General features: G+C 44.2%; 54 protein-coding genes and 1 tRNA gene (1 of these 55 running past the window's edge). 3 read left to right on the plus strand and 52 right to left on the minus strand.

Going from position 1 to position 57,671, the window contains the following annotated elements; genetic code table 11:
* Positions 1 to 453: 453 nt before the first annotated feature.
* From radA to LIQ05_RS10050, 21 genes are all read right to left on the minus strand, one after another.
* Entirely contained in the window at positions 454 to 1,830 is a 1,377-nt protein-coding gene (gene radA, locus LIQ05_RS09950; protein WP_226820388.1) for a DNA repair protein RadA, read from the minus strand.
* On the minus strand, positions 1,824 to 2,237 hold the full coding sequence (locus tag LIQ05_RS09955; protein ID WP_226820389.1) for an endosialidase: 414 nt from the start codon (positions 2,235 to 2,237) through the stop codon (positions 1,824 to 1,826). The genes radA and LIQ05_RS09955 overlap by 7 nt, the downstream gene beginning before the upstream one ends.
* A 234-nt stretch (positions 2,238 to 2,471) precedes the next feature.
* Entirely contained in the window at positions 2,472 to 4,937 is a 2,466-nt protein-coding gene (locus tag LIQ05_RS09960) for an ATP-dependent Clp protease ATP-binding subunit (protein ID WP_226820390.1), read from the minus strand.
* Positions 4,938 to 4,982: 45 nt separating this feature from the next.
* Positions 4,983 to 5,354: a GntR family transcriptional regulator gene (locus LIQ05_RS09965; RefSeq protein WP_226820391.1), complete on the minus strand. Its 372-nt coding sequence runs from the start codon at positions 5,352 to 5,354 to the stop codon at positions 4,983 to 4,985.
* Between the two features lie 187 nt (positions 5,355 to 5,541).
* Entirely contained in the window at positions 5,542 to 6,435 is an 894-nt protein-coding gene (locus LIQ05_RS09970; RefSeq protein ID WP_226820392.1) for an SseB family protein, read from the minus strand.
* 145 nt (positions 6,436 to 6,580) lie between these two features.
* A complete protein-coding gene (locus LIQ05_RS09975) occupies positions 6,581 to 7,141 on the minus strand; it encodes a transglutaminase-like domain-containing protein (RefSeq protein WP_226820393.1) in 561 nt (186 codons plus the stop codon).
* Between the two features lie 140 nt (positions 7,142 to 7,281).
* Positions 7,282 to 8,481, minus strand: coding sequence for an FprA family A-type flavoprotein (locus LIQ05_RS09980; RefSeq protein WP_226820394.1), 1,200 nt, complete (start codon positions 8,479 to 8,481; stop codon positions 7,282 to 7,284).
* 130 nt (positions 8,482 to 8,611) lie between these two features.
* A complete protein-coding gene (gene purD, locus LIQ05_RS09985) occupies positions 8,612 to 9,886 on the minus strand; it encodes a phosphoribosylamine--glycine ligase (protein ID WP_226820395.1) in 1,275 nt (424 codons plus the stop codon).
* Positions 9,887 to 9,896: 10 nt separating this feature from the next.
* The gene (gene purN / locus LIQ05_RS09990) at positions 9,897 to 10,523 is read right to left on the minus strand and encodes a phosphoribosylglycinamide formyltransferase (RefSeq protein ID WP_226820396.1); all 627 of its coding nucleotides are present in this window, start codon (positions 10,521 to 10,523) and stop codon (positions 9,897 to 9,899) included.
* Positions 10,517 to 11,542, minus strand: coding sequence for a phosphoribosylformylglycinamidine cyclo-ligase (gene purM, locus LIQ05_RS09995; RefSeq protein ID WP_226820397.1), 1,026 nt, complete (start codon positions 11,540 to 11,542; stop codon positions 10,517 to 10,519). The genes purN and purM overlap by 7 nt, the downstream gene beginning before the upstream one ends.
* A gap of 87 nt (positions 11,543 to 11,629) precedes the next feature.
* The gene (gene purE / locus LIQ05_RS10000) at positions 11,630 to 12,136 is read right to left on the minus strand and encodes a 5-(carboxyamino)imidazole ribonucleotide mutase (protein ID WP_226820398.1); all 507 of its coding nucleotides are present in this window, start codon (positions 12,134 to 12,136) and stop codon (positions 11,630 to 11,632) included.
* Between the two features lie 106 nt (positions 12,137 to 12,242).
* The gene (locus tag LIQ05_RS10005; RefSeq protein ID WP_226820480.1) at positions 12,243 to 14,312 is read right to left on the minus strand and encodes an aminopeptidase; all 2,070 of its coding nucleotides are present in this window, start codon (positions 14,310 to 14,312) and stop codon (positions 12,243 to 12,245) included.
* Positions 14,313 to 14,395: 83 nt separating this feature from the next.
* Positions 14,396 to 15,004, minus strand: a complete 609-nt coding sequence (locus LIQ05_RS10010) for an HD domain-containing protein (protein ID WP_226820399.1) — start codon at positions 15,002 to 15,004, stop codon at positions 14,396 to 14,398.
* Positions 15,005 to 15,085: 81 nt separating this feature from the next.
* Positions 15,086 to 15,400 (minus strand): DUF6142 family protein, encoded by a 315-nt coding sequence (locus LIQ05_RS10015; RefSeq protein WP_226820400.1) that lies wholly within the window; start codon positions 15,398 to 15,400, stop codon positions 15,086 to 15,088.
* Positions 15,401 to 15,456: 56 nt separating this feature from the next.
* On the minus strand, positions 15,457 to 15,933 hold the full coding sequence (locus LIQ05_RS10020) for a VanZ family protein (protein ID WP_226820401.1): 477 nt from the start codon (positions 15,931 to 15,933) through the stop codon (positions 15,457 to 15,459).
* 12 nt (positions 15,934 to 15,945) lie between these two features.
* Positions 15,946 to 16,098, minus strand: coding sequence for a hypothetical protein (locus LIQ05_RS10025; RefSeq protein WP_187566586.1), 153 nt, complete (start codon positions 16,096 to 16,098; stop codon positions 15,946 to 15,948).
* Positions 16,099 to 16,179: 81 nt separating this feature from the next.
* Positions 16,180 to 16,854 (minus strand): orotate phosphoribosyltransferase, encoded by a 675-nt coding sequence (gene pyrE / locus LIQ05_RS10030; RefSeq protein ID WP_226820402.1) that lies wholly within the window; start codon positions 16,852 to 16,854, stop codon positions 16,180 to 16,182.
* 185 nt (positions 16,855 to 17,039) lie between these two features.
* Positions 17,040 to 17,945, minus strand: a complete 906-nt coding sequence (locus tag LIQ05_RS10035; protein ID WP_226820403.1) for a dihydroorotate dehydrogenase — start codon at positions 17,943 to 17,945, stop codon at positions 17,040 to 17,042.
* Complete coding sequence (locus tag LIQ05_RS10040; RefSeq protein WP_226820404.1) at positions 17,942 to 18,724, minus strand: dihydroorotate dehydrogenase electron transfer subunit; 783 nt, start codon at positions 18,722 to 18,724, stop codon at positions 17,942 to 17,944. Before LIQ05_RS10040 ends, LIQ05_RS10035 begins: the two co-directional genes overlap by 4 nt.
* A gap of 10 nt (positions 18,725 to 18,734) precedes the next feature.
* Positions 18,735 to 19,661, minus strand: coding sequence for an orotidine-5'-phosphate decarboxylase (gene pyrF, locus LIQ05_RS10045; protein WP_226820405.1), 927 nt, complete (start codon positions 19,659 to 19,661; stop codon positions 18,735 to 18,737).
* 26 nt (positions 19,662 to 19,687) lie between these two features.
* Positions 19,688 to 20,986, minus strand: coding sequence for a dihydroorotase (locus LIQ05_RS10050; RefSeq protein ID WP_226820406.1), 1,299 nt, complete (start codon positions 20,984 to 20,986; stop codon positions 19,688 to 19,690).
* 332 nt (positions 20,987 to 21,318) lie between these two features.
* Between LIQ05_RS10050 and LIQ05_RS10055 the strand changes: the two genes are divergently transcribed.
* Positions 21,319 to 21,519 carry a cold-shock protein gene (locus tag LIQ05_RS10055; RefSeq protein ID WP_008705499.1) on the plus strand — a complete coding sequence of 67 codons (201 nt, stop codon included), beginning with the start codon at positions 21,319 to 21,321 and terminating at the stop codon, positions 21,517 to 21,519.
* Between the two features lie 188 nt (positions 21,520 to 21,707).
* Here LIQ05_RS10055 and LIQ05_RS10060 read toward each other — a convergent pair whose 3' ends face one another.
* Both LIQ05_RS10060 and LIQ05_RS10065 read right to left on the minus strand, forming a co-directional pair.
* On the minus strand, positions 21,708 to 21,965 hold the full coding sequence (locus tag LIQ05_RS10060) for a hypothetical protein (protein WP_226820407.1): 258 nt from the start codon (positions 21,963 to 21,965) through the stop codon (positions 21,708 to 21,710).
* Between the two features lie 141 nt (positions 21,966 to 22,106).
* Positions 22,107 to 22,946 (minus strand): DegV family protein, encoded by an 840-nt coding sequence (locus LIQ05_RS10065; RefSeq protein ID WP_226820408.1) that lies wholly within the window; start codon positions 22,944 to 22,946, stop codon positions 22,107 to 22,109.
* Between the two features lie 160 nt (positions 22,947 to 23,106).
* Here LIQ05_RS10065 and LIQ05_RS10070 point away from each other — a divergent pair, with 160 nt between their 5' ends.
* Positions 23,107 to 23,610 carry a DUF5721 family protein gene (locus tag LIQ05_RS10070; RefSeq protein ID WP_226820409.1) on the plus strand — a complete coding sequence of 168 codons (504 nt, stop codon included), beginning with the start codon at positions 23,107 to 23,109 and terminating at the stop codon, positions 23,608 to 23,610.
* Positions 23,611 to 23,616: 6 nt separating this feature from the next.
* Here the strand turns inward: LIQ05_RS10070 and LIQ05_RS10075 are convergent, their stop codons facing one another.
* The 6 genes from LIQ05_RS10075 to LIQ05_RS10100 form a co-directional block, all read right to left on the minus strand.
* A complete protein-coding gene (locus LIQ05_RS10075) occupies positions 23,617 to 24,006 on the minus strand; it encodes a sporulation initiation factor Spo0A C-terminal domain-containing protein (protein ID WP_226820410.1) in 390 nt (129 codons plus the stop codon).
* A gap of 408 nt (positions 24,007 to 24,414) precedes the next feature.
* Positions 24,415 to 26,481, minus strand: a complete 2,067-nt coding sequence (htpG, locus tag LIQ05_RS10080; protein ID WP_226820411.1) for a molecular chaperone HtpG — start codon at positions 26,479 to 26,481, stop codon at positions 24,415 to 24,417.
* A 225-nt stretch (positions 26,482 to 26,706) separates the two neighbouring features.
* Positions 26,707 to 29,394, minus strand: coding sequence for a hypothetical protein (locus LIQ05_RS10085; protein WP_226820412.1), 2,688 nt, complete (start codon positions 29,392 to 29,394; stop codon positions 26,707 to 26,709).
* 180 nt (positions 29,395 to 29,574) lie between these two features.
* On the minus strand, positions 29,575 to 29,832 hold the full coding sequence (locus LIQ05_RS10090) for a glyoxalase (protein ID WP_226820413.1): 258 nt from the start codon (positions 29,830 to 29,832) through the stop codon (positions 29,575 to 29,577).
* Between the two features lie 28 nt (positions 29,833 to 29,860).
* Complete coding sequence (locus LIQ05_RS10095; RefSeq protein WP_226820414.1) at positions 29,861 to 30,535, minus strand: HAD family hydrolase; 675 nt, start codon at positions 30,533 to 30,535, stop codon at positions 29,861 to 29,863.
* An 11-nt stretch (positions 30,536 to 30,546) separates the two neighbouring features.
* On the minus strand, positions 30,547 to 31,134 hold the full coding sequence (locus LIQ05_RS10100) for a Maf family protein (protein ID WP_226820415.1): 588 nt from the start codon (positions 31,132 to 31,134) through the stop codon (positions 30,547 to 30,549).
* A 147-nt stretch (positions 31,135 to 31,281) separates the two neighbouring features.
* Here LIQ05_RS10100 and LIQ05_RS10105 point away from each other — a divergent pair, with 147 nt between their 5' ends.
* Positions 31,282 to 31,707 carry a hypothetical protein gene (locus LIQ05_RS10105; RefSeq protein ID WP_226820416.1) on the plus strand — a complete coding sequence of 142 codons (426 nt, stop codon included), beginning with the start codon at positions 31,282 to 31,284 and terminating at the stop codon, positions 31,705 to 31,707.
* A gap of 116 nt (positions 31,708 to 31,823) precedes the next feature.
* Here the strand turns inward: LIQ05_RS10105 and LIQ05_RS10110 are convergent, their stop codons facing one another.
* The 23 genes from LIQ05_RS10110 to LIQ05_RS10220 all read right to left on the minus strand — a co-directional run.
* Positions 31,824 to 33,491 carry a glutamine--tRNA ligase/YqeY domain fusion protein gene (locus tag LIQ05_RS10110; protein WP_226820417.1) on the minus strand — a complete coding sequence of 556 codons (1,668 nt, stop codon included), beginning with the start codon at positions 33,489 to 33,491 and terminating at the stop codon, positions 31,824 to 31,826.
* Positions 33,492 to 33,683: 192 nt separating this feature from the next.
* Positions 33,684 to 33,756: transfer RNA gene (locus LIQ05_RS10115), tRNA-Thr, on the minus strand.
* A gap of 233 nt (positions 33,757 to 33,989) precedes the next feature.
* Entirely contained in the window at positions 33,990 to 38,066 is a 4,077-nt protein-coding gene (locus tag LIQ05_RS10120; RefSeq protein WP_226820418.1) for an isopeptide-forming domain-containing fimbrial protein, read from the minus strand.
* A complete protein-coding gene (locus tag LIQ05_RS10125) occupies positions 38,063 to 38,698 on the minus strand; it encodes a hypothetical protein (protein WP_226820419.1) in 636 nt (211 codons plus the stop codon). The genes LIQ05_RS10120 and LIQ05_RS10125 overlap by 4 nt, the downstream gene beginning before the upstream one ends.
* Positions 38,695 to 39,198, minus strand: coding sequence for a signal peptidase I (locus tag LIQ05_RS10130; RefSeq protein ID WP_226820420.1), 504 nt, complete (start codon positions 39,196 to 39,198; stop codon positions 38,695 to 38,697). The genes LIQ05_RS10125 and LIQ05_RS10130 overlap by 4 nt, the downstream gene beginning before the upstream one ends.
* Positions 39,195 to 40,478 (minus strand): hypothetical protein, encoded by a 1,284-nt coding sequence (locus LIQ05_RS10135; protein ID WP_226820421.1) that lies wholly within the window; start codon positions 40,476 to 40,478, stop codon positions 39,195 to 39,197. The genes LIQ05_RS10130 and LIQ05_RS10135 overlap by 4 nt, the downstream gene beginning before the upstream one ends.
* Positions 40,479 to 40,497: 19 nt before the next feature.
* Positions 40,498 to 41,274 carry a SipW-dependent-type signal peptide-containing protein gene (locus LIQ05_RS10140; RefSeq protein ID WP_226820422.1) on the minus strand — a complete coding sequence of 259 codons (777 nt, stop codon included), beginning with the start codon at positions 41,272 to 41,274 and terminating at the stop codon, positions 40,498 to 40,500.
* Between the two features lie 15 nt (positions 41,275 to 41,289).
* Entirely contained in the window at positions 41,290 to 41,979 is a 690-nt protein-coding gene (locus LIQ05_RS10145; protein WP_226820423.1) for a hypothetical protein, read from the minus strand.
* Between the two features lie 10 nt (positions 41,980 to 41,989).
* The gene (locus tag LIQ05_RS10150; RefSeq protein WP_226820424.1) at positions 41,990 to 42,478 is read right to left on the minus strand and encodes a hypothetical protein; all 489 of its coding nucleotides are present in this window, start codon (positions 42,476 to 42,478) and stop codon (positions 41,990 to 41,992) included.
* 667 nt (positions 42,479 to 43,145) lie between these two features.
* A complete protein-coding gene (gene sigH / locus LIQ05_RS10155) occupies positions 43,146 to 43,733 on the minus strand; it encodes an RNA polymerase sporulation sigma factor SigH (RefSeq protein WP_226820425.1) in 588 nt (195 codons plus the stop codon).
* Positions 43,734 to 43,747: 14 nt separating this feature from the next.
* Entirely contained in the window at positions 43,748 to 44,479 is a 732-nt protein-coding gene (rlmB, locus tag LIQ05_RS10160; RefSeq protein WP_226820426.1) for a 23S rRNA (guanosine(2251)-2'-O)-methyltransferase RlmB, read from the minus strand.
* A 76-nt stretch (positions 44,480 to 44,555) separates the two neighbouring features.
* The gene (locus LIQ05_RS10165; protein ID WP_226820427.1) at positions 44,556 to 44,981 is read right to left on the minus strand and encodes a Mini-ribonuclease 3; all 426 of its coding nucleotides are present in this window, start codon (positions 44,979 to 44,981) and stop codon (positions 44,556 to 44,558) included.
* Complete coding sequence (gene cysS, locus LIQ05_RS10170) at positions 44,966 to 46,375, minus strand: cysteine--tRNA ligase (RefSeq protein WP_226820428.1); 1,410 nt, start codon at positions 46,373 to 46,375, stop codon at positions 44,966 to 44,968. Before cysS ends, LIQ05_RS10165 begins: the two co-directional genes overlap by 16 nt.
* Before the next feature lie 85 nt (positions 46,376 to 46,460).
* Positions 46,461 to 46,934: a 2-C-methyl-D-erythritol 2,4-cyclodiphosphate synthase gene (gene ispF / locus LIQ05_RS10175; protein ID WP_226820481.1), complete on the minus strand. Its 474-nt coding sequence runs from the start codon at positions 46,932 to 46,934 to the stop codon at positions 46,461 to 46,463.
* 296 nt (positions 46,935 to 47,230) lie between these two features.
* A complete protein-coding gene (locus LIQ05_RS10180) occupies positions 47,231 to 47,602 on the minus strand; it encodes a RidA family protein (protein WP_226820429.1) in 372 nt (123 codons plus the stop codon).
* 85 nt (positions 47,603 to 47,687) lie between these two features.
* Entirely contained in the window at positions 47,688 to 49,190 is a 1,503-nt protein-coding gene (locus tag LIQ05_RS10185) for a serine hydrolase (RefSeq protein WP_226820430.1), read from the minus strand.
* A 61-nt stretch (positions 49,191 to 49,251) separates the two neighbouring features.
* A complete protein-coding gene (locus LIQ05_RS10190) occupies positions 49,252 to 51,606 on the minus strand; it encodes an ATP-dependent DNA helicase (RefSeq protein ID WP_226820431.1) in 2,355 nt (784 codons plus the stop codon).
* A 134-nt stretch (positions 51,607 to 51,740) separates the two neighbouring features.
* The gene (locus LIQ05_RS10195; RefSeq protein WP_226820432.1) at positions 51,741 to 52,520 is read right to left on the minus strand and encodes a TIGR03915 family putative DNA repair protein; all 780 of its coding nucleotides are present in this window, start codon (positions 52,518 to 52,520) and stop codon (positions 51,741 to 51,743) included.
* Positions 52,517 to 53,860, minus strand: a complete 1,344-nt coding sequence (locus LIQ05_RS10200) for a putative DNA modification/repair radical SAM protein (RefSeq protein ID WP_226820433.1) — start codon at positions 53,858 to 53,860, stop codon at positions 52,517 to 52,519. Before LIQ05_RS10200 ends, LIQ05_RS10195 begins: the two co-directional genes overlap by 4 nt.
* 321 nt (positions 53,861 to 54,181) lie before the next feature.
* The gene (locus LIQ05_RS10205) at positions 54,182 to 55,501 is read right to left on the minus strand and encodes an aspartate kinase (protein WP_226820434.1); all 1,320 of its coding nucleotides are present in this window, start codon (positions 55,499 to 55,501) and stop codon (positions 54,182 to 54,184) included.
* A gap of 73 nt (positions 55,502 to 55,574) precedes the next feature.
* Positions 55,575 to 56,252, minus strand: coding sequence for a tRNA (N6-threonylcarbamoyladenosine(37)-N6)-methyltransferase TrmO (tsaA, locus tag LIQ05_RS10210; protein WP_226820482.1), 678 nt, complete (start codon positions 56,250 to 56,252; stop codon positions 55,575 to 55,577).
* A 62-nt stretch (positions 56,253 to 56,314) separates the two neighbouring features.
* On the minus strand, positions 56,315 to 57,427 hold the full coding sequence (locus tag LIQ05_RS10215) for an MGDG synthase family glycosyltransferase (RefSeq protein ID WP_226820435.1): 1,113 nt from the start codon (positions 57,425 to 57,427) through the stop codon (positions 56,315 to 56,317).
* A protein-coding gene (locus tag LIQ05_RS10220) for a glycerol-3-phosphate acyltransferase (protein WP_226820436.1) crosses the window boundary here: on the minus strand, positions 57,424 to 57,671 show its end. It continues 370 nt past the right edge of the window; only the last 248 of its 618 coding nucleotides appear in the window; the start codon falls outside the window, past its right edge; its stop codon occupies positions 57,424 to 57,426. Before LIQ05_RS10220 ends, LIQ05_RS10215 begins: the two co-directional genes overlap by 4 nt.

A 57,671-nucleotide genomic window follows, 5' to 3' on the forward strand; every position in this document is an offset into this window, starting at 1 on the left:
TGTTTGATTCACTCAAGACAACCAACTAGCTTAGTTATCTCTCGTCATTACTGTTTTAAAAGTTTCATTCGAAAATGAATTGTATAAAGAAATTTTCGAGAATCGTATGTGTTTCACTGTTTAGTTATCAAGGTTGTTTCGCTGTCAGCTCTTTGCGACAGCTTATTTACTTTATCATATCTTCCAGATCTTGTCAAGCACTTTTTTCAAAAGTTTTTGAGATCTTTCAGACCGTATCTAAAGTTGTTTGTTTCTGCCGTTCTGTTCAAGCGACTTGGTTACTTTATCATAAGTTCAGTCATTTGTCAACAGTTAATTTGAATTTTCTGAAAACTATTTTATTTTTCAGTATTTCAGAAGCAATTCCTTGCGACAGCTTGTTTATATTACCACTGCCGCAAGTAGAAGTCAAGCACTTTTTACAAAAAAGCCTATATTATTTTGTGCAGTTTCCTATTTACTCACAATATACCGGATGGCATCCTGGATCTGCCTTACATAGACCAGCTTCACTCCATCTGCTTTTTCCACAGAATTTCGGCACACTTCAGGCAGGATCACCGTATCAAAGCCTAATTTCTTCGCTTCCTGCACTCTCTGCCCCGCCATGCTTACAGCACGCACTTCGCCGCTCAGTCCGATTTCCCCAAATGCCATCAATTTATCCGGAATCACAATATCTTTCATGCTGGATGCAATTGCAAGACAAATTCCAAGGTCAATAGCTGGCTCGGTCATTTTCATTCCTCCGGCGATATTTACATAAGCATCTGAAGAAGCAAGATGCAGTCCTACTTTCTTCTCCAGAACGGCCATCAGCAGATTGACACGATTAAAATCAGTTCCTACAGCCGTCCTCCTTGGAATACCGAAGTTACTCTCACAGACTAACGCCTGTATTTCCACAAGAATCGGGCGGGTCCCCTCCATAGAACAGGCAACCACACAGCCTGAAGCATTTTCCGGACGCCCCTCCAGAAGATATTCGGATGGATTCGATACTTCTTCCAGTCCGGTTCCCTGCATTTCAAAAACACCGATTTCATTGGTAGAGCCAAATCGGTTCTTCACAGCACGCAGAATTCGATAGGAGGCATGCCTGTCCCCTTCAAAATAAAGCACTGTATCCACCATATGCTCTAATACTCTCGGGCCGGCCACATTTCCCTCTTTCGTCACGTGACCAACAATAAAAATTGTGATTCCAAGCCCCTTTGCAATCTGCATCAATACATTGGTAGATTCCCGCACCTGGGAAACGCTTCCCGGGGCAGAACCGATTTCCTCATCAAACATGGTCTGAATGGAATCCACGATTGCCACATCTGGTTTCTTTCTCTCCATGATTTCCCGGACGGTATCCAGATTGGTCTCACACAAAAGCTGGAGATTCTCATTGAATGTACCGATACGGTTTGCACGAAGCTTGATCTGACGCAAGGATTCCTCACCGGAAATATACAGGACAGAGCTTCCATTCTCTGCCAGATTCCGGCATACCTGCAAAAGAAGGGTAGATTTTCCAATACCAGGATCTCCACCCACAAGAACCAAAGACCCGGGGACAATGCCGCCCCCGAGTACTCTGTCAAGCTCACCTATTTTCGTTGTCTGACGCTCATCTTCCTTCAGGCTGATATCCTTCAGGATTACTGGTTCAGACTTCTCTCTGGAAACAGCCTTGCCGCCTCCTGCTGCCTTTTTCCCTGTGGAAACTGGTTCTTCCACAAAAGAATTCCAGGCCTTACAGCCAGGGCACTGTCCCATCCATTTCGCGGATTCGTAACCACACTCCTGGCAAAAATATACCATTTTTTTGTTTTTTAACATTTTACAATTTTTACATCAACAGCTGAGCCATTTCCAAGCTCTACGCTGAAAGAAAGCTTTCCACCAAGGTTTGTTTCCATTTTACCTGTGCTTGCTCCATCAAGATATACCTCATACTGAGCTTCTGCTTCAAGTTCAACGGTGATCTGCGCGTCCTCTGGTCCTTCCACGCGGAAGCTCATCTGGCTTCCATCCTGTGCAAGATCAAACACAGCGGTACCTGGTACGGACTCATATACGAACATACCATTGCGCTCCAGCTTGGTGATTTCCTTAAATGTTTTTACTTTATACATATCTCCCTGATGAGGATAATCTGAAACCTTTGATTTCTGGGTTTTCTCATAATCTCCAAAGCTGATGGTACCATTTTCCTCTGTACGGATCAGTTCCTTTACTACTGCCATGATGCTTGTCCTCCCTAAGACTCTTTCGTTATGTTCTCTGGCGGATATTTCTTCGCCAAATCTTTTCACCGGCTCCCCGATGCTGTACATATTATATAATAAAACCCTTTTCTTTGCCAGTACCTGACACAAAATTTATAGCAATTTTAGATTTAGGGTTGCTGTTTGCTCTGTGACCAGTAACTGCTTCGCAATGCACAGAAATCATGCTTTGCATGATTTCGCGCCGCAGCTCTACCCTTCTTTCACAATGAACCGAATTTCCTTATTCCGATACTGTACCTGTACTGTATCACCTCGCTTGATTTTCCCTTCCAGCAGCTCATTTGCCAGCCGGTCCTCTATCTTGGACTGAATTGCACGTCTCAGCGGTCTTGCTCCGTATTTGGCGTCAAATCCGGCTTCTGCGATGTAATCAACTGCGGAGTTTGTCACATTCAGCTGAATATTCATCTGTTCCTGGCATCTCTTCTCCAGGGATTTCAAAAGCAGGGTTACGATCTTACGAATTTCCTCTTTCTTCAAAGTATGGAATACCATGATCTCATCAATTCGGTTCAGAAATTCCGGTTTGAAAAGGCGGCGGACTTCCTCCATAACGCTGGCTTTCATTTTCTCATAGTCCTTTTTCTCATCCTTCTGGGAAATAAAGCCAAGCTGCTTGGGTTCTACAATCGCCTGCGCACCTGCGTTGGAAGTCATAATGATGATGGTCTGCTTGAAATCCACTTTTCTTCCATGGGCATCTGTAATGTGTCCATCATCCAGCACCTGAAGAAGAATATTAAACACATCTGGATGCGCTTTCTCAATCTCATCGAAAAGGATCACACTGTATGGATTCCGGCGCACTTTTTCGCTTAACTGTCCCCCTTCATCGTATCCCACATATCCTGGCGGGGAACCGATCAGCTTGGAAACACTGTGCTTCTCCATATATTCGGACATATCTACGCGGATCATAGCCTGCTCACTGCCAAAAACAGCCTGGGCAAGGGCCTTGGAAAGCTCTGTTTTACCTACGCCGGTAGGACCAAGGAACAAAAAGGAGCCAATGGGACGATTAGGATCTTTTAGACCTACACGGCCGCGCTTTACCGCCTGGGAAACTGCATGTACTGCTTCCTCTTGTCCAATCACACGCTTATGGAGTTCTTTTTCCAGCTGGGCAAGACGTCTGGTCTCCCCCTCTGTCAGCCTCTGTACCGGAATCTTTGTCCAGTCAGACACAATGGACGCAACAGCTTTTTCATTCACTTTCCCGGCTTTCTTATGCGTCTTCTTTTCTTCCTTTGCACGAAGCAGTTCCAGTCTTGCTTCTGCCCTCTTTTGTTTCTCCTGGCACTCTTTGGCCAAAGTAAGATTGCCAGCCTTGATGGCATGTTCTTTTTCCTGAAGAATTTCCTGGATCTCACGGCTTAAATCTTCCCCTTCAGAGGATACCTGATAACCGGACAACCGTACCTTGGACGCAGCCTCATCGATCAGATCAATGGCCTTATCTGGCAAAAAGCGGTCGTTAATATAGCGCACAGACATTTTAACAGCTGCTTCTAAGGCTTCATCTAATATTTCAACCCTATGATGCTTTTCATAATAAGGACGAAGCCCCTTCAGGATCTCGTATGCCTCCTCTTCGGATGGCTCTTCCACTGTAACTGGCTGGAAACGACGCTCTAAAGCAGCATCCTTCTCAATATATTTGCGGTACTCCTCCAGGGTGGTTGCACCAATGATCTGCAATTCTCCACGGGAAAGAGAGGGCTTCAGAATATTTGAGGCATCCAGAGCTCCCTCTGCGCCACCTGCCCCGATAATGGTGTGAAGTTCGTCAATGAACAGAAGGATTCCCTGATTCTCACGCACTTCGTCCACGACCTTGCGGATGCGTTCCTCAAATTCACCTCTATATTTGCTTCCTGCCACCATTCCGGAAAGGTCCAGTACTACCAGCCGTTTATCCTGAATGGTCTCTGGCACTGTGCCTGCGATAATGCGCTGTGCAAGGCCCTCTGCAATGGCAGTCTTACCTACCCCGGGTTCTCCTACCAGGCAGGGATTGTTCTTCGTCCTGCGGCTTAAGATCTGGATCAGTCTGCTGATTTCTTTCTCTCTTCCTACCACTGGATCCAGTCTGCCTTCTGCTGCCATCTGGGTAAGATCACGGCTATACTGGTCAAGAGCCGGGGTGGGACTCCCGTTCTGGTTCTGCATGGCCTTAGCAGCCTGAAATTCTTCCTGAATGGATTCATTGTCATATCCCATAGCTCCAAGCACTGCAGCATAAAGCTTCTGGATATTCACACCCAGGGTATACAAAAGTCTGGTTCCCACACATTCTGTCTCCCTAAGCATAGCAAGGAGCAGATGCTCTGTTCCAGCCTTTTCACCTCCACCATTCTGTGCTTCCAGTACTGCACTCTCCAAAACCTTCTCTGTTCTTGGACTGTAGACAGGGTCTTCTTCTATTTCTGTAATAGCTCCTGCTTCTGCAGGGGTAACCAGCTTGTCAATCAATTCCACAAGCTTTTTGCCATCCACCTGAAATTCTTCCAGAACTCTTCCCGCAGTGCCTTCTGTCTCACTGAGAAGTCCCAGAAGAAGATGCTCTGTTCCAATATACCCAAGCTCAAAATCAATGGCTGCCGCCTTTGCCAGAGCCAAGGCTGTCTGAGCCTGCTTCGTAAATTTATTCTTCATGAATCAATTGTTCCTCCTTACGTTACTGGTTCAGTTGTTTCTGTATTATTGTCCATATTCGTCCAGAATTTCATCGATCAGACTATGAACTTCCTCTCTTGTCACATTTCTGCAGCAGCCTCTTGCAAGTGCCACGCGCAAATTTTGTTTCAATTCTTCCATAGCTCTTATTTTATCTACATCCAGACAAATAACTGTGCCTTTTCTTCTGTCAATGGATACAAAGCCTTCCTGACGCAGTAAGGAATAGGCTTTATTTACTGTATGCATATTGATTCCAACAGTATCCGCAAGCTGTCTCACAGATGGAAGTGGATCTCCCTCCTGCAGCCGGGATGTGGCAATTCCCATGATGATCTGATTCATCAGCTGGGTATATAATGCTTCATCACTCTGGAAATCTATTTTGATAACCATTTTATCCCTCCCTGTATAAAATAACTTCTGACACCAGACGCTGTTTTCAAAAAAGCAGTGCCTTATTCTGAAAAACAAAGGGACCGGAGTCATATATCCCCCGGCCTCTCTATCTTTCGTAATAAAAAGTTCTTGCCTGATCTTACAGGTAAGCCATCTTTAAAATGGGCAGCACGCCCTGTCCCTCTTACTGAACTGGTGTCTCAGCTGCCGGTGTTTCTTCTGTCTTCACTTCTCCCTCTGCAGTCTGTGCCTCCTGCGGTGCAGCCTTAACTGGAGCACTCTCAGCCGGTACAACAGCTGGCGGAATCTCAACACCAAGGAGCTTTCCAAGCTGTACTCTGTCAAGGATCAGATTGAAGCCCATTGGATTGACCACAAAGCCCTTAGCCTGATTGATAATAAGACCTGGCAGCTTTGCAAATGGAACCTTAGCTGCACGAAGCTTCTTGCCTCTTGCAAATTTATCAAACTCCATAACGTCTGTAAATGCAGGCTGAAGAATGTCACCCTGTTTGTTCTTCAGGTATGGAATATTAACCTTGGCCGCATCATCCGGATCCGTAGCCATCGCTACCAGGAATTCGGATTTCTTCAGATTCACGATCAGCTCTTCCTCCATCTCACGAAGATTTACCGTACGCTCTTCTTTCTTAAGCGGACGGCGCAGCTCCTGCATGAAATAAATACCGGAAAGCTGAAGTGTGGAATTAAAAAGTGGCTGTTTCTTCGGCTCAAGCTTGCTGAAATCTGCCTGCCTCGCAATCTTGGTAAGCTCAACCTCGATCTGATTCTCTCCATCTACCCATACCACACTGTTTACACCGATTGCAAACAATGTGCCATAGAATCTTGGAAAATCCTTCTTCTCATATTTCATTCCCATAAGAAGGATCTTATCCTCTAATTTCTTCTTGCCAAATGCTTTGATCTCTTCTTCGGTAGCAAATACCCATACCTGGTCGTTAAAGCTCTCTTCGTCACAAATTACATATGGAAGCTTCGTAGCCTGTGAATATGCTACAAAGAGTTCATCTCTTGTCTGTAATTCCTTAATCGCATCCTGCTCTGTGATTCCCATGTCATTATCCTCTCAGTCCTGGTTTTCTAATGTCGTATGGGAAACTCCACATATCGACGCAAAACCTAATATGCAACCATTTTATAACAAAATGATAAAAAAGTAAAGTATAAGCAGGTGGATTTCATGCAAATTTCCACAATTTCTATCCCATGTAGTCGTAAGTCTTTATTTTACGGTAATTTTTAGGATACTTTTTCAGGCCATAAACACCGGTAATTTTTCCAGTATACTGTTTCTGCGGATCATAATGTTTATCATTTATGGTCATCCAGCAGTGTGTCTTACTCATTTTCAGCTTTATATTTTTGTAACCGATTTTCTCTGCAAGAGCGGCAAACGCACAGGCAAAATGAATACAGTTTCCTCTTTTGGTCCGGAGCATGCTTAATGCAGCCTTTCTCTGCCAGCCTTCTTCTTTCATATTAGGATCAACTCCCCCATACCGGAATTTTCTCCCATCTACCATATACTTCCAGCATGCTTTCAGCTTCTGGGCACGGGTCATTTTTGAATTGGTGATTTTGGAAAGGATCTTTGTCGTCTGAACTTTAAGCAAAGCATCTGTATGATCCTTTTTTCTTGGCGTTATGCTTTCCACAGTGGAATCGATCATCTGATTCCCGCCGGCAGCAAGCGCAGGGGCAGGTGCCGTTGTCAAAAGCAGCGCTGCCATCACTCCCAGGAACATTTTTTTAACCTTCATACACAATTTTTCTCCATATCTGCATAAAGAACACTGCCATTCTTCTCTGGCAGTGTTCTCCTTATCCTTTTAACTTGCCCGAGTCATTTTAGCATAAATGCAACTGCTCAATACCTTCACAGCTACACACAGAATAACACCTACTGAATAGTCACCATAAATTCTACGATTCCATCCAGCTGTGCCATCTGGTCTTCTTTCAGAGCGGACTTCACAGTCACTGTTTCCTCGTAAATTTCCATATCTTTCATTCCAGAAAGAATTTCCTTCATCTGTCTGCCAGCTGTAGAAGCCCAGGTTCCATTCTCCAGGACTGCCACCTTTCTCTTCTGGAGATTGTGGGCTGCCAGCTCATGGAGCAGTGTCTCCATTTTCGGAAACAGGCCTGCATTGTAAGTCGGGCATGCAAATACGATCCTGTCGCAGCGGAATGCCTCTGCCACCAGATAAGACGGATCTGTCACAGAAACGTCATAAACCTTCACATTCTTCTCTCCTGCATCTGCCAGCTTACCAGCCAGAACATCTGCTGCGTTCTCTGTGTTTCCGTAAATAGATGCATACATGATCACAACATTATGGTCTTCTGGTGTATAAGTGCTCCATTTCTGATATTTGTCGATAAACCAGCCAAGGTCCTCTCTCCAGATCGGGCCGTGAAGCGGGCAGATCATAGCTATCTCTAAGGTAAGCGCCTTTTTCAGGGCGCTCTGAACTGGTCCGCCGTATTTTCCAACAATGTTTACCAGATATCTTCTGGCATCATCCAGCCACTCTTCTTTAAAATTCACTTCGTCTGCGAAAACATTTCCATTCAGTGCACCGAAAGTTCCGAACGCATCTGCACTGAAAAGCACCTTGTCATAGGCATCATATGTAACCATTGCCTCTGGCCAGTGAACCATTGGGATCATGGCAAAAGCCAAGGTGTGCTTCCCTGTGCTTAATGTGTCACCTTCTTTGATCACAACAGCATGGGAATCTACATCAAAAGTAAAGAACTGTTTCATCATGGAAAAGGTCTTGGCATTTCCCACAATCTTCACTTCCGGGAATCTTCTCACCACTTCCTCCACGATTGCACAGTGATCCGGCTCCATATGGTTTACGATCATATAATCCAGTTTTCTGCCATCCAGAACATGTTCCAGATTTTCAAAAAACGGGCCGCTTACAGATTTGTCAACAGTGTCCAGAAGGACGGTCTGCTCATCCAGGATCACATAAGAGTTATAAGATACGCCTCTTGGAATTGGGTAAATATTCTCAAACAGGGCAAGTCTTCTGTCACTTGCACCAATCCAGTATAAATCTTCATTTACTTTCTTTACGTTGTACATAGTAGTACCTCCTTTAGCTTTCGCTGAATACTTCTATAATATTACAGAATTCCCTTATTTTTGTATTCCAGGTTTTTAGAAAAAAAGACAGGAAACAAAACCTGTCTCCTGCCTATTTTATACCACTTGGTCACGCCTCGTCAATCGCTTTTCCAATATCGTGACGCATATATTTGTTCGCAAAGGTGATCCACTCTGTTGCTGCATAAGCATTCTTACGTGCTTCCTTCAGATTGCTTCCTGTTGCAGTAATTCCCACTACACGGCCACCGTTTGTGACGATCTGTCCGTCTTTGAATTTGGTTCCTGCATGGAAACAGTAATACCCTTCTTTGTCCTTGAAGTTTTCAAATCCATACATTGGAATCTCTTTTTCGTATTTCACCGGATATCCGTCGCTTGCAAGAACGACGCACACAGCTGCGTTGTCTTCGAATTGCAGATCTATCCGATCCAGGGTTCCATCAACGCAGGCTTCCATCACTTCTACAATGTCGTTCTTCATACGCGGAAGGACTACCTGGGCTTCCGGATCTCCGAAACGGGCATTATATTCCAGCACCTTCGGGCCATCTGCTGTCAGCATCAGGCCAAAGAAAATAATCCCTTTAAACTCTCTTCCCTCAGCAGCCATCGCATCTACCGTTGGCTGATATACATATTTCTGGCAGAACTCATCCACCTCTTTTGTGTAGAAGGGGCTTGGGGAAAAGGTTCCCATTCCGCCGGTATTCAGCCCCTGGTCGCCGTCCTTGGCACGTTTGTGATCCTGCGCGGAGGTCATCGTCTTGATGGTTTTTCCATCTACAAAAGAAAGAACGGAAACCTCACGTCCGGTCATGAATTCTTCGATAACCATAGTGTTTCCTGCATTTCCGAATTTCTTATCCTCCATGATCTCTTTTACGCCGTCTTCTGCTTCCTGAAGGTTCTGACAGATCAGAACACCTTTTCCAAGGGCAAGACCGTCTGCTTTGAGAACGATAGGGAATTTCGCTTCCGTGCGAAGATAAACCAATGCCTTCTCCGGGTCGTCAAAATTCTCATATGCAGCTGTTGGAATGTTGTATTTCTTCATCAGGTCCTTGGAAAAAGCCTTGGAGCCTTCCAGGATGGCCGCATTTTTACGAGGTCCGAATACCCGCAAGCCGCGGGACTCGAATTCGTCTACAATGCCTCCTACCAACGGATCATCCATACCGATGATAGTAAGGTCCACCTGATTTTCCTGGGCAAAATCAGCCAGCTTCTTAAATTCCATGGCACCGATGTTCACACACTCTGCATATTCTGCGATTCCCGCATTTCCCGGTGCACAATAAATTTTATCTACTTTCGGACTTCTGGATACACTCCATGCAATTGCATGTTCTCTTCCGCCGCTTCCTACGATCAATACTTTCATAATATCCTCCTTAGTCGCTGATGGTCACAATATGATCTTCCACTGAAACCTTTCCATTGGCAATCAGGTTGATCGCCTTTGGAAGGATCTTCCACTCTGCCTTTTCCATCACACTTCTCTGAAGAGACTGTGGGGTATCGTCTGGCTCAATTTTTACTGCTTTTTGCAAAATAATCGGGCCGGTATCTGTACCAGTGTCCACAAAATGAACGGTGGCACCTGTTACTTTTACCCCTCTCTTTAAAGCTGCTTCGTGAACGTGAAGTCCATAATACCCAGCTCCGCAAAAAGATGGAATCAGGGATGGATGGATGTTGATGATCTTATTTGGAAATGCCTCCACGATCATCGGAGGAATCGCAACCAGGTAGCCAGCAAGAACAATCAGTTCTGCCCCGCTTTCCTGAAGCTTCTTTAAAAGAGCCTCATGGAATTTTTCACGGCTCTCAAATTCCTTCGGAGAAATACAGACAGCCTCTATTCCATGGTTCTCTGCTCTTTTTAAGGCGTAGGCATTTGGGTTATTGCTGATCACAAGTGAAACCTCTGCATTTGTGATCTTCCCGGAATCAACAGCATCCAGGATGGCCTGAAGATTGGTACCACCGCCGGATACCAGAACAGCAGCCTTTAGCATAATGTCACTCCCTTTTCTCCTGCTTCGATACGTCCTACTACGTATGGAGTCTCACCTGCTGCCTTAATTGCCTCCATGGTCTTATCCACGTCCGCAGGATCAACTGCCAGAACCATACCCAGTCCCATGTTGTAGGTGTTATACATCATTTTCTCTTCGATATCACCGGTCTTTGCAAGAAGCTTGAAGATCGGAAGTACCGGATAGCTGTCTTTTTCGATCACGGCTCTTGTTCCCTCTTTCAGCATACGTGGTACATTCTCATAGAAGCCGCCACCTGTAATATGGCTGCATGCATGGATCTTAACGCCAGCGTCTTTAATGCTCTTAAGAGCTTTCACGTAAATCTTGGTTGGAGCGATCAACGCTTCCCCAAGGGTAGTTCCAAGTTCCTCATAATAAGTATCAAGGGATTCCTTTGTCATCTCAAAAACCTTGCGGACAAGGGAAAAACCATTGCTGTGTACACCGGAGGATGCCATACCGACCAGTACATCTCCTGGTTTTAAGTTCTCGCCTGTGATCAGATCCTTCTTATCTACAACACCAACAGCAAATCCAGCCAGGTCGTACTCATCTACCGGATAAAATCCAGGCATCTCAGCGGTCTCGCCACCGATCAGTGCTGCACTTGACTGGCTGCAGCCTTCTGCAACACCCTTTACGATCTCTGCAATCTTCTCTGGATAGTTCTTTCCACAGGCAATGTAGTCCAGGAAGAAAAGAGGCTCTCCGCCTGCACATGCAATATCATTTACGCACATAGCAACACAATCGATTCCAACCGTGTCATGTTTGTCCATAATAAATGCCAGTTTCAGCTTGGTTCCAACTCCGTCTGTACCGGAAACCAGGGTAGGCTCTTCCATATTCTTGAAACTGTTCATGGAAAAAGCACCTGAGAATCCTCCGATTCCTCCAAGTACTTCTGGTCTCATTGTCTTTGCAATATGCTGTTTCATTAACTCTACTGATTTGTATCCTGCCTCAATATCAACGCCCGCGTTCTTGTAATCCATGCCTTTTTCCTCCCAGAATTTTATGGTTTTTCAGATTTCTTTTCCAATAGTTCCAGGGGCAAAAAAGTTTGCCCCTGGTGTATCGCCTTATTTGTTATAAGCCTTATGTCCTACTTCCTGTAATTTCGCATCCTTGGCTTCTACCTGCTCTTTCAGCTCCTGGCTGTATGCTTTCAGACGGGTAAGGAGCTCCGGATCAGATGTTGCAAGGATCTTCGCTGCAAGAAGACCTGCATTCGCGCCGCCGTTAATGGCAACCGTTGCAACTGGAATACCAGATGGCATCTGTACAATGGAGTACAGGGAATCTCTTCCCCCAAGAGATGTGGTGTGCATAGGAATTCCGATAACCGGCATCGGGAAAATCGCTGCACACATTCCTGGTAAATGTGCAGCCATACCTGCACCTGCAATAATCACCTTAAATCCTTTTTCCTCAGCTGTCTTCGCATACTCAAAGAACACGTCCGGCTCTCTGTGTGCGGAGATAATACGCATTTCATATTCAATTCCAAGCTTTTCCAGAATGTCAGCGGCCTTGCTCATAACCGGCATATCTGAATCGCTGCCCATTACAATTCCTACTTTTGGCATAATATTCTCCTCTTTTATCTGTGATTTAGAACTACCATTCGCGTAAATTCTACTAAGAATAACATTTTCTGTCAATACGATTGACGCAAAGAAAAATTTTGAAGGGCTAATTAATTTTGCTGTCAAAGGGTTTATTCAGTTCCTCTGTTCCGGCAAGCACAAATCTGCCGTTCTCGATAATGGAAGTTTCCTCACCATTTTTCCCAACAACGCGAATGCTTCCAAGTTCATCATAAGGGATGGTAATATCTGTATGGCAGCCAAAGTAGGCCTTACTGATATCCGTTTTCCTTAAAATAGAGATTTCATTATCCCTGGCAATCAGCTCTTTGCCGTCCGGATTGTACACTGCCGTATCCTCTGACCAGCTGTAGCAGGTATCGCCCACTGCAAAATGGGGTCCCATTTTCTCTGCGATCAGGATTGGCAGCTTGTCTGCAATGTGATACTTCCCGGCAGCCACATAAGCGGTTGTATTCGTTCCAATTGCAAATTCCCCCATAGGGAGGGTGGGATGATGGAACAGGATATTGTCCTCAATGTATTTTTGATTCTCTTCTTCCGTTTCAAAATTCCTGCAGGAATAGGATGCGATTCTGCCATCCTTGAACCAGATCTTCAGATCAAGGAATTGAAGTCCCTCCAAATATACCTTGCTCACATGGAGAAGTCCATTAGTACCGGAAAGTACCGGAGAGGTGAACACTTCTCCAACCGGAATATTTACATCTGCCACGCAGTTTTCAAAATTGGACTGCTTTGCTGGGTCCGTAAGCGTGTGGAGATGAATCTTAAGATCCGTTTCATTTTTCCCTTTTCCCTTCACAGATACCCATTCTGTGGTATCCAGAGTGTCGATCAGGGTCTGCTGGATTTTCTGATAAAGCTGGTAATCCAGTGTATTGATCTTCACGATCTGGCGGAAAATATCCTCATAATCGCCCCCAATTTCCGGAACCGGATAAGCAATAATGGTAAAGCTCCTCTCATCCCCTTTGATGTAGCGGTTTGTGATCTGTCCAGCTTCATTCTGCATTTCGATTTCCAGATTCTGCTGGGCTTCACTGAACTGCCATGCCTCTTTTACACTTACCGGTGAAAAAGGAGTCTCACCGAATACTTCGATGCAGGCCGGTCCAGCGTGCACATAAGCAAGCTCTTTATATTTCTCATAAGAGGTCTGCAGGGCACGAAGGCGCTTCTGCACAAAATCCTGATCCAGATAAAGAGCCGCATCCTGGCGATGGTCATAGTCAAACTGTGGGTTTGCAACTGCACCAGTGTAACCGATCCGGTAAGCCCCCCGTTTGCTTACAACGTGAGTAGGATAACGGTAAATGACCGGCTTCAGTCCCATTTCTTCGAACTGAAGGATTGCAGCCTTCACCATACGTTCAAAACCAATATTGTAACGGATGTTGACCGTCTTCTTTTTACTAAGATCCTTGCGTCCATTTACAAAGCCCATCCGGTAGCCTTCTGTATAAGTTCTTGCACAGGAGTCAATCTCTTCCTGGGAAAGTCCGTTTAAAAAAGCTGCCGTTCCAAGCTCATTTTCAGTAATATATTCCCCAAACAGATACAGATAACGAAGATCCGTAAGATCAGATCCCATAATAATCCGGGCTGCAAAATCCAGTTCCGGATCCACGCACTCTCTGGTACGGTACTCTACCATATCCTGACAGTAATCATTTGCATAGGAATTCAGGATTCCATGGAACTCTTCCTCTGCAGGCAGTTCCTCCTGGGCAAAAGCAACGTAAACTTCCAGAAACAGTTCCAGAAGCACAGTCATATCCCACAGTCTTTTCTCGTAAGCGTAGGTAACAGCCCCCCGCAGCTCAGCATAGAGGAAGGAAAATTCCTTTCCATACTCGCCAAGCTTTTCGCATGCATACACAGGATTTCCATAGCTGGTTCCGTAATTTTCCGGAAGAATGTCCTCATACAGATCCTGATTCAGCTTCTTCCACTCATCCATGGATAAATCCGCTGCACCTGTAAGCTTTCTTGGCTCTTCCTTTTCGCCAAGAAGGACAACGCCATCCATAACTTCTATATTTTTTGTAAGGAAAGCAGCTGTTTTCTGGAAGAAATCCAGATATGGTTCCTGTACTGCCTTCTCCTCTTTAATCTCGCTTACCCTTTCTTTTGCAAGAGCATAGCGTTCCATTAACAATTCGTCCACGCATTTCCCTCACTTTTCCAATTTGTGCCTAAGCTGCTGCCAAAATCCCAAGCAGCTATTTGGCTTTTTTATTCGCTTTTCTCTGACATATCATCGATTACATGGCCCTTTTCCACATGCTGGCCGATCAGCTCCTGCATATATTCCCAGATCTTCGGTGCTCCCTCACCTGTACGGCGGTTGCGCTTATAGATCTGGCTTTTCTTTACCCCATGCTCCACCCAGCTGATCCCGTCAGTGGCGTTATTGAGAAATAGGGGCTGGCTGTTATCCAGCATATGGGCATATTTTGCCTCCGGGGTCTCGTATGCCTCAAATTCCTCCCAAAGATCGTAGAGCCATTTTCCCTGATCCTCTGGAAGAAGTCCGTAAATGCGCTGTGCTGCCACTTCTTCCCTGTCATGCTGGGTGGCGCCGCTTGCTGCATCATAGGCATACGTATCCCCAGCGTCGATTTCTACCAGATCATGGATCAGAACCATGGGAATTACCCTGGAAAGATTCACCTCTTCTGGTGCATACTCTTTCAGAAGCACCGCCATAAGTGCCAGATGCCAGGAATGCTCCGCATCATTTTCCTTACGTTTTCCATCTGCCAGGTAGGTCTGGCGCATAATATTCTTTACTTTATCAACCTCCAGAATAAAGTCTAACTGTTTCCTTAAACGTTCGTCCATAACCCATTTTCCTTTCCCCGCTTAATTCGTACCCGCTTTTAGCAAACGGTCATACATGGTCCAGTTCCCTGACTTTTTAATCTATAATCCTGTCAGGTACACTCCGATCCACACGATCAGGATCAATCCGTTGCTGATGGAACCGATAATACTGGTCTTATGGCTTCTGCCTTCCTCTGAGAAGCTGGACAGTCCCATAATAAATCCATACACGGAAAGAAGGGTGGCAAACAAGCCCACTCCTCCCACCAGAAATCCAAGGCTATCATTTAGGAAATACGCTAAAGTAACAGCCGTTATAAACAACAAAAAGGACGCTGCCGCCAGACCGGCAGACAGCTTCCCTTTTTTCGCTTCTTTTTTCTTTGTAAATGAATATCTATATCTTCTTGCCATAATGGAATTTTCTCCTAACCGGACAGCAGCCATAAATTCGTCCATGTAAACAGGACTCATCTCTGGCTGCCGCCCGGGACTTTCATCCTAATATGATTACAAATGCGAAAAAGAACATACCCCAAGGCTGCCCCCAGGGTGTTCAAAATCATATCATCCACATCAAAACAGCCGACCTTCGTGATAAGCTGAATCACTTCCACGGTCAGACTTAATAAAAATCCTGATATGCAGATGAGAAAACCACTGTTCATTCTTCTGATAATAACCGGAAGGATAAATCCGAAAGGTAGGAAGCCGATCACATTTCCAAAAATATTGGAAAATACTGCAAATGTGCCAAGCTGTTTCCGATAGATCCAGAACCTTCTGATTTCCACCAAAGGCACCAGATTATACCGGTACACCTGCTGTGCCTCTGCCACTCTGCCATATCCTTCTGAAAAAAAGAGAAAATAGATCAAAAGCAGCACATACAGGACAAACAGCAGGATTCCCATACGGCGAATCAAAGTTTTCGTTTCCTTTTTCAAAAAAATATCCCCTTAAATCATCATATCGGATTTGCCTTTCAGAAGTCTGGCCCCGTTCACGATCATGAGAATACCCGTTGTCACGCCTGTCACCAGCGTAATGATGCCAAGTGCAATACTTCCAGCGCCCACGCCTGAAACAATCTTATAAAGCTTTTCACTCATCAGCATTTCCTCCTTTTACTTATGCTGCCCACCAATTACTGCAGCACATTTTCAAACTTTTTAATGCTGCAAACAACAATCTTATTCTGCACCATACTGCGCATAGTATGCGTCAATGGCAGCCTTTAAGGTGTCGTCAATAATGACTTTTCCTTTATATTCTTTGTTATAAAGATGCTCTACCACCTCTGCCATAGTTACGATAGCAGTTGTCTTAAGGCCATAATTCTCTTCAATTTCCTTCAAGGCACTCTTGGTACCCTGTCCGCGCTCCATGCGGTCTACCGATACTACAAGACCGATCGGGGAAACATCTCCCTGTGCCTTGATGATCGGCAGAGTCTCCTGGATGGAAGTTCCAGCTGTGGTAACATCCTCGATGATCACAACCTTATCCCCATCTTCGATAGGGCTTCCCAGAAGAATTCCCTTATCTCCATGATCCTTTACCTCTTTACGGTTGGAGCAGTAACGGATGTCCTTGCCATATTCTTCGCTGATCGCCATAGTTGTAGCAACTGTCAGCGGGATTCCCTTGTAGGCAGGTCCGAAAAGCACATCAAAATCCAGACCAAATTTACTCTCGATTGCTTTCGCATAGTACTGGCCTAATTTTCTCAACTGTGCTCCTGTACGATAGAATCCTGTATTTACAAAAAATGGGGTGTTTCTTCCGGATTTGGTTACAAAGCTTCCAAATTTGAGTACATTGCAGTCGATCATGAATTCAATAAATTCCTGTTTATACTGTTCCATTTTATCCTCCTTACATGTGGCTTGTATGGGTCATCATATTCATCAGTTTCTTTGCATGCTGTCCTCTTCCAGATTTCAGGATAAACAGCATATTTCTTTTATAGTAGCACAAAATCATGCTACGGTCAAAACTCTTTTAACCATTCGTCATTTCTTCAGAGAATCTCCACCGCAGCTTATATTTTTTATTTCACGCAGCCGATCAGCTGGTTAATATCTTCCACCTTCTGTTTCTGAAGAAATGCCTGGATACCATCCACAACTTCCTGGGTGGTGTATGGATTGATAAAGTTCGCAGTTCCCACAGATACAGCCGTAGCACCGGCCATAATAAATTCCAGGGCATCCTCTGCGCTTGCGATTCCGCCCATTCCAATAATCGGGATCTTTACTGCATTCGCCACCTGATAAACCATGCGCACAGCCACAGGCTTCACCGCCGGACCGGACATACCGCCTGTTTTATTTGCCAGTGCAAAGGTTTTGCGGTTGATATCGATCTTCATTCCGGTAATGGTGTTGATCAGGGAAACCACATCTGCACCGCCAGCCTCAGCAGCTCTTGCCATCTCTGTAATGTCTGTTACATTTGGGCTTAGTTTCATGATCACTGGCTGTTTGGCATATTTTTTCACTTCTTTTGTAATGGCTTCCAAAGCCTTTGGATTCTGTCCAAAAGCAATGCCGCCTTCTTTTACATTTGGACAGGAAACATTGATCTCCAGCATGTCTACCGGCTCATTTCCCAGACGTTCTACTACTTCACAGTAATCTTCTGTGGTTTTTCCACACACATTTACAATGATCTTTGTGTCGTATTTTTTCAGAAAAGGAATGTCTCTTTCACAGAAAACATCAATTCCAGGATTCTGAAGTCCGATGGCGTTCAGCATACCGCCTGTGGTCTCTGCCACACGGGGAGTGGGGTTTCCCGGCCATGGCACGTTTGCCACGCCTTTTGTTACCACTGCCCCAAGGTTGTTCAGATCTACAAATTCACTGTACTCTGCTCCGGATCCAAAGGTTCCGGAGGCAGTCATTACCGGGTTCTTAAGAGTTACACCGGCAAGATTTACGCTCATTTTACTCATAGCTCTACCTCCGTACTTCTGAACACCGGACCGTCTTTACATACCCGCTTATTGTGTACATGAGAATGTTCGTCCACCTCTGTAGACTGGCATACACAGCCAAGACAGGCACCAATTCCGCAGGCCATACGCTCTTCCATGGAAATCCAGCAGGGGATTCCCTTCTCCAGTGCATACGCTTTGATCGCACGAAGCATAGGCTTTGGTCCGCAGGCAAAGATCACGTCTGCTTCCAGTTCCTTCTCCCGGATGGCATCCATAACATTTCCCCTGGTTCCGGCAGAACCATCTTCTGTTGCAATATATACCTGGCCGTTTTTCCCGAATTCATCATTTAAGAATAATTCATCACGATAGCCAAGAACTGCAATCTTCTCTGCGTCCAGCTGCTTCATGGTCTCTAACATAGGAGGCACACCGATTCCGCCGCCCATGAGGAAAACCTTTTTGCCAGCTGCCTCTTCCAGTGGAAATCCATTTCCAAGAGGTCCCAGAAGATCAAGCTGTGCTCCTTTTGTAAGCTTAGAAAAGCTCTCGGTACCGGTTTTCGGTCCTGTCACACGATATACAAGACGAAGGGCACCTTTTTCTTTATCGATCTCGCAAAGGCTGATGGGACGTGGAAGCAGTTTGCTTCCATCCTGTGTGTAAACAGAAACAAACTGTCCCGGCTTTGCATTTTCTGCAATGGTCTTTGTCTGCAGCCACATGCTGTAAATATCTTTTCCAATACATTCCTGACTAAGGACTGTACAGTTTTCTTTTACCTTTGTACCCATTTTCTTCCTCCTAGCGGCTCTCAAGAGCAGTGCTGATGTCCAGGATCATATCTTTAACTGCCTGGCGGGAAGCATCTGCGTAGTTTGCTTCACCAAATTGTGCATATTTCTCCTGCTTGTAGGCTGCAATGATTCCTCGGGAAGAGTTTACGATCGCACCAAGACCGTCTTCGTTAAAGAAGTGTACAAGGTCAGCACCTTTGCCTCCCTGTGCACCATAGCCTGGTACCAGAATGAAGGTCTTCGGCATAAGTTTTCGGAGCACTTTGCCCATTTCCGGATAGGTAGCGCCTACAACAGCTCCTACATAGCTGTAGCCATCACCCATAAGCTCTTCGCCCCAGCTTGCAACCTTCTCACCCACCCACTCATAAAGAGGACGTTTCTCAATGATTCTGTCCTGGAACTCGCCGCTGGATGGATTAGAAGTCTTAACCAGCACAAAGATTCCCTTTTTCTCCTCTTTGCACACATCCATAAATGGCTTCACGCCATCGGTTCCAAGATATGGGTTTACAGTGGCAAAATCCTCGTTAAACGGCACGTAGGTCTTGCTTCCTACCTGGATCTTTCCAAGATGTCCGGTGGCATAGGCTGCTGATGTGGAGCCGATATCACCGCGCTTAATATCTCCGATCACAACAAGGCCTTTCTCTTTACAGTAATCAACCGTACGCTTGTATGCCACAAGGCCTGGGATTCCAAACTGCTCATACATGGCAATCTGCGGTTTCACTGCCGGGATCAGATCGTATGTAGCGTCTACGATTCCCTTATTGTACTGCCAGATAGCTTCTGCAGCACCCTCTAAGGTCTCACCAAATTCCTTGAAGGCAGCTTCCTGAATGTGTTTCGGAATGTAGTTCAGCATTGGATCAAGTCCTACTACAATAGGTGCTCCTGTTTTCTTAATATTAGCAATAAGTTTATTGATCATGGATGTTTCCTCCTGAATATGTTTTTCTATTTCTCTACTATGGAATCCTTGTATACAATTTTACCATCACAAATGGTGTACAGGATCTTACCTTTTACCTCTTTGCCCTCAAATGGGGTATTCCTGCCCTTGGATACAAAGTCAGCCTTATGAATGGTATATGGATTCTTAATATCTGCGATCACCACGTCAGCCGGATGTCCTTCCTTGAGGGTACCGCATGACAGATTCAAAATCTGTGCCGGATTGTAGCTCATCTTCTCCACAAGCTGGGAAAGGGTGAGGATCCCTGTCTCTACCAGTGCCGTATAGCTAAGGGCAAAGCTGGTCTCAATTCCTACGATTCCAAAGGCTGCCGTTCTCATGGAGCCTGTTTTATCCTTCTGGGTGTGTGGGGCATGATCCGTGCTGATCACCTGGATGTAGCCTTCCTTCAGACCTTCGATCAGGGCGTCCACATCTTTTCTGGTACGAAGAGGGGGATTCATTTTGTAATTGGGATCGTCTCTTTCAATATCATCAGATGTGAGTATAAAATGATGCGGGCAAACCTCTGCCGTTACATTCCGGATTCCCTCTGCCTTTAACATTTTCATCATGACTGCCACACCTCTGGTGGAACAGTGGCAAAGATGAAGCTTCGCACCTGTCTCAATGGCGAGAAGAGAATCTCTTGCAGCAATGGTATCCTCTGTAGAATTGCAGATCCCAGGAAGCCCAAGCCGCTTAGCATTCTCATCATCGTTCATGCAGCCATTCCCCCTAAGCGTCATATCTTCACAGTGGTCGAAAATAGGAAGGCCAGCTTTTACTGCCTCCTCCATAGCCTGCTTGCAAAGGCTTGCTTTCATAACGGATTTACCGTCTTCGGAAAGAACCGGGACTCCTGCTGCTGCCATACCTGCAATATCAGAAAGCTCTTCTCCAAGCTCGCCCTTCGTCATGGCACCTGCCTGGAGCACATGGATCGGGGATACCTGTGCAACTTTATTTTTTACATAATTAGCGCGGTCCGGACTGTCAATGACCGGTGTGGTATTCGGCATTGCAACTACAGTAGTTACACCGCCTCTTGCTGCTGCGTGGGAACCGCTTTCAATGTCTTCCTTCTCCGTCTGGCCCGGGTCACGAAAATGTACGTGCAGATCCACAAGGCCAGGCATTACTACCAGTCCCTTAGCGTCTATGATACTGTCATCTTTATCCTTTACCTTCAGTTTTTCTCCCACTTCCTGGATCACGCCGTCATCCAGATAAACGTCCGCAATTTTATCCATCTGCGCAGCCGCATCTACAACACGTCCGCCTCGAATCAGAATACCCATTTGGTTCTCTCCCTTCTGGTATAATGTAATCTTTGTCGTTACCTATCATACACGAATTTTACCATTTAATAAAGACTTTTTTTACCATCCAATATTTTTCCCATTATTTTTTCAGCGGAATAGAAATTACCAGGATTTTTTGTCGCACAATTTTAATAATCCTTGACTTTTTGATGTGCAGGTTATATAATCATCCATGTCGAAGATTATTTAATGTAAAATCACTAGTTTTTAGAGATTATATATTTACATGATATAGTCTGTAAAATCTGGTGATTTTTTTTCGCCAGAACAGCTTTTTAATTTTTTATTTTTTATGGAGGTAACTCAAAATGAACAAGGGCACTGTAAAATGGTTCAACGCTGAAAAAGGTTATGGTTTCATCACAGGAGAAGACGGAGCTGACGTATTCGTACATTTTTCTGCAATCAATGGTGAAGGCTTCAAATCTCTTGAAGAAGGCCAGGCTGTAACATATGACTTAACAGAAGGCGCTCGCGGAATGCAGGCTGCTAACGTTACAAAGTTATAATTGAAGCAACTGAAGCAGAAATTTCCCCTCGGAGGATTCCGGGGGGATTTTTTATAGGTCCATTCACGGATTGGACAAAACAGTTTTCGTTTGGTTCATTTACCATACATACTACAATGGGGACAGATTTCCAAATCTGTCCCCGTAACTTTTCGCTGCCCTGGCAACTATCCGTTCCTATTCTATTTTTATTCTGCTTCTGAATCAGCGCTCAGTCCATTCAGATAAGAATCCAGTGCTGAAGTATCCATAACAGTCTCTGTGGTCTCTGTCACCTGACCCTCTGTCACCTTCCCATATACAGAATAGCCGATCCAGCACACGGCAACAATACATGCAACCAGTGCTGCCAGCTTCTCAAGGTTAAGGATCAGCTTCTCCTTTTTCATGATTTTCTCACGGTTTGCTTTTTCTGCTTTATAAGCATCTACTTTCTTCTGACTCATAGTAGCACGTCTCCTTTGGGATGAAATATCGTCTTAGATGAGTATAGCACACTTTCGAAAAAAATGGAAGGGCGTTCACTTAGTCTTCACACCTTCATGGCCTCATCAGGTTACTGTTCACTCCGTGACCAGTAGCTCTCATCAAACAGCTACAATAATTCCTCCGTCATTTGCATACATGCTGCTGACACCTGCGGTGTCAAGAACCACAATATCTGCTAATTTCATCTTCTCCTGAATGGCTTCCTTAAGCATATAAGCTTTCTTCGGACTATTACAATGGGAGATGGCAAGGACCTTGTTCTCGCTGTTCTCTGTCGCTTCCATGATCTTATCCACCATTTTTACCAGAGCTTTATTCATTCCTCTGGCCTGATCTAACTGGCAGATGCTTCCCTCCGGAGTCGATCCCATAATAGGTTTGATCTTAAGGGCAGTTGCCACAAGAGCCTTCACACGGCTGAGACGGCCATTTTTACGCAGGGTTTCCAGATTCTCCAGCACGAAAAAGGTATGCTGCTCTTCAATATATTTATTCACAACACTGACCACATCCTCAAATGGAAGACCCGCGTCCTCACACTGCACAATTTTCATAGCGATCAAAGTCTGTCCTATAGAAGCGGAACAGGAATTAAACACATGAACCTGCACCCCCTTCTTCTCCTCATGCAGAAGGCTTGCACCAAGAACTGCACTGTTATAAGAGCCACTAAGCTCGGCTGAAAGAGTGACGCAATAAACATGGTCCGCATCGCAGTCAAATGCCTTTCTATAGCTCTCCGGGGACGGGCAGGCTGATTTCGGACATTCCGGACAATCCGCAACCTTCTGCAGAAAATCTGCCTGGTCAAATGTCTCGTCATCTATTATATTCTCACTTCCCACAGTCAGGGTAAGCGGTACGGATGCAAATCTCTCATCCTGCTTCCACTGCTCCAGAAGTTCTCCACAGCTATCTATCACAATTTTATAGCTCAATTATATCGTCCTCTTTTCCATAATATGTAGTTTTAAATACCACATCTATATTAACATATTACTATGTTTTTGAAAAGAGTTTTTTCTTCCATTTTCTTTCAAATTGCTTTATAATAAAAAGCACTAACGAATTTCGCTCTTTTTATGAAAGGAGGCTTTTATGCTCGCCCTAAAGATTACTGATCAGAAGGATTTTACCAACAAGCTTTTCCTTGGAGAAACCTTCGACGCTTTCTGGCTGAACCAGGCCGAAATTATTACCAGCAACATTTTTTCCATTGATGGCAGACTCCAGACTGATTTTTTCGACAACGACGAGCAGGAATTTCTGGTTTCCAGCCACCGTACTTTCTCTCTCTGGAAAGAGGTGAAGCCTTTTTGTTATTCTGTTATAAAAGGAAAACGGGCTCCTCTGGCTTTCAAGCTCGTCCTTCAGTTTTCCCCAAACAAGGCTGCAGCCTTGCTTCAGAGACTGTCTGGTTCTATTTCTCCAGAACAGGTAACAGGTCTGTATTTGAATCTCCAGTACAAGAATAAAGCGATTTTTTGCACTACTGGAACATCTATGAAGACCTTTCTTCCAGGAAAAGAACTGGATCACCTCTGGGAGCAGTATGTAGCAGATTTTTTCCATCGAAACGGATTATCTGTGGAAGAAGTATAACGTAACTCAGAATATATTCTCCATGATTTTACCGGGAGAATCCTTTCGAAATCCCAGATCAGGAGTATTCCTTTCTTTCTCACTTCCCAAATAAAATGCAATCATATCAATAAACTCACTGTTGGTCGGTCTGTATTCCAGAGGATATCCGGCAATCTGTTCCAATCTTTCTCTGTGATTTTCCCAACATACATTTACAATTGTGCGGATATCATGCTCAATATTGGACGGTTTAGATTTGAATTTCTTTGCAAGCCTTGGATAAATGTCCTTTGTAATTTTCATAGGACGCTCCTGAAATTCCATTGTCATATGTATGGCTTCTGCCACAAAATAATATCCTTTGTATTTTGATGTTGCACCTAATCTACGTATCGTTCCGTATACCTCTCTCATTTTTTGTCCCTCCCACAATAAGTTACCTTTTGTATGTGCCTTTCGCCATGGAATTCTCTTCTGGATATCAGCACAACCGTTGTTCCCGCAATGCAGTTAACAATCATTCGCCTCTACATATAATACGAATGAAATTTCCCTTTTTTAGCTTTTTGAGACAAAAAGTAAGAAAATTGTAATACTTTTTAGAATTTTCGAAATTTAAAAATACCACATAGCTGTTTCACAAAATGAGACCGTTGCTCTATTTTGTTTTATAGACTTTACGAAAAAACAGATATTCGAATGTGATCACTCACTTCGAATATCTGTCTTCTCAACAATATTATGTGAAAGGGCTTTCCCTTTCATTTTCTCAATAAACGGACATGTCACCTATCAGCGACATCGCCATATATGAAAGGATGCTTATTTTGTCAGCATAAGAAGAATCTCATTGCTTCTCTGTACAAATCTCGTCATCTCTTCCGGTGAAAGCTGCTTATGGCTTAACATGGCAAGATCGTACAGTTCCTCGCAGATCACAGGAGTCTTCTCAGAATCCTTATTACCTGCTACAAACTGAACCAACGGATGTTTCGCATTGAGGACCAGTGTCTCCTGTCCACCAAACATGGATGGATCCATACCGTACATATTGTACATCTTCATCATATCCTGCATACGGCGGCTCTCCTCAGAAAGAGTCATCATTGCAGCAACCTTCTCATTCTTCAGGTTCTCAACCTTTACTTCCAGCTTATCATTCTTCAGCGCACTTCTGAATACTTCTGTAAGAGTTTTGGAAGTCTCTTCATCTGCAGCACCATCCTCGCGAAGTTCTTCGGAAAGGTCTGCATCAATTCTCTTGAACTGTATGGTCTGGTCTTTCTGCTCCAGGTGAGAAATAAATGCACTGTCAATATTGTGCTTCAGAACAACTGCATCCTTCTTTGCCTCACGGAACATATTGATATACTGGCTCTGCTGAACCTCATCTGTTACATAGAAGATGGTTGTCTTCTCCGGCTCTTTCTTATCCTCTGCAGAGTCTTCTTTCTTCTCTTCTGTAGACTCCTTTGTCTCCTCAGCCTTAGTCTCTTCCTCTGGCTTCTTATTTTCCTCGATGCAATCCTTCAGAGTAAGATATTTGCCATCAATGTTCTTAAAGAGAATATAATCACTCATCTTATCCGCAAATTTCGCATCCTTGATGCAGCCGTATTTGATAAATGGGCTGATGTCATCCCAGTATTTCTCATAAGACTCGCGGTCTGTCTTACACATTCCGGTAAGCTTATCAGCAACCTTTTTGGTAATATAATCGGAAATCTTCTTTACAAATCCATCGTTCTGCAGTGCAGATCTGGATACATTCAGCGGAAGATCCGGACAATCGATCACACCTTTCAGAAGAAGCAGGAATTCCGGAATTACTTCCTTGATATTATCTGCGATAAATACCTGGTTGTTATAAAGTTTAATGGTTCCTTCAATGGAATCATATTCTGTATTGATCTTCGGGAAATACAGAATACCTTTCAGGTTAAATGGATAATCCATATTCAGGTGGATCCAGAACAGAGGCTCCTTATAATCCATAAATACCTTGCGGTAAAATTCCTTGTATTCTTCGTCTGTGCAGCTGCTTGGATGCTTCATCCACAGCGGTTCCGGATCACTTAAGGATACTGGACGTTTGTTGATCTTAACCTTATCCTTGGCAGGAGATACTTCTACAATTTCTTTCTCGCCCTTGTCATTCTCCTTCTCTTCTGTCTTGGCATCCTCATGGATACGCTCTACAACGACATCATCCTCGCGAAGCTCAGACTCCTCAATGGTCTCATATTCCTGAGGAGCATTCTCCTTGGAAAGATAGATATTTACCGGCATGAAGGAACAATATTTCTCGATTACTTCTCTCATGCGGTATTCATTGGAAAATTCTGTGCTCTCATCATTTAAAAACAGGGTAATCTCTGTACCAACGGTAGTCTTATTGCCATCCTGCATATCATACTCGGTACCGCCGTCGCAGGTCCAATGTACTGGTGTAGCACCCTCTTTGTAAGAAAGAGTATCAATCTGGACTTCGTCTGCTACCATAAATGCAGAATAGAATCCAAGTCCGAAATGACCGATGATCTGGTCATCTGTTGTCTTATCTTTATATTTGGAAAGGAACTCTGTTGCTCCGGAAAAAGCAATCTGTGTGATATACTCTTCTACTTCATCAGCTGTCATACCAAGGCCGGTATCAACAAACTTCAGAGTCTTCTCTTCCGGGTTCACAATAACATGCACTTCTGCTTTATAATCATCTGGAAGTGTGTATTCACCCATAACATCCAGTTTCTTTAATTTCGTAATCGCATCACAGCCGTTAGAAATCAGCTCTCTTGCAAAAATGTCATGATCAGAATATAACCATTTCTTTATAATTGGGAAAATATTTTCACTGTTAATTGATAAACTACCATGCTTCTCAGCCATGCAGCTCACTCTCCTTTGTCTTCTTAATTATATCAACTATAGTAATACCAAACTGACTAAAAGTCAAGAAAAATTTAGCACTCATTTTAAATGAGTGCTAGCAATGTTGTGGGTGGATAATAAATCCTATTTTTTACTTTTATGCATAGAAGAAGGAGTACCATTAACGGTACCCCTCCGCCCTTTCTATTCAGCCTTTTCTATTTCCAACAAGGTGAACACTTATTATTTCTTTTTATTACGATAAACAAGAATTCCTGCAATCAGCACAACTGCTACGATCAGAATGATCACAAATGGAAGGATTGGAGTGTTATCTCCAGTCTTTACTGCTTTCTTCTGGTTTGCATCGGTTTTATCTGCTGCTGGTGTCAGTGTCTGGTTCGGGGAAGCGTTTACGGTAAAGCTAACTTTCTTAGTATCCTGTGTACCAGTGTTTACCCAGTTGCTTCCATCGAATTTCTGCTGATTGTAGGTAACAGTCAGTGTATAGCTGCCAGTCTTACCCATACGGAAGGTCGCAGAATATGGAGCGCTGTCCCAGCTTCTCGCTTCAAGAACTTCCCAATTGAGTGGCTGATATCTTACATCCCCTTTGATCGGATTTTCAATATCCATTCCTGCACCAACTGCTGTGAAGGTAATCTTAGTCTCTGTGGTATATGCACCATCAGAACTGATTCCGGTAATGGTATTATTCGCTGCATCTGAAACAATTGGTCCACGCTTTACAGACACATTTGCAGATACTACCAGACTGAGGTTATCCGGATTGGTAACGCCATCTGGAAGAACAACAGTACCATTTACAGAGAATTTCTGTGCCTCAGCACTGTTCTGATTATATGCGCAGCCCTTTACATCCCATTTTACAGATGCATTCATCTCACCTTTATTGGTAGTGATCTTAACGGTTCCTGGAAGCTGTAATCCATCTGCGGATTTCTCTACACCATTTGCCACAGTAATATCTGATACCTTGCCAACTGCGGTAAGCTTGGTAGCAGCTTCTGTAACAGTAAAGCCTACCGGGATATCGTAGGAACCAAGCTGATCTGCTCTAATAGAAATTGTCTCATTATAAGTTCCTGCTGCAAGTCCTGCAATTGGAGCTACTGTAAAGGACGCTGCCTGGCCAGCATTTGCCTCCAGCTCTGTCTGGGACGGAGTGCTTACTGCAAATGCGTTTCCGCTTACTGTTACAGTAATTCCTGTAAGTTTTACATTACCATTGTTTGAAATATTAACTGTTTTAGCTGCCGGAGCTTCTGTGTAGCCAGCTTCTTTGCTGTCGAAAGTAACCTCTGTCACATCTGTAGTAAGGGAAGGTGCTGGCTGTTCCTGTACTGTGTAGGTTACCGGAATGGTAAGTAATGTATCCTTGGATTCTGCATTTGTGATAATAATATTATCGGTTACAGTTCCTACAGCAGTGGTATCCACCGGCTGTACGGTCAACACAGCTGTGCTTCCATCAGCTGGTAAATCTGTTCTATCAGATGTAGCCTGTACTTTTCCGCTTTCTGTGGAAACTTCAAAATTTACAGTTCCTGTTCCATTATTCTTTATGGTAACAGTTTGGGTGATTCCGTCAGTTCCTGTGCCCTGGGTAATGGTTGTAGCTGAGAAATCTACGGATGTTACACTACCATCCGCAAGCTTGATATCCGGCACATTCTGAACCGGTTCCTCCGGTGTAGCTGGATCTTCCGCCGGTGTGGTCGGATCCTCTGCTGGCGTAGCCGGATCCTCTGCTGGCGTAGCCGGATCTTCTGCGGCTGGCTCCTGTGGGTCTGTATTGCCATCGTCTTTCTGAGAATCTTCTACTGTAAGATTTGCTGTGAAGGATAATGCGACACCCTCCTCAGTTGTATAAGTGATCGTATCACTGTAAGTTCCTGCTTCAGTACCCTCTCTTGGCATAATCCATGCGTCAACAGATTCGCCAGCTGCAAGAGAAGTCAGATCCTGCACCATAAAATGCTCCGGGCTGATTTCCTGGAAATTAAGAGTACCTGTACCAGTATTCTTAATAGTGACTGTCTTCATCATAGAGCTTTCTGCATCTGCCTGTGTAAAACCAGCCTGTACAGTACCAAAATCAAGAACGGTATCTCCACTCTCAGTTACAACTTCTGCTGTGTATACCGGAGCTTCCTGTGCAGGAGTCTCTTCTGCAGGTGTTTCCTCTGCTGGAGCTTCGCTCTGGCCATTTTCAGGGATTTCCAGATAATCTTCGGTTCCAATATCGATCACGCTGTCATCGGTACTGCTGTCCTGTACACCAGTGTTATCCTCTGTCGGATCTTCTGCTGGCTGCATCACATCCTCAGATGAATCTGTAGGTTCGCCACCAAGCTCAATAACTTCATCCTGCTGGGCATCAGCTGATGCATCTCCAGCTACCTGTGCGCCCTCATCAGTCTGTCCCTCTTCTGAAACATCTTCTGTTGGAACATCCTCTGTTGGTTCTTCTGCTGGTGCAGCTTCCTGCTCACCTTCTGGAACCTCTGTGGTCTCTTCTGGAGCTTCTTCTGGTGTAGCTGCGATCTCCACTGTGTTCGCTTTCAGCTCACCGGTTACTCCCATCTCAGATTTTCCAGTAATCTTCAGCTGGATCTTATTTCCCAGATCCTCATCTGTAAGCTTATAGGTCTTCTCTGTACCAACTTCTGTGAGCTGGTCCCCTACTTTTCTTGACCAGGAAAAACTTACATAGTCATCTGTAAGCCCTTCTGGTGAAGCTTTCGTATAATCTGCACTGAGTTCAGATCCTACTGCTGCTGTTCCTTTGATCTTCAGCTTTCCTCCAAGCTCTCCTTCCGGCACTGCTGATGCAAATACCAGAGATGGAAGCAAGGAAAGCATCATAAGAAATGTCATAACCATTGCTATAATTTTCTTAGGTCTCATATGCCATCCTCCTTTACATTCCCCTTTAGGCTGACCTGTAACATTATTGTAACATATTTTAAATATTTCCACAAGCATTTTTTATACCTTCGTAAAACTGGATAATGCCTGTTTCCTTGTTTATGGTCATTATAGCAATCTGTTTTTATGCTTATGTAATTTGAATTTATCTGGCAGGAATCAGCCCTCCACAATAAGATATTTCCCACCTGGAAGGGCAAAAACCTCACTGGCTTCTTCCAGTTCTTCCCTGCTCATGCCGTCCACATCGGCTCCCATTCCGGACAGATATCTGCGGACTTCGTCGATAGAATCTGCGACAACCGCCATACAGTCTTCCAGAAATTCTTCTGCCTCCTCATAAGTTTCTGCCACCGGCTCATCAAAAAGCTGCTCCTGTTTTTCCAGAAATGTCTGGATACATTCTTCTGAATACATTTTTCCTATCTCCTGTATATTTATATTTTTATCTCTTAACCCTTACAGTTTTCTCGTAAACATCCAGTATATCTTCCGGAGTGTCAACAAGATCATCCGCGCCATTTTCCTGAAGCTCTTCTTTCTCTCTATATCCCCACAGAACACCAACGGTATACATTCCAGCAGCTTTTCCAGTCTGCATATCCGTACCGGAATCGCCGAGATACATACACTCTTCCGGGAGAACCAGAAATTGGCTGGCTATTTTTAACGGACCATCTGGAGCAGGCTTCTTTCGGACTGTCTCGCTCTGTCCCATAACCGCATCAAAAATATGATCACCAAACATTCTCTCCACTACTTTTACAGCCGCCTCGTGAGGCTTGTTTGAGCATACACCAAGTTTTACGCCTCTTTTTTTTAGTTCCTTTAAGGTTTCCGGCATACCTGGATAATGCTGGATCTTATAAAACGGATCCTTGTCAAATTCTTTTCTATACAGAGCTCTTGCTTCTTCATAATGAACCAGCTCCGGATCTCCGGCATCGGCCAGAAGTCTTTTTACAAGCATATCTGCTCCATTTCCGCAATAATATCTGTAATTCTCAACAGGCATCGGATTCAGGCCATATTTCCTGACCACCATATTTCCTACTACTGCCATGGAATCCAAAGTATAAGCTAAGGTTCCATCCAGATCAAAAATACATGCTTTTATCATTTTTATTCCCCTTATATAGTTATTCCAATTTTCTTAAGTTCATATACCAGTCTTCCAACCGGAAGTCCCACTACATTATTGTAGTCGCCACAGATTCCTTTTACATAAATTCCAAATTTTCCCTGGATTCCATAGCTGCCAGCTTTGTCCATAGGTTCTCCTGTGCTTATATATTCCATAAGCTCTTCTTTTGAAACCGGGTAAAACTGCACATCTGTTTTCTCACTGAACGTATGAGGCTTCCAGGTATCCTTTTTCTTTACCAGAAGCGTGACGCCTGTATAAACCTGATGTGCCTTGCCCTGAAGTCTGGATAACGTATCCAGAGCGTCCTTTTCATCCACAGGTTTTCCCAGAATTTTCCCCTCAAACGCAACCACCGTATCTGCGCCGATGATCAGACAGGGCTCACTTTCCTGCAAAAGCTTCCCCGCAACTGCCATAGCCTTGTCAAAAGAAAGCTTCTCTACCATTTCTGCCGGATCCGTCAGATCGGTTTTCTCTTCCCCATCGCTTACCACTACCGAAAATTTCAAACCGGTCCTTGCAAGCAGTTCTTTTCTTCGTGGGGAGCCCGAAGCTAAAACAATTTTCTCCATAATCTCTCCTTTTCTGTCTTAACAGTATAACCCTCCCTTTATACTGGTGCAATGATTTTTTTCTTTTCTTTTTGTCTGAAAAGTATTACAATATAAGCAACTCCATTCTGCCAGACCAGATGGAAAATACCGAAAGGAGCAGACAATATGGCAAAGATAAACAAGTATTGGGGTATGGTTGCACTTGGTGCAGTAACTGCAGCCGCAGCCGGAGCTATAGCAGCTACATTTGCAAAACGCAGGGCATTGGAGGAAGCAGCTGACCTGGAAGAAGATTTTGAAGATGAGCAGGAAACCAATGAGCAGCCTGAAGAGAAAGAGGTCCGTGAAGATTTTGTATCCTGGGAAGCAACCTCTGAAGAAACTGAAGCAGAAGCAGGGGAATGCGCTGATACCGAAGCAGCCGAACCCCTTTCAGATGACACCGATACAGAAACTGACGAGACAGCAGATGAAAGCGCTGTAGATGAGGCACTGGAAGAAGCCCAGAAAGCAGCCGAAGAATTCGAAGAAGATTTAGCTCAGGCGTCAAAAGAACAGGATGAGGAAGAAGCATCTATTCATATTGACTAACCAGCACAGGGTTGAACCAAAATACTATTAATTCCAAAAGTCCCATGACATCAGATTATATTCCTGTCTGTATGTCACGGGACTTTTGTTTATATTTTTAAGATTTTCACTTTCTATCAGGCTTTTGGAAGCTTGAAAGAGCTCTTAAGGGATACAATACGGTTAAATACAGGTACACCTTCCCTGGAATCATGGATATCTGCACAGTAGAAACCATTTCTTACAAACTGATAGCTGTCCAGACCTTTTGCCTTAAGAAGCTCTGGCTCAACATAAGCAGAAACCTTAACAAGAGAATTCGGGTTCAGGTTCAGCTCACCTGTCTCTTTATCATAAACACCCTTTTCTTCATCAACAATGTTCTCATAGAGACGTACCGTAACCTTGCCAGCATTGGAGGCCTCCACCCAATGAATGGTTCCTTTTACCTTACGTCCGTCAGGTGCATTTCCACCCTTTGTCTCTGGATCATAAGTGCAGTGTACTGCTGTAACATTTCCAGCATCGTCAGCCTCATATCCGGTACAGGTAACGAAATATGCGTTCATAAGACGTACCTCTGTTCCAACAAAGAGACGTTTATATTTCTTCGGAGGCTCGACCATGAAGTCTTCTCTCTCGATATAAAGTTCTTTTCCAAATGGAACCTTTCTGGTTCCAAGTGCCTCATTCTCCATATTATTCGGGGCATCCAGATATTCCACCTGTCCTTCCGGATAGTTATCAATGATCAGCTTAACCGGATCAAGAACTGCCATATAGCGGGGAGCCTTTAATTTAAGGTCCTCACGGATGCAGTACTCCAGCATTGCATAATCTACAGAACTGTCTGCCTTGGATACACCGCAAAGCTCAACAAACTTCTGAATGGATTCCGGCGTATAACCACGGCGGCGTAAACCGGAAATAGATACCAGTCTTGGATCATCCCATCCATCCACAATACCAGTCTCAACCAGCTTCTTGATATAACGTTTACCAGTTACCACATTGGTCAGATACAGTTTTGCAAACTCGATCTGTTTCGGAGGATGTGGGTATTCCAGTTCTCTTACTACCCAGTCGTATAACGGTCTGTGATCTTCAAACTCCAGAGTACAGATAGAATGGGTTATTCCCTCAATCGCATCTTCGATAGGATGCGCAAAATCATACATCGGATAAATACACCAGGTATCCCCTGTTCTATGATGACTTACATGGGCAACACGGTAAATAACCGGATCACGCATGTTCATATTCGGAGAAGCCATATCAATCTTCGCTCTCAGAACCTTCTCTCCATCTGCGTATTTGCCCTCTTTCATTTCCTCAAAAAGCTGAAGATTCTCTTCCACACTTCTGTTTCTGTATGGGCTTTCCTTACCTGGCTCCTTTAAGGTTCCACGGTACTCTCTGATCTGGTCAGCAGTTAAGTCACACACATATGCTTTTCCCTTTTTGATCAGTTTCACTGCTGCTTCGTACATCTGTCCAAAATAATCGGAAGCAAAGAACAGTCTGTCTTCCCAGTCAGCTCCCAGCCATTTGATATCCGCTTTAATAGACTCTACAAACTCAGATTTCTCCTTGGTAGGGTTGGTATCATCAAAACGCATATTAAATTTACCATTATATTCTTTCGCCAGTCCTGCATTCAAAAGGATAGACTTGGCATGTCCAATATGAAGATATCCGTTTGGTTCTGGCGGGAAACGTGTATGAACGGTGTCATAAACTCCTTCTGCCAGGTCTTTATCAATAATATTCTCAATAAAATTTTTGGAAACCTTTTCGTTCTCCATGGTTCTCCCTCCTGAAATCAACTCTTTTATAGCCAAAAAACATACTATTATTAGTCTTAGTTGATTTATCTTATCATAAATAAATGGAATTTAAAAGTTTTTCTTACAAAAAACTTGATTTTTCTATTGTTTTATGAGAAAATAATAGTTTTTATCATAAAAAAAGTCCTTGATATATAATCAAGGACTTAAAGCTGATGACGGGAATCGAACCCGTGACCTCCGCCTTACCAAGGCGACGCTCTACCGACTGAGCCACATCAGCACTCTTGTGCCGCAGCACTTCTGCCGCTCACAGTTGATTATATTACCAGAAGGTTGTTCTATTGTCAACAGTTATTTTCAAATTTTTTCAAAAAATATAAAAATTTTAAAAGATTTTGCTATAACTCTGCCAAAGCTGAATGAACTCCTCAGCCAGGCAGAGTCTTTTTCCCTATTGTTCACATGAAATCTTCAGCAAAAAACCATGCAAATAAAGTAAAATGCAATGTTTTATCAATTCTTTGAAATTACCACATTTCTTACCAGTCCAGTATCGGTAAGAAGCCGGTCATCTTTTTTCTTATTGGTAAACACCGCCGCTCCGTTCTGATTTACAGTCAGTTTAAATTCTACCTGACTATCCTGTACAGTTCCATTTACCACCTGGTCGATTTTTTCAAGCTTATAACGCATGTTTGCCTCTTCTTTCACCTTATAGGTTCCGGCAGGAAGGGTAAAAACAATTCTTTTACTCACATCCGCTCTGGTATCTGTATTGTCTTTCGCAAATTCAACCATGTTGGTATAAGTATGCTCCTCGCCATCCAGATCGGTTCCGTTTACTGTAAATGTAAACACTGGATTTCCCTGTGCCCAGACGATCTCGTTTCCATGAAGAACTTTATCTACCGTGATCGTCACCAGTTTTACATCTGAAATAGAAAACTTCTGTACCTCAGGCAGACTTTTTACAATACAATTTACAGACTGTCCTTTTTTGTATCCAGAAGGGGCACGAAGCTCCGAAAGCACATATTCCCCTGCTTCCAGTCTGTTTATTCTGTGCGCAGTCAATTCCGATGTCCAGGTATCGATCACCTTGCCATTGGCGTCGCAAAGCTGCAAAACTGCTCCAGCTACAGCTTTTCCAGTTGCCCTGTCTGTTTTTAGAAATTCTGCCTTTGTATATGCATTTTCAATCACGATCGTATGGCCATGCTCTTTCTCCACAAGACCATTTTCATCCACTGTAAACTCATAAACTTTTCCATCTGACACATACCCCGTTGGCGTAGCAATTTCTTTCAGCAGATAAGTTCCAGGCACGATTCCGGTTAGCTTTATCTGTCCATCTTTCCCTGTAGTATAAGTTTTTCCTGAATCCTCTGACTTCGTTTTTTCCCACAAAAGGAAGTTTACTCCATCCAGTACCTTCTGGACATCTCCTGCATTCTCCTTTTGCGAGATTTTCTTTATGATCACCAAAGTCTCTTCGTCCTGAAACAGAACTGTTTTTTCCATTTCCGCTTTACTGATCTGGATTTCAAAGGATTCCTTGGAAATGATATATCCAGCCGGAGGTTTTATCTCTTTTACGACGTATTTTCCAAGATAAAGCCCCTCTGATACTGCTGTTCCATTTTCACCGGTTGTAACAGTATCTGCAATTGCACCGGATTTAAGCAGTATATTTCCTGAAGCAGAGCGGATATCTCCTGCTGCTATAATCTGAAACACACCGCCGGAAAGCTTTTTCTGGCTCTTATCGGTTTTTTGTATCGTCAGCTTTCCTTTTGGGGTATTCTCCTTTACTACTACCTGGGTTTTCTCTGTATTTTTGGAAGCAGAAGAAGGAACCCCTCCGATCCAGTCAAAACTGCTGGTAGCAATATTGTATATACGAGCTTCCAGAATATTAGGATCTGCATTTTCCACATAGTACGGCTGCAGATCACTGTCACTCTTCATATCCACAGTAAGTACCAGTCTGATTTCCTTTCCATAACAGCTATCCGGCAATGCTCCTGTAGTCCCGACCGTAATTTCAGAACCGTTCCTTGTCATGAACCACGCGCCCTGTGTGCCTCCATTTGCATTAAAAGAAGCCAAAACAGTTTGTCCCTGATACAATTGTGCGGATTTCACCTGAAAACAGTTTTCCAGAGTGTCCTGAATTTTAAAACCTTTTATCTTCCATTCTCTTTTATTAGAAGGAATTTCCTGCACAATTTCAAATACAGTACGAAAATCCCGTCCTTCATATATTTTGGAAGCAACTCTTTTTTCTCCATCCAGGATCCATTTTTCAGGATTTTTCGGCTCTGTTCTGCTCACACTTGCCCGATCTGCAACATTATTGGAAGTAAGAACCGTGTCCTTGGCATCCCCTTTATGTCTGGTTGTAATCGTATATTTATTATTTATGGCATAAGATGCCACAGACCCATTATAAGTACAGGAAATCTGTTCTGGCACCATTTTCGCAGTTACAATTACATCATAGCTTTTGCCATAAAAAGAGCGGTCTCCCAAGGCTGCATTTGTTGCGCTAACGGTTATCTTTTTTCCCACCGTATTCACTGTAAAACGGTTGTCTGCATGTATCTTCCCATTTTCATAGATCATAATCGGGTCTGTAGTCTTCTCTGCTCCATCTGGCAGCGTATCCGCCAGTTCCAGTTTCGTCATATACCCGCCGTATTCATTATCTGGCACTTTTACACTCAGCTTATACTGATATGTACTATCCGGGTTCGGAAGAAGCAGATCTGTTTTCCAGATATTTTCCTGTAAATTTGCAGTATATTTTTTTACCTCTGCGCCTGGAACCCTGTTTTTGTTTCTGGTACAGCTGGTAGTCACTTCATTGGACCAGTTTGTTCCTTCCTGTCCATTTATATGCTTACAGGAAATAGAAGCTTTGTTTTTCACTTCATACTTATAACTATCACCACTGTATACAGGTGTTATCTCCGTAGGATCCATTTTTACTTTTAGCTGAAATTCATAGGTTTTTCCATAGAATTCCGCCTTTGCCAGCGCCGCGGGTGTTGCCTGGAACTTCAGTACATCGCCAGCTGCTGAAATGGTAAACCAGGAACTTACATCTGTTTCAGAAGGGAGCATTTTCACAGCTGCATATCCATTGTAATCTACACCTGCTGGCAGAGTATCCGTAACTTTACAGGAGCTGTAATAATAAGCAGAATGCTCTTCCGGAATGTCTGTCTGTAAAGTATAATAAAATTCTCCTGTGCTGTCAGAAAGACTGTTGGAATTCCCCTGGGATGCAAGGGTATTTCCTGTTTTTTTCACCAATGACGGATATTCTACTGGGCCATATCCTTTTGCGTCCCAGTTAAGGCCAGCTGATGTTTTAATATTTCCCGTCCTGGTTGCCTCAAAAGTCTTTTTAATCCGGGCTTCTGTTTCAATGGAATGGGAGCCATAGCCAGGTCGTAATATTGCCAGATAGAAGCCTGAGGAATTATCCAGTTCATAAACAACCGTATTCTGCGGAACTTCTCCCTTTACTTCCGGGGCAGGCGCAGTCAGAACTTCATAGTTCTGGGAAAACTGGGTTTTCTTTACTACGTTTACCACTGAATCTTTTGTGGCATATCTGTGCGCGATCGTACCATTTTGAAGCCGTATGCCAAATCTCTGGTAAAGATCAATATCCAGCCAGCGAAAACGATAATTGCCTGGAACTGGTGTATTGGTCCCGCTTTTTACAATGTCTATTTTTATTTCCTGGGCAGCTAATTCATCTTTAAAAACGATCCAGAGTTCCTTGGAACTGCCCACCCCAAACATGGGATAAATCCCTTCTATCTTTTTTCCTGTATAATCATAAGTATAGTTGTGATAATTGGTTTCCGTCAGCAAAAGATCCAGTTTTGTATTTGTCTCTTTATTATAGCCAACATGGGTAATCCGAAATCCAAACTTTCCTTTCGCAGTATCATTTAATGGAACAAAATATGGACAGTCTATTTCCTCTCCTGGACGCAGGCCGGTATATACATTACTTCCAGCATTATTCCATGGATAAACCTGACTATCATCATTCCAGCCAAGCCTTGTATATTTACTGCTGAAATAGGTTTCTCCGATCGTTACCGGTGTAAAACCTCCGCCTCCATTCTTTACCGGATTTCCCTCCTGTACATAGTTGTCCGGCGCAATATACGCAGCGATCATATCTTCGGTATCGCCTTCCATGAAGAAATCATCTTCTTCAAGAAGTTCCACAGCATTTCCATCAAAGAAGGCGTCTCCTTCTGTTTCTTCCGATGCATAAAACCCATCCTCGAATGTGCTGTCCTGCTCTTCCATATCAGAGGGCGTATCTTCTATAATAAGATTACTTCCTCCTGGAAGTTCCCACTCTTCCTGGTCTGAAACTGGATTTTCTTCTAATGATGTGTCTTCTTCTGGCACTCCTTCAGCTTCTGTTTCCTCTGATACACTCTCTTCCTGCATAACAGGCTCGTCCTGTGCCATTATTCCAGGATCCGGATAGGACATTGCCATAGGAACCGCTAGTACTGCAGCCAGTATCGCTTTTCTTATTTTTCTGTATTTCATCCTATCCCCTCCCTTTGATCATTCTCATATTGTTTTATATACTCCTGGTAAACTTCCTTCATAGCCTTACCATCGTCCTGTTTTTGGATCACACTTGCAACAACCGACACATCATAGCTTTTCGAAGTATCCAATTCCCCTTCTAAATAAGGGACCATTGCAATTTCCTGAAACAACGGTACTGTAGTCTCTCCTGGTTTCAACACTGCTTTATATCCATAAACATATTTTCTATTTCCCTGTGTCTGTTCTTTGGATAACAGCGTCCATTTTGAATCATCCGCCTGAAAACGGAACAACTCACGGTTTTCTTTCAGAAGCTTTTTTCCTGTATTTTGATCCAGGATGGAAATACTCTGCATGGGAATATTTACTTCCAGAAAAACATTTGCATCATTTTCCCCTGTATTTTCTACTGCCGGATCTTTTTTCAGTACCTGTCCAGGGTATGTTTTCCCCGCCAGAACAGCATCCCAGTGTGCCTCTGTAAGCTGCGCGTTCACTGATCCTGCCGTAAATACATTTCTCGCCTCATTCACAGATTTACTTAAATACGCAGCCGTTCCTCCTGCCGAAACCATAATTCCGGCAATTCCTGCCCCAACTGCCAACAGGTATTTTTTTCTTTTCAATCTGTCTCACGCTCCTTTTTTATAATTTCACCTCCAGACATTTCTGTACAAAGGGAAAATGCCAGCAAAAAAAACAGCACTGCTCCTTTTCCATTTCCGCTTCCCAGAAATTTCAATATATAGCCTGCATACGGAACAGAAAAAACAACTGTTCCGCAAAGATTTTTCCATTTTACAGGCTGTATATCCTCATTCTCATTGGCATCTCCTTTTGTAATAAAAGACTGCCTTTCTTTGTCGTTTTTTACTACCCGGTGCGTAATCCGCACACCGCCAGTATCTGTGGTAAACGTTATGATCTCACCCTGTTCTACCAGTTCAGGAGCCTTTGCCTTTACATAGACAGCACTTCCAACACCAATTGCCGGAATCATGCTGCCCGAGGCAACTGCATACCCCTCCATTCCATACAACTGCGGAAAGGAAAGCCCGATCAAAAGAACAGCTGTCACCAGCATGATTAAATTCCCAATTATTTTTACCGGGCTTTTTCCTTTCATAGACTCTTTTCCTTTCTATACAGCTTTCTGCCAGTCAGGAATATTGCAAACAATGCAGCAAACAGCGCGATCCATTTGGAAAACAGTTTCGTCTCATCACCTGTTTTGGGACTTGTAGAAGCAGTGACATAAAGGTCTCCTTCATGATCGGCTACACTGCTTTCACCACTCCCGTTCTTCCTTACATTTCCAGAGGAACCGTCAGAGCCAGATCCATCATTCTTCTTATCTGGATCAGGATCCTTTCCTTTGGCTGAAAATACCCATTTTACCTTTGCCAAAAGTTCTTCGTATTCATTGCTCATGTTTTCATCCAAAGACAATTTCACCACCAGATTTCTTCCCTGTCCAGGCTGGAAGCTTCCAAGCGCAATGTCCTTTTTCAGACTCCAGCCGGAGCCTGAAAGATTGCCATCTACAGTTCCCTGATAAATCACCTTCTCATTTTCCCTTATCTCTATCACTCCATATTTGGTCAGAAGCTGCTGGATCAATTCCAGATTTTTTTCTTCCTGTTCTGCAACTTCTGCACGCAGATACAGCTGAATCGTAATATCCGAAGTATTGGAGATCCGAATTGTCTGGCTTCTGGAGCATCCCGGCTGCAGATTTTTGAAATTCGCAAACAGATCGGTAGATTCGCCTCCTATTGTGAGCCTGTGGTCCTGGTCAAAAATAACGCTTGTCACAGTTTCGCAGGTGCAGGGCTGGTAGGTAATTCCCAACTCTTTTTCATCCTTCCCCCATACTGTTTTCATTTCACTGGCTTCTGCCTGTATACTCTCCAAATTTACAATAATCCTTGCTTCTTTATTCTTGTAGCGGTTGTCCGCTTTTTCGGACAGATAATAGCTGTCCATCAAGGGCTTTTGCGTGCTTTTTCCTGCAAGGAGCACATCTTTGTAATACCAGTAGCCATCCTCCTCCAGTTTCCAGAAATCCGTATTATAATGGATTTCGATCATTTTCGGATCTAACTGCGGATCTTCTGCAAATTCACCGGTATCACTGCTCGTTCCAAAAGTTCTCCTAATTTTCACCCGGATAAAAGAATCCACACTTCCTTCATTCTTTATGTAGACTTCCTTTACCACCTTCTGTCCGGGATCCACATGATCTGGCTGGTTGTAATTTTCTTCTATAGAGTTTTTGTAAGAGGTCATGGACAAAAGATTAATTGCATACTCTGAAACATTCCAGGCAGCCAGTGCGCTTCCCACTGCAAGTAATATTCCAGTGAGCACAGTTATGAAGACACATGTGAATTTATGCTTCTTCATAGTACCTCTTCCTTTCTGATCAGTTCTGACTGTCACGTTCTACTTCCTGCAGGGTTCCTCCTTTGATTTCTTCATCCAGCATGCGGTACGCCTCTGACTGGGATGCAAAGCCTTTGCTCTGAATTGCCTGAGCCGTTACCTTCAGCTGGTAATTGCCCACCTTCTGCATCTGTGTCTGATTCCAGTCTGTGGGAATTACAACATTGGTAAACAAAGTAGACTCTTCCCCAATGTCCAAAATTCCATCTCCCTTTTCTCCCATATAGTTAAAAACAAGACTGGATGCAGTGGATCGTGAAGTGTCCTTTACCCATAAAGGATTTACCATAGGATAGGACGCCAGCTGCGCAAGGCTGTAGCCTGGGATACGATCCTGAACAAGTCCGGTTCCATAGCCTTCTTTCTTATCATAACTGCCGTTAAATGTTTTATCGAAATAAATAGTTTTGTAAATAAGATTGAGAGCCTGATTGTCTGTAACAGGACTTCCCTGGTTATTGAGAATATCCACTGTCATTCGTACATAACAGGGCTCGTCCCCGTTCTTATCCGAGGTGATATTTTTCACGGTAGGATTCTTATATACGGTATATCCCGGATACATGTTCTTTCCATCGTTGTCTTCCGGATCCCAGCCAGGCTCTTTCAGCCCAATGTCCAGATCTCCTGTTGTAAACACGTTCGTCTGTACTGCGTTCTCTGTAAAATATGCCATTGTATTTCCGATTCCAAATAACATGGCACATGAAATTGCTCCTGCAAACAAAATATTTCTTTTCTCTCTCCTAATTCTCATTCTTTCTTTTCCTTTCTATTCTTTAAAATCAAACAATCCCGCTTCATAGGCATTTTTCGGATTGTCCAGCCCAAAATTCTCTTCTCCTGTCATCTGCTGGAGAACCTGTCCCGAAATTTTAATATCTATCCCGCCAATTTCGCGGATCCATTCTTGTTTCCTGTTATTTACACTTTTATCAACCTGCACCTTTGTAAACAAAGGAATCGTGGTTTCTTTTATTCCTGCTATATTTCTTTTTAGGACCTCTGAATAGTAAAAACACTGTACGGCATCGCTTTTCGTCTGTCCAGCAAAACGGATCCAGTTTCTCTTTGTCCTGTCATCACTGTTATAATCAATGGCATAGACCTGAACTGCTTTTTCCATATCCTGGGGACTTAAAAGTGTTCCCCTTTTTCTTTTATCCGGACAGTTCCTGGAATAAATAAATTGACATTTCACAGCCACCAGCTCATTCATATCCAGTTCCGATGTGTTTGTAATCTGAGGATCCTTGGGAATTACACTTCCTGGAACTGTGAGAAGCGCGCTCTCTGCCTTCCAGGATGGCTCTGTAAGTACCGCATCCAGCCCTTTTTCTCCGGCAAACACCAGCTGATTGGCAATCTGCCCACTATCATTCATATACGCCAATGTGCCGGCTGCACCTGCGCTTAAGCAAAGGACTGACAGCACAAGGGCAATCCCTTTCCTTTTTCTCATAAGAACCTCCTTACATTTCCCCAAAGGCATCTTCCGGTAGAGGAAAACCTTCTGCCTGGACAGACTCTTCATACACCAGAATATCAAAAGGTACCATTTCTTCTTTTTTTACTGTATTTTTTATAACAATATTATCAAAAACCGTTTCTGTTCTTTCTCCTGGAAGTAATTTTTTCTGATAATAGTAATATTCATCTTTTCCTGTTTTCCAATTGCTGTTTATAAGCAGCGGCTCACATTGCGCCTGTGCTTCTCCACTGCTAAATGCAACTTTTACCCTGATATACACCGGAATGGAAGAATCATTGACGATACAGGGCTTTTTCTTAATAACCTGTCCCGGCTGCGGATCCTGCGGAGGGTCAAATTCTTCTTCAATGTGGGTACTGTTTTCTACTGCTTTTATCTGATTTACCCTCTCCTTTCGGTCAATTAGGTATGCATATGCCATAGAGCCGGTTATTCCCACAGTGAGACAGCATACAAGTGCAAATATCATCCATTTTTTTCTCATGGACCTGGCACAGCAGGTTCCTCCCTGCTGCCTCCTTTCTTCTAAAATTTCAGCAGACATAGCTGCAAAAGGCTACTGTTTTAGGGCCAGCACCTGTTAACATACTCAGCACAATGGAATCACCTCCTTTAAAGCTTACAAATTTCTGAATAAAACATTAGTGAATTTCTTATCGAAATGATTTTGAAAAAAATGATTAAAATAATGTGATTTATGGAATTGATAAATATAAAAAGATAGACTGTTCAGCACCTTCACAGTTACACGCTCCGCAATGCACAGAAAGCATGCTTTGCATGATTTCGCGCTGCTATTCTCGGCTTTTCTGTGAACTTAGTTCGCAAAAAACACCTCGCGGAATAGTATCTGCTGAGCAGTTATAAATATAGCATTTTACAATTTTAACATTATAGTGATAAGCAAGCAATAATTAACTGGATTTTTATAACTGAATTAACATATGCGAATAATAGATTAAATTGACACGCCGTTTCCGACGCATTGATTAATTGATATAATATCATATTTTTTCCAAAAGTCAATACAGGAAATCTTAAAGAAAAATAAATTTTAGATTTTATCGCCCCTGTAAACTGCAGAAGCAGCAGCGATTTCCTGTATTCCCCCGTAATATAAAGATAACAAAATAATTTTAAACCCTTTCCAGTACTTCACGGATTTTTGCCCGGATCCTCTGCAATGCATTATCTATGGACTTGGGAGATTTATTTAAAATCCCTGCAATTTCCACGTAACCCTTCCCTTTCAAATACAGATCCAGCACCCTGTTTTCCATTGGGCTGAGATAATCTGAAATTCTTTTTCTCAGATCCTGAGTATTCTCCTGGTCAATGATAATGGCTTCTGGATTTTCCACGCTCAGTTCCCAGATTGGACTGTTCTCATCCTCCTGGTTTAAAGACACATAAGAATTTAAGGGCTGGTGCTTCTGGCGATTAGAGTTTTGGATGGCACTGTAAATTTGACGGTCGATACACATTCGGGCAAATGTAGCAAAGGATGCCTCTTTATCCTGCTGAAAATCCCGCACTGCCTTAAACAGTCCGATCATTCCTTCCTGAATCAGATCATCCGTATCTCCGCCAATGAGAAACATAGCCCGGGCTTTTTGGCGCACCAGGCCTTTATATTTCTCCATCAGATAGTCTTCGATAGCAGTTTCTCCATGCCGCAGATGGGCAATCAGTTCTTCATCACTTATTTCATCGAACTTTCCCATAATTCCTCCGAATCTTATTTCATTCTCTGGCGGACCACCTCATAGGCAAGAATTCCTGCTGCAACAGAAGCATTCAGGGAATCAATGTCACCTTTCATTGGAATTGCAGCTACGAAGTCGCATTTTTCTTTTACAAGACGGCTGACACCCTCTCCTTCGTTTCCAATCACAACCCCCATGGGGCCGGTAAGATTCAGGTTGTACATCAGTTCGCCGCCCATATCTGCGCATACAAACCACATACCCTCTTTTTTCAGCTCTTCAATGGTCTGTCCCAGATTAGATACCTTGGCAACAGGTGTGTAATTCAAAGCTCCGGCAGAGGTTTTGGCAACGGTGGAGGTTAATCCTACCGCATGTCTTTTGGGAATGATCACACCGTGGGCACCTGCAAGGTTTGCAGTACGGATGATGGCTCCCAGATTATGGGGATCTTCAATATCGTCAAGAAGGAATATAAAAGGTGGTTCTCCTTTTTCCTTTGCTTTCTTTAAAATATCCTCTACTGTGGAATATTCATAAGCAGCCACCTGCGCGATCACGCCCTGGTGTGCGCCTGTCTCGCTTAACTGATCCAAACGTTCTTTCTGTACAAAATTTATGATAGTGTCTTTCTTTCTTGCCTCACGGATAATGGTGCGCACTGGTCCGTCCTGACATCTGTCCAGAACAAAAAGCTTGTCCACACATTTTCCTGAGCGGAATGCCTCTAAAACTGCATTCCTTCCTTCAATCTGCTCGCTCATTTACAGCCTCCTGTTTGATTGCTTCTGTAATATCACTGTTTGCCGGTCAAAACCTGACCAAACAGTTTCTGCTATTTTATAAATTTTCTTCTGGGATTCCTTTTCTCACAAGCTCCACAATCCGGGAATAATCTTCCTTCAAATATAGATACCCCATTAGTGCCTCAAAGCCTGTGGCTCTCCGGTAATCTGCCATTGTAGCGTGCTTGGCCATTGTAGGGGAATGTGCATTTCTTCCCCTTTTGTAAACAGCAAGCTCTTCTTCTGTAAGAACCGGCTCCAGAACTTCCATCATCTTGGACTGTGCGCCCGCTTTCACCAGACTGCTGGCTTTTTTGTGCAGCTGGTTCACCGGACAATTGCCTTTTTTTACAAGGATGGTCCGGATCACCAGCTCATAAACGCCATCTCCAATATAAGCCAGGGTCAGCGGAGAATAGGTCCGCAGATCCCGGTCTTTTAACCCAAACAGTTCTTTTAATTCGTTTAAGCCCGTTTCCATTTTACTCCTTCACGTGTATCCTTAAGAATGATTCCTTTCGCAAGAAGTTCGTCACGGATTTCATCAGCTCTTGCAAAATTCTTAGACTTTCTTGCTTCCTGGCGTTCAGCGATCAGATCTTCGATTTCTTTATCCAGGATCTCATCCTTCTTCAGAGCCACAAGTCCAAGTACATCACACAGCTTCACAAGTAGTTCAAGAAGCCCTGCTGCAAAAGCAGAACTGCTCTCCTCTGTTACATTTGTGTTTGCGAATTTAACCAGCTCAAAGACAGCTGCAAGTGCATCAGCTGTATTAAAATCATCTTCCATTGCCTCTTCGAATTTCTCCACATACCCCTTCGCTTCTGTAAGAAGGTTCTGCTCTACCTCTGTCAGCTGCGCAGCTGCTGCATTCTCCTTACGGTCGTTCAGACGGCCTGCTGCCTCTGTGATTCTCTCCAGGGCATTCTTGGAGGATTCCATAAGATCTGCACTGAAATTCAGCGGACTTCTGTAATGTGCGTTCAGCATGAAGAAACGAAGCACCTGCAGATCATACTGCTCACTGATCTCACGGACAGTACGGAAGTTTCCAAGGGATTTGGACATTTTACGGTTGTCAATGTTCAAAAATGCATTGTGCATCCAGTATCTTGCAAAAATCTTGTCATTGCAGCATTCACTCTGAGCGATCTCATTCTCATGATGTGGGAAAATAAGATCCTCGCCGCCGGCATGAATGTCGATCTCATCTCCAAGGTATTTCTTGGACATTACAGAACACTCAATGTGCCATCCTGGACGACCATCACACCATGGTGAGGTCCAGTAAGGCTCTCCTTCTTTCTTCGGTTTCCAGAGTACGAAATCCAGCGGATCTTCCTTCTGATCTTCACCGGAAACCTGAAGTGCACGGAAGCCGGATTGCAGATCGTCCAGATTTTTGTGGGAAAGCTTGCCGTATTCCTTAAATTTTTTCACGCGGAAATAAACAGTTCCATCGGAAGCTGCATAAGCATATCCCTTGTCCATAAGAGTCTGGATCATGCTGATCATGCCGTCAATTTCCTGTGTTGCCTGAGGATGCGTGGTCGCAGGCTTTACATTCATGCCTGCCATATCCTTTTTGCATTCTTCAATATAACGCTGGGAAACTTCCTCTGCGGAAACGCCCTCTTCAATTGCCTTTTTGATAATTTTGTCATCTACGTCTGTAAAGTTGGATACATAGTTTACTTCGTATCCTTTATATTCTAGGTAACGGCGAACTGTGTCAAAAATGATCATTGGACGAGCATTTCCAATGTGGATCAGATTGTATACAGTTGGTCCGCAGACATACATTTTTACCTTTCCCTCTTCAAGGGGTACAAATTCCTCTTTCTGACGGGTAAGCGTATTAAAAATCTTCATGGTATTTCTCCCTCCGGTCCTTAATTTCAGTAAAACTTATAACGCAGCCATTCAGCATATACTGTAAAAATGCTGAATCGTCACATTATTTCTTGTATAAAAGGCAGACTGCCTGGGAAGCGATTCCTTCTTCTCTTCCGGTAAATCCAAGCTTCTCTTCTGTGGTAGCCTTGATGTTCAGACAATCCGGTTCCATGTGCAGCGCTGCGGCAATGTTCTCCTTCATCTGGAGAATATGGGGTGCCATCTTTGGCTTCTGTGCTATGATCACAGCGTCAATATTTCCTACTCCATATCCTTTTTCCTCCAGAAGAGCGTCTACATGCTCCAGCAGTTTTACGCTGGAAATGCCCTCGTATGCCGGATCCGTATCTGGAAAATGCTGTCCAATATCTCCGAGAGCTGCTGCTCCCAAAAGAGCATCCATGATCGCATGAATCAGTACATCTGCGTCTGAATGTCCCAGCAAACCTTTTTCCCAGGGAATCTTCACACCGCCAAGAATCAGGTCTCTGTTCTCAGTCAGTCTGTGTACGTCATATCCCATTCCAACTCTCATAAGATTTTCCAAATTTTGTCCCTGCCTTTCTTTTTGAAGGGGATTCCTGAACAAAGCAAAAAATCCCCATGCTATCGTTGGGTATTATACATGATTTTGCCATAAAAAGCAATCCACTTGAAGTTGAATATCACAGGTAATTCTATCGCCGCGAAACCGTCACTCTCCTGTCAGAAAACACTTCATAACTATCCTAATTAAAGAAAGGCCTTCCGGAATAACCGGAAGGCCTGATTTGCCCGACAGACGGACCTAAATCGCTACTTGCACGAACTTTTGCTCACCTGTCGCGTAAATTAAACTTCTGCGATTACCTCAACCTCGCAAAGAACATTCTTCGGAAGCGTCTTAACAGCTACGCAGGAACGTGCTGGTTTGTTTACGAAATATTTCGCATAAACTTCGTTAAACTTCGCGAAATCACCCATGTCAGCAAGGAAGCAGGTAGTCTTAACTGCTTTCTCAAAGCTGCTGCCAGCTTCTTTCAGTACTTCGCCAAGGTTCTTCATAACCTGCTCAGCCTGAGTCTCGATGGTATCTCCGCTGATCTCGCCAGTGGCAGGATCTACCGGGATCTGTCCGGACGTAAATAATACTCCATTTAAGATCATTGCCTGTGAGTACGGTCCGATTGCTGCCGGTGCCTTATCTGTATAAACTACTTTCATGATGTAAATCTCCTTTCGTGATCTCTTTTGTTATCTTCATGCTATCGCAAAAAATTGTTAGTGTCAAGCAATATTTTTGTATATTTCACCAGTTCAAATAATAATAGGCCAACGCCGAGATCGTCTGAATATTAGAAACAGCCTCTTCCTCTTTTCCCGCATCTTCTGACATGACACATAAAATATAATCGGTTCTGTCTCCATATACAATCGCAATATCATGCTGGCTTTTGTCATTTTCACCTGTTTTATTGGCAACCTGGGTGGCTTCCTTCAAACCTCCTGGAATCTTCGTCCTTGTGTCCTGGTTCAGAAGCAGGGACAGCATCTGGTCGGAAGCCTCTGGGCTCACACATTCCCTGCGGTAAATCTTCTCCAGCAGCCTACCGCAGTCCTCCACAGAAGTGGTGTTGCTGCTGCCAAGTCCCACCGGATCTGTAGCGGAAGGCGCAAGGGTATGAAGGACTGCAGTCTCTTTATAGCCCTGCCCCCGAAGGTACCGGTTTATGGATCTGGCTCCTGCATTAAACTGGTTGGAAGCCGTCTGCAGACGCACCATTTCATTGAAGGATTCATTATCGCTGTAAGTAACCATATTCTCCATCACACGGTACAGTTGATTGCCAACTACATCGCTTGCCGGATCCGCCTTCAAAAGAGCCCCTTCATTTATCCTGGTATCCTCCATATTCTCATAGCTGGCTGCCATTGTAAAAGCCTTGATCAGACTTGCGGAAGACATAGCGTGATCATTAATGGAAAATTGTTTGCCGCTCCCCAGATTTTTTACATATACGCTCCACTCTCCTTCCAGATCATCTGTGAAAGCTTCCAGGGCTTTTTTCAGATTTTTTATTCCAGGACTGGATAACTCCTGAATGCGGCCACTTTTCTTTACAGTCAGCCCTTCCGGAGTCGTTCCCTCCCCGGATAGAACTCCCGTCTGCTCATCAAAATAATAATATCCAGAAAAGAGCTTTTTGCCAATTCCCATTTCCTGGATATAATGAATGCCGCCCTCCTGACAGACACGGCCGTTTTCATTCACGTAGTAATATCCATTTAATTTAACCGTTTCTACCTGTTCTTCCAGGTTACATATCCTGCCGGTTCCCGACAGTCTTCCCAGATTGTTTACCACATAAATTCCGGCATTCCATCCGGATTCTGTATTTCCATCATCTGTTTTCGGAAGGATATCCTCCGAAGCAGTTACCAGTCTGGCTTCACCAGCTTTAAATTTTCCAGTCTCATCATGATAGTAATAACCGTTGAATACAGTTCCATCTACCGAAAAATGATCAAAATAATGAATGGACGGTGTACAATCCCCAGAACCATCTTCATTCAGGCAATAGAAACCGTCACTTTTCAGCAGGTATTTCCCATTGCTTCCAGGAATTGGCAGTATCCTCGCCTCTTCAGTTACAGAAGAAAGGCTGCCGCCGCTCTGCTCCTGCGCATACACCGACAGACTTCTGCCAAAGAGCATTGCAGGATCTGCTATACTTCCTGAAGCTACCACTCCCAAAAGTACTGCAAATACGGCCACTGTATATTTCCATCTGGTCTTTATACTTTTTTTCATGTTATTCTCCTTTGATAAAGGCAGTATAACTGTTTTCCCTTCAGTATGCAACCAGATTTCTTCACCTTTTCTCAAAGCCATGCCAAAATTTTTGCAGCTGCGCTTCCACATTTGACAATGTGCATGACTTCCTGTCATTCCATTCTACCGGGAAAAGGCTGCTGTATTCTCTCTGGCGGAAGCGCTCATCCAGAAGCAGGATCACCCCGTGGTCCTCTCTGGTTCGGATCACTCTTCCAGCCGCCTGCAATACCTTATTCATGCCTGGATACCGGTAAGCGTAATCAAAGCCATTCTCTCCATTTTCAGTATAAAAAGAGCGAAGGATTTCTCTCTCATTGCCCAGCTGAGGCAGCCCGGTTCCCACTAAGATTGCACCGATCAGTTTCTCTCCAAACAGGTCGATTCCCTCTGAAAAAATACCACCCATAATACAAAAAGCCACTAAAGACTCCTGATTCTGTTCAAATTCCCGAAGAAAATCCTCTCTTTCCTTCTCTTTCATAGAACTGTTCTGACAGATGCATCTCACCCAGCTTACAGAAAACGCTTCCTCATAAACTGCATAAACCTCTTCCAGCATTCTGTAGGAAGGGAAAAAGACCATATAATTCCCCTTCTTCTGCCATACCGTCCTGGCAATATATTCTGCAATCTTGTAATATTCCTCATACCCCCTGCGGCTGTACAGGGAGCTTACATCTCCAGCACTTAGAATACAACGGTTCTCCTGGGAAAAGGGGGATTCTACATAAATACCATAGTCATCCTGCCGACAGCTGAGCAGCTTTCTATAATAACTCATAGGCAGCAAAGTCGCAGAGAAAAAAACTGCACTGCGGCCTTTCTTTAAATATTCCCCAAGATTCACTGCCGGATTTACACAAAACAATTTCAGCCGGAATCGTCCATCTTCTCCATTCTCTGCGTAGATCACGTAGTTCTCGTCCACCAGCTCTGCGATATTCAAAAACTTCCGGATGTCAAAATAGAACTGTCTTACCTCATCCTCCAGTTCCACATCTTTATGTTCCTCCAGAAAGGTATCAAATTCCCCCTGTACCTTCAAAGCGGTCATGGTGATCGAACCAGTTCCTGGCAGGACCCGGTAATTCTCACATTCTTCCTGTAATTCCTTCAGCTGGTTGTTCAGCTTTCCTAGAGAACGGTAAATCCGGGGAGCCCTCTCTTTCATTGCTCTGCGCACCAGAAGCACATCCTCCCGGTACAGGGATGCACTGTACATCTCTCTCCCCCGCTCTGCCAGGTTATGGGCCTCATCGATCAGGAAGATATAATCGCCTCCTGCCCCTTCTCCAAAAAAGCGCTTCAGATGTACAGTGGGATCAAACACATAATTATAGTCACAAATGACAGCATCTACCCACACAGCAAGATCCAGACACATTTCAAAAGGACACACCTGCCACTTCCGGGCCTGCTCCTGAATTGTCTCCCGGTCGTATCTGCTCTTCGTAGTCCACAGTTCATAGACCGCATCATTTACCCTGTCAAAATGTCCTCTGGCGTAAGGGCAATAACCAGGGTCACATTTGGTCTCATCCATGAAGCATAGCTTCTCTTTCGCGGTTATGGTCACTACTTTGTATTTCATGCCTTTTTCACGAAGCACTTCAAAGGCTTCCTGGGCAACGGTTCTGGTAATAGTCTTAGCAGTAAGATAAAAGATAGTCTCTCCTTTACCCTCCCCCACTGCACGAACTGCTGGAAATATGGTGGACATGGTCTTGCCTACCCCTGTAGGGGCCTGAATAAAGATCTGACGGTTCACTCCGATTGCATGGTATACACTGCTGACCAGCTTCCGCTGGCCTTCCCGGTAGGAAAATGGAAATTCCAGATTCCAAAGAGACTGGTTCCGCTCTTTTTTCCAGCGCAGCTGATAGCTCAGCCATTTGTGATATTCATCCAGAAGCTTCCGGTACCAGTCCTCCAGTTCCTTCATGGAGATCATCTCCCGGAAGCGTTTTACCACTTCCGTCTCCAGATTGGCGTAAGTCATCTGGATTCCAACCTGTGTCAGACCTTCCTGGCTGCCGTAAATATAGCCGTAACACATAGCCTGGGCCTTATGCACTTTCACAGGCTCCGCCAACTGCTCCACACTGCCATAGATTCCCTTGATCTCATCGATCCAGACGTCTTCCCCTTCTGTAAAAATTCCGTCTGCACGACCTTCCAACAGTATCCCAAGATCCTCATAATCCGTTTCCAGTTTTAAGGAAACCTCAGCCCTGTATGCATTTCCCATCTGCTTCTGAAGCTTCCTGTGCAGCCTGCTGCCTTTTAACATAGCCTCTTTATCTATAATACCTCTGCGGCTGTCAAGATCTCCGCCCTGCAGGATAAATTCCACCAGATTTCGTACTGATATTCGTGTTACCGGATTCTCCATTTCAAACTTACCGCCTTTTCCCAGCCTTTCTAATATACAGACTAGCGATCTTTCAAACTCTTCTAAGCTACAGGTCTGTTTTCCCTCCTGCAGTTTACAATATCCTCAGTATAACACGAATTCCTATTTTCTGCCTATCCTTTCATGAAAAACTCCGGCATATTGTTCTGGAAGCGGAGCGGCAGCATCTGCTTCTGAAGTTTCTCATTATGTCTCGCCTCAATGGACACACCGTTACAAAACGCCCGCCAAAGCTCTTCATATTCTCCTCGGTCGCCCATGGCATTCCTTGGAATCTGAAGCCGCACCTCTTTTTTTATGACACATTCTGTCCCCTTTCCATGGCACAGTGCCTTCTGTCGGCCTTCATCATAGATCACCCAGTTCTCGTTTGGAAAACGATTGGAAAAATGAGAAGCAAGAAGGGGCAGAATATCATTCTCCGGCTGGATCTGGGCAAGCAGGAACATTCCGCTGATCTCCCGAAAACGGATAAAGCCAAAATAGTGATGATATTCCCGCTTCACCTGAAGGGCCAGCTTCGCCACCTTATTCACATGGGAATCTGCTAATGCTTCCATAACGTTTGTCTCGCATCTTCCATGGCCCAATGCCCGGTGAAGTACATAATAAATAGCAGTTCCCCTGTCCGGATCTGCCCCCGCAGCTGCCAGACAGATCTGCTCATAGGCTTCACTTCCAAGCTTCACCAGAATCGTCCTCATGACCTTACCCGTCTTGCTTCTGTCCGTATCAATCTCCCTGTAAGTGGTAAACAATTCCATATTGGTAGGAAAACTGGTCTGCACCGACACCTCCGCTCCTCCCAGGCATTCCTTCCAGCCATCATAAACAGCCGAAAAAATACCCTCCAGGGAATCTTCACAGACTAAAATTCTTTTCTCCTGGGTCATATGATCAGCTCCTTTCCTGTGAAATCTGCTGCCGAATTTACCTGATATACTCTTTTTGCACCCATCTCTTCCCCAAATAAAGACAACTGCCTGAATGCATTCTTATCTCCCCTAGGTTTTTCTTCGTCCAGAAGATTGCGGACAATATAATTCTCCTCCAACCTGGTATTGTACAGCATTCTGCCATTGCAGGTGATAAAATACAAAGCCCTTTTTAAAACCACTCCCATTCTTTTTAAATCCTGAAAATCCAGGGAGTTTGTCCTGCGTGCTCCTACAATACGCCTGGCAGAGGTATAACCAATCCCGGGTACCCGAAGAAGCTCATAATAATCCGCCCGGTTGATCTCCACAGGGAAAAATTCCAGATGGGATACAGCCCAGTCTGCCTTTGGATCCAAAAGCAGATTAAAATCCGGATGCTTCTCAGACAAAAGCTCTGAGGCCCGAAATCCATAAAAACGCATCAGCCAGTCAGCCTGATAAAGCCGATGCTCCCGAAGAAGAGGCGGACCAGACAAGGACATGGGAAGATCCTTATCTTCATTCACCGCAACAAAAGCAGAATAAAAAACTCTCTTCAATGAGAAATTCTTATAAAGAGATTCTGCCACAGATACGATCTGATAATCGCTCTCGCCTAAGGCTCCGATAATCATCTGGGTACTCTGCCCAGCTGGCACAAACCTTGGCGCATGGCGGTACAAAACCAGCTCTTCCTTGTTCTGGTCTCTCTGCTGCTGGATCTGCTTCATGGGGCCAAGAATGGTCTTCCGGCTCTTATGGGGTGCCAGCTTCTTAAGCCCTTCTGCAGTAGGAAGCTCCAGATTCACACTCATACGGTCCGCCAGGTATCCAGCCTGGGAAATCAGCTCCGGGGACGCCCCAGGAATGGCCTTTAAATGAATATACCCCTGAAAATGATACTTATGGCGGAGCAGCCGCACTGTACCAAGCAGTTCTTCCATGGTCCAATCCGGACTGCCCTTCACTCCTGAGCTCAAAAAAAGACCTTCTATATAGTTTCTTCTATAAAATTCCATTGTCAGACGGCACACCTCCTCTGGCGTAAAGCTGGTGCGCACCACATCATTAGACGCTCGGTTCACACAATACTTGCAATCAAATACACACTCATTAGTATAAAGGATCTTCAAAAGGCTGATACATCTTCCATCCTGTGCAAAGCTATGGCAGATCCCGGCGGCAATGCTGTTCCCCATGCCGCTGCCGTCTCCCTTTCTGTCCACGCCGCTGGAAGTACATGCCACATCGTATTTCGCCGCATCTGATAAAATCTCCAGTTTCCTCTTCAAAGTCATTGATTCCTGAATTATCATCCTATTCTCAAAGCTCCCTTTTTATATAATCTGTTTGCTTGATTTCTCCGTTTCGAGGTCAAGAACGTTTGTTCTGTTTTGTCATTTTAGAACATTTGTTCTATTTTGTCAATATCATAAAACGGGACGAAAAATTTTCCATCAAAGTAATTCCATTCCCAATCCTCCCGATCCTTTCCTGGCACATTTTTCACACATAAAAAAGCCACAAACCAGAAGCAGCTTTAGAGCATAAAAAATGCTCCTGACTTCTGATTTATGACTCTTTCTTTACTTTTTATAAAATTCCGGTGTCAAAAAACCATTTGACGCTCCCGGCCTTTAAATCTGTGTCAGCACAAAAATATCGTAAATTGCTTTCACAGCATTTTCAAAATCACAGTTCGCCACGCCGATGATGATATTCAGCTCACTGGAGCCCTGATCAATCATCTTCACGTTTACATTTGCATGGGCAAGTGCGGAGAAAATCCTTCCAGCTGTACCGCGGGTGGACTTCATTCCACGGCCTACAACTGCGATCAGCGCAAGATCAGACTCCATCTCCACGAAATCCGGCTGAACCAGACGGTGGATTCCGGCGATCACCTGCTGCTCTTTTTCCTCAAATTCGTCCTGATGAACATAGACCGTCATTGTATCGATACCAGATGGAACATGCTCAAAGCTGATTCCCTGGTCTTCAAATACCTGGAGAACTTTTCTGCCAAAACCGATTTCGCTGTTCATCATGGATTTCTCAATGTTAATGGAACAGAAGCCCTTCTTTCCGGCAATACCGGTGATGGTGTATTTCGGCTTGCGGCAGGTGCTCTCTACAATAAAGGTTCCTTTGTCTTCCGGACGGTTGGTATTGCGGATATTGATGGGGATTCCCTCTTTTCTTACCGGGAAAATAGCATCCTCATGAAGAACGGTAGCTCCCATGTAGGAAAGCTCGCGAAGCTCACGGTATGTAATGGTCTCGATCACTGCCGGATCCTTGACAATTCTTGGATCTGTTACAAGGAAACCAGATACATCTGTCCAGTTCTCGTACATATCCGCTTTGATCGCTTTCGCAACCAGAGAACCGGTCACATCAGAACCGCCTCTGGAAAAAGTCGTAACCGTTCCATCCTCCTTAGCACCATAAAAGCCCGGAACAACTGCATTCTCACATTTAGAAAGTTTCTTGTTCAAAAGCTTGTCTGTCTTCTCCGGATCCAGATTGCCGTTTTTGTCAAAACGGATCACATCCGCTGCATCTACAAACTCATAGCCAAGATAAGCAGCCATTACCTTTCCGTTCAGATATTCTCCACGGGAAGCAGCGTAATCCCTGCCAATCTGAGTCTTAAAATTTTCTTTGATTATCTGGAAATCCTCTTCCATGGAAAAATCAAGGCCAAGTCCTTTGATGATCTCGTAATAACGGGATTTGATTGCTTCTAAGATCTTCTCAAAATCTCCATCATTTCCAGCTGCATCATAACAGCTGTACAGAAGGTCTGTTACTTTGGTATCCCCGTCAAAGCGCTTACCAGGTGCGGAAGGAACAACAAAACGTCTGCTCTCCTCACTTCTGATAATCTCTCCGACTTTCTCAAACTGCTCCGCATTCGCAAGGGAGCTTCCTCCAAACTTTACTACTTTTTTCATAATCCTTGTGCTCCTCAAAAACTTTTTCTTCATTTTATGAAAAAAACCGACTTTTTGCAAGGGTTTTTTCGATTTAATCTGTGAAAGTGTTTATATCCAACACCTTCAGCTTTTCCCCATCTACCGTAAAATGAACATCCCACTTACCAAAAGACATTCCATACTTCCTCTCCGGGTCTTTCTGATAGCCTGGTCTTGGGTCATCTGCAAGAACCGCCAGAAGGGCTTCTCTTTTTTCTACTGGAATCTTTTCCAGGAATTCCGCCGGGAACTCCACTTCCAGCTTGTGATCCTGGATCCGGTCTGTGAAACCGCCTGCAGCCTCAGGATGGCTGTCCACATAAGCCAGATATGGTTTGACATCATAAATCGGCGTTCCATCCATAAGATCCGCCCCGGATACATGGAGAACCGGACCATCCTTCTCCGTAAATTCTACTCCTTCCAGCTTCACGCTGGAAAGTCCGATTGGATTGGGACGGAAAGGAGATCTTGTTGCAAAAACTCCTTTGCGCACATTTCCCCCAAGCCTTGGCGGACGCACCGTAGGGGACCACTCCTTCCGAACTGCCTGGGAAAACTCCCAAATCAGCCAGATATGGGTATATTCTTCCAGTCCCCGGAAGGCTTCCTGATTGCGGTATTCTGGTTCAAAGATAATATCCGCCTTTAGTTTCTCTATCCTGCCGCTCTGGTGGGGGATTCCAAATTTCGTTGGAAAATCACTTTTTATATGAGCGATTACTTTCATTTCCATTCTCATTGCACCTTTGTTCCTCTATACCGCCGTTTACTCTGTAAACAGCAACTGATCTATTGCTCTATATGTTCTCTTATAAACCCACAGATATCCTCTGCCGCTGCCTTATTCATATTTTTCCGCTGATTTTCCCGCATCTGACCTGCTGCCTTCTGATCATAGAGAAGCCGGATTCCAGCCTGTACCTGCCTCTTCACCGTTCTGGCAGAAGTGCTCATGCCAAGTCTTCCGAAAAACTTGCGGTTGGCCGTCTCGCATCCTGGAATGGGATCTGTATGGACCATGGGAATTTCAGCCACAGCCCCTTCCGTAGAGGTCAATCCTCCAGGTTTTGTAAAAAGCACATCACAGGCTTTCATATAAAGATTCATCTGATTGGTAAAGCCCAGGATTCTCATCCTTGTCTCTGCCCAAAAGGCTTTTTTCAGCCGATTCTCCATCTTCGTATTGCTTCCGCACACGATCACCAGTTCTTCCTCTTTGGTTGCTTTTAACAGAGCGTCCACCATTTTTTTTATGTCTCCGGCGCCCATGCTGCCGCCAGCTACCAGAATATATTTCTTCTCAGCTGCAAGGCCCAGTTTTTCTCTTGCTTCCTTCTGGGAAATCTCACGCCTGCAGATCCTGGACACCGGGATTCCAAGAGGAACCAGCCTTTCCCTGGGGAGACCTCTTTTTACACAAGGCTTTATCAGACTTTCATGAGGGGCGATATAATAGTCCACATCCGTCTCCTCCCAGAAGGGAATACAGGTATAGTCCGTCATCACCGCCACTGTAAGAGGCAGCTTCATTCCTTTTCTCTTCATATATGTGATAGTCTCCGCAGGATAAAGATGTGGCATGACCAGCACATCCACAGGATTCTCTGTAAGATACCGGTTCAGATATTTGGCCATGCGGCCATTCACATAATACACCGGAGACTTTCTTGCCAGCCGGCTTACCAGCATTCCCAGCTTGTATACCAGCCCGAAAAGCTTCGGCGTCTTTTTGACAATCTGTACATACCCGTCGCCCACCAGCCTGGATACGCCTTCTCCAGCCAGTGTCAGGTAATCCATCACATAAGCCTCATCTCCCTGCCAGGTCATGGCTTCTGCAATGGCTCGCCCTGCGGAATTATGTCCGCCGCCGGTATTGCAGGACAAAATCAATGCCTTCATTGAGTTCTCCATTTCTTTCCATCTGTGTTCTCTGCAGCCAGTGCAGATTCCACATGCTTATACACAACGACCAGGGAAATGATCAAAATCCCCAGCCTTACAGCCCCTTCCCAGCCTGTAAAAAAGGAGGTCATACAGAAGCACCCGAAAGTAACCACGCTTCTTTTCAAGTGGGATTTTACCGGAACCACAAGGGAAAAGAAAATATAAAATCCAGCCAGCACAAGAGCTGGCATCCACCATG

The sequence above is a fragment of the Blautia glucerasea genome (genome assembly GCF_020537505.1).
In the GTDB taxonomy this organism is placed as follows: domain Bacteria; phylum Bacillota; class Clostridia; order Lachnospirales; family Lachnospiraceae; genus Blautia_A.

Bases quoted from the DNA above. Each gene is read 5' to 3' on its own strand.
- radA (WP_226820388.1), bottom strand. From the start codon at position 1,830: ATGTTAAAAAACAAAAAAATGGTATATTTTTGCCAGGAGTGTGGTTAC.
- LIQ05_RS09955 (WP_226820389.1), bottom strand. From the start codon at position 2,237: ATGGCAGTAGTAAAGGAACTGATCCGTACAGAGGAAAATGGTACCATC.
- LIQ05_RS09960 (WP_226820390.1), bottom strand. From the start codon at position 4,937: ATGAAGAATAAATTTACGAAGCAGGCTCAGACAGCCTTGGCTCTGGCA.
- LIQ05_RS09965 (WP_226820391.1), bottom strand. From the start codon at position 5,354: ATGGTTATCAAAATAGATTTCCAGAGTGATGAAGCATTATATACCCAG.
- LIQ05_RS09970 (WP_226820392.1), bottom strand. From the start codon at position 6,435: ATGGGAATCACAGAGCAGGATGCGATTAAGGAATTACAGACAAGAGAT.
- LIQ05_RS09975 (WP_226820393.1), bottom strand. From the start codon at position 7,141: ATGAAGGTTAAAAAAATGTTCCTGGGAGTGATGGCAGCGCTGCTTTTG.
- LIQ05_RS09980 (WP_226820394.1), bottom strand. From the start codon at position 8,481: ATGTACAACGTAAAGAAAGTAAATGAAGATTTATACTGGATTGGTGCA.
- purD (WP_226820395.1), bottom strand. From the start codon at position 9,886: ATGAAAGTATTGATCGTAGGAAGCGGCGGAAGAGAACATGCAATTGCA.
- purN (WP_226820396.1), bottom strand. From the start codon at position 10,523: ATGCTAAAGGCTGCTGTTCTGGTATCCGGCGGTGGTACCAATCTTCAG.
- purM (WP_226820397.1), bottom strand. From the start codon at position 11,542: ATGGATTACAAGAACGCGGGCGTTGATATTGAGGCAGGATACAAATCA.
- purE (WP_226820398.1), bottom strand. From the start codon at position 12,136: ATGCCAAAAGTAGGAATTGTAATGGGCAGCGATTCAGATATGCCGGTT.
- LIQ05_RS10005 (WP_226820480.1), bottom strand. From the start codon at position 14,312: ATGGAACGCTATGCTCTTGCAAAAGAAAGGGTAAGCGAGATTAAAGAG.
- LIQ05_RS10010 (WP_226820399.1), bottom strand. From the start codon at position 15,004: ATGGACGAACGTTTAAGGAAACAGTTAGACTTTATTCTGGAGGTTGAT.
- LIQ05_RS10015 (WP_226820400.1), bottom strand. From the start codon at position 15,400: ATGGCAAGAAGATATAGATATTCATTTACAAAGAAAAAAGAAGCGAAA.
- LIQ05_RS10025 (WP_187566586.1), bottom strand. From the start codon at position 16,098: ATGAGTGAAAAGCTTTATAAGATTGTTTCAGGCGTGGGCGCTGGAAGT.
- pyrE (WP_226820402.1), bottom strand. From the start codon at position 16,854: ATGGAACAGTATAAACAGGAATTTATTGAATTCATGATCGACTGCAAT.
- LIQ05_RS10035 (WP_226820403.1), bottom strand. From the start codon at position 17,945: ATGAGTAAAATGAGCGTAAATCTTGCCGGTGTAACTCTTAAGAACCCG.
- LIQ05_RS10040 (WP_226820404.1), bottom strand. From the start codon at position 18,724: ATGGGTACAAAGGTAAAAGAAAACTGTACAGTCCTTAGTCAGGAATGT.
- pyrF (WP_226820405.1), bottom strand. From the start codon at position 19,661: ATGATCAATAAACTTATTGCTAATATTAAGAAAACAGGAGCACCTATT.
- LIQ05_RS10050 (WP_226820406.1), bottom strand. From the start codon at position 20,986: ATGGGTATTCTGATTCGAGGCGGACGTGTTGTAGATGCGGCTGCGCAG.
- LIQ05_RS10055 (WP_008705499.1), top strand. From the start codon at position 21,319: ATGAACAAGGGCACTGTAAAATGGTTCAACGCTGAAAAAGGTTATGGT.
- LIQ05_RS10060 (WP_226820407.1), bottom strand. From the start codon at position 21,965: ATGAGTCAGAAGAAAGTAGATGCTTATAAAGCAGAAAAAGCAAACCGT.
- LIQ05_RS10070 (WP_226820409.1), top strand. From the start codon at position 23,107: ATGCTCGCCCTAAAGATTACTGATCAGAAGGATTTTACCAACAAGCTT.
- LIQ05_RS10075 (WP_226820410.1), bottom strand. From the start codon at position 24,006: ATGAGAGAGGTATACGGAACGATACGTAGATTAGGTGCAACATCAAAA.
- htpG (WP_226820411.1), bottom strand. From the start codon at position 26,481: ATGGCTGAGAAGCATGGTAGTTTATCAATTAACAGTGAAAATATTTTC.
- LIQ05_RS10085 (WP_226820412.1), bottom strand. From the start codon at position 29,394: ATGAGACCTAAGAAAATTATAGCAATGGTTATGACATTTCTTATGATG.
- LIQ05_RS10090 (WP_226820413.1), bottom strand. From the start codon at position 29,832: ATGTATTCAGAAGAATGTATCCAGACATTTCTGGAAAAACAGGAGCAG.
- LIQ05_RS10095 (WP_226820414.1), bottom strand. From the start codon at position 30,535: ATGATAAAAGCATGTATTTTTGATCTGGATGGAACCTTAGCTTATACT.
- LIQ05_RS10100 (WP_226820415.1), bottom strand. From the start codon at position 31,134: ATGGAGAAAATTGTTTTAGCTTCGGGCTCCCCACGAAGAAAAGAACTG.
- LIQ05_RS10105 (WP_226820416.1), top strand. From the start codon at position 31,282: ATGGCAAAGATAAACAAGTATTGGGGTATGGTTGCACTTGGTGCAGTA.
- LIQ05_RS10110 (WP_226820417.1), bottom strand. From the start codon at position 33,491: ATGGAGAACGAAAAGGTTTCCAAAAATTTTATTGAGAATATTATTGAT.
- LIQ05_RS10120 (WP_226820418.1), bottom strand. From the start codon at position 38,066: ATGAAATACAGAAAAATAAGAAAAGCGATACTGGCTGCAGTACTAGCG.
- LIQ05_RS10130 (WP_226820420.1), bottom strand. From the start codon at position 39,198: ATGAAAGGAAAAAGCCCGGTAAAAATAATTGGGAATTTAATCATGCTG.
- LIQ05_RS10135 (WP_226820421.1), bottom strand. From the start codon at position 40,478: ATGAAGAAGCATAAATTCACATGTGTCTTCATAACTGTGCTCACTGGA.
- LIQ05_RS10140 (WP_226820422.1), bottom strand. From the start codon at position 41,274: ATGAGAATTAGGAGAGAGAAAAGAAATATTTTGTTTGCAGGAGCAATT.
- LIQ05_RS10145 (WP_226820423.1), bottom strand. From the start codon at position 41,979: ATGAGAAAAAGGAAAGGGATTGCCCTTGTGCTGTCAGTCCTTTGCTTA.
- LIQ05_RS10150 (WP_226820424.1), bottom strand. From the start codon at position 42,478: ATGATATTTGCACTTGTATGCTGTCTCACTGTGGGAATAACCGGCTCT.
- sigH (WP_226820425.1), bottom strand. From the start codon at position 43,733: ATGGGAAAGTTCGATGAAATAAGTGATGAAGAACTGATTGCCCATCTG.
- rlmB (WP_226820426.1), bottom strand. From the start codon at position 44,479: ATGAGCGAGCAGATTGAAGGAAGGAATGCAGTTTTAGAGGCATTCCGC.
- LIQ05_RS10165 (WP_226820427.1), bottom strand. From the start codon at position 44,981: ATGGAAACGGGCTTAAACGAATTAAAAGAACTGTTTGGGTTAAAAGAC.
- cysS (WP_226820428.1), bottom strand. From the start codon at position 46,375: ATGAAGATTTTTAATACGCTTACCCGTCAGAAAGAGGAATTTGTACCC.
- ispF (WP_226820481.1), bottom strand. From the start codon at position 46,934: ATGAGAGTTGGAATGGGATATGACGTACACAGACTGACTGAGAACAGA.
- LIQ05_RS10180 (WP_226820429.1), bottom strand. From the start codon at position 47,602: ATGAAAGTAGTTTATACAGATAAGGCACCGGCAGCAATCGGACCGTAC.
- LIQ05_RS10185 (WP_226820430.1), bottom strand. From the start codon at position 49,190: ATGAAAAAAAGTATAAAGACCAGATGGAAATATACAGTGGCCGTATTT.
- LIQ05_RS10190 (WP_226820431.1), bottom strand. From the start codon at position 51,606: ATGGAGAATCCGGTAACACGAATATCAGTACGAAATCTGGTGGAATTT.
- LIQ05_RS10195 (WP_226820432.1), bottom strand. From the start codon at position 52,520: ATGACCCAGGAGAAAAGAATTTTAGTCTGTGAAGATTCCCTGGAGGGT.
- LIQ05_RS10200 (WP_226820433.1), bottom strand. From the start codon at position 53,860: ATGATAATTCAGGAATCAATGACTTTGAAGAGGAAACTGGAGATTTTA.
- LIQ05_RS10205 (WP_226820434.1), bottom strand. From the start codon at position 55,501: ATGAAAAAAGTAGTAAAGTTTGGAGGAAGCTCCCTTGCGAATGCGGAG.
- tsaA (WP_226820482.1), bottom strand. From the start codon at position 56,252: ATGAAAGTAATCGCTCATATAAAAAGTGATTTTCCAACGAAATTTGGA.
- LIQ05_RS10215 (WP_226820435.1), bottom strand. From the start codon at position 57,427: ATGAAGGCATTGATTTTGTCCTGCAATACCGGCGGCGGACATAATTCC.